The following is a 57,671-nucleotide window of genomic DNA, read 5'->3' as shown; positions in this document are numbered from 1 at the left end:
CGGAGAAAGGCTATCACTATCAGTACCTGTTTGCGCGCAACGCCAAGCATGTCGATCGCCCGACAGTGGTGCAGACGCTGCCTTCGGCGCTGGAATGGCTGTGGAAGGGCTATCCGATTCCGTGAGGTCTAGCCACGTAAGTAAGGGCGAGAAGCCCGGCGATCTTCCAACCGAGCAGGCAAGCAAATTCACTCTGGTGATCAATCACAACCGCAAAGACGCTTGGCATAGCCGTGCCTCCGACCTCGCTGACGAAGTGATCGAATAGCGCGCTGATGTCCGAGTTTGAGCCAATTCGGACATTCGGTCGCAGCATCGGAAGCCAATTGTTCGCCATCTCTCACCCGGCGATCCCGCAAAGGTGCTAGGCTTTAGACATCGATGAGGTATTCCTCTTGCGACGGCGCGATTTCATCACGTTTTTTGGGGGAGCGGCGGCAACATGGCCGCTTGTCGCGCATGCGCAGAAATCGCTGCCTCGGATTGGGTGGCTGGTATTTGGCGATGCTGAAAGATTGGGACCAGTCGATCAGTCGCTGAAGGACGCACTCGCGCAAGCCGGGATCCTCGATGGGCGCAACGTCGAAATCGTCTTCCGCTATGCCAACGGATTGCCGGATCGACTTGTGGAATTGGCCACTGAACTTGTCGCGCAAAGGCCCACTCTTCTGCTCGCCATTGGCGGTGATGTTATCAAGCCACTGTTTGAGGCAAGTAAGGGTAGCGTACCCATCGTCGGTGGCGTTAGCGATAACCCGATCCGGTCGGGAATTGCCGTGTCTCTTGCTCGACCAAGTAAGAACTTCACCGGGATCACGTTTCTTACTGATGAAATGGCAGCGAAGCGGATAGAATTGCTCAAGCAAGTGGCCCCGAACGTCAGGAAGGTTGGCGTGATATTTAATCCCCAGCATTTCGATGACGAAGTGACTTTTGCTCGGCGCGGCGCCGAATCACTCGACCTTGAGCTAACCGCCTACCCGTTAAATGTGATCGCCGATCTCGACACCGCGCTAAAGGGGGTGGAAGCAAGCCGCGCTGATGCCTTGCTCGTCATTTCTTCACGTTTGACTGGCGTTGTTGCCGCTAAAATCGCGCAATACGGCCAGGAGCATCGTCTTCCCGTGATTGCGTCGTGGCGGGAATTCGCAGATAGCGGTGCCTTGCTGTCCTATGGTCCGAGCCGAAGTTTTGAGGCAAAACGTCTGGTGGGCTATGTGAAAAAAATCTTAAACGGGGAGAAGCCGGCAGATTTGCCGATCGAGCAACCTGTGAAATTCGAGCTTGTTATCAATCTCAAAACTGCCAAGGTCATCGGGCTCACGGTACCGCCTTCATTGCTCGGCCGCGCCGACGATGTGATTGAATGAGGCCGTTGACGACTTCAACGCAAGAGTCCGTTTGTGGCCCATCGCTTCCGTCAGGGGCGTAGCAGCGAGTTGTCCGGAGGCGGGGGCAAACCGGCAGCGCCCGACCGCTGGTCAAATCGGCGCTCTTGGGCCAAGCCGTCATCTTGATCGCGCGAGCACTTTGAGCCCCTATCGAAGTGCTAGTCTGACCCGCTATGATGTCGGTTTGAGCAGGGGAAATGGGCATGAGGCGGCGGGAATTTTTGATCCCAGCGAACATGGATTATTTCATTCAATCTCACCCCAAGAGAGTACGTACGCTAGCCAAATGGCTCGGCGTGATTGCTGCCGTTGTTTGGCTGAATCAACATATTGCCAGCGCTCAGGGGTTGTTTGCTGCTGCTACAAGCGCAAAGGATCTGACGTTTCCCGATTCGCCGTCCGCTAGCCCAGCAGACGGTTCACGCATGGTCTTGCTCAAACCGAAGGGAGCGGGACCGTTTCCTGCTATGGTCCTGCACCACCAATGCGCCGGTCTGCGCACCAAAGGCGGCCCGAACAGGTCGATGGGCGCCTGGGCGCAAGCTGCGGTTCAGCAAGGCTTCGTAGTGCTTTTGATAGATTCCCTGGGACCTCGCGACGTCGATATGGTGTGTTTGGAAGTGAAGAAGGGCGTTAACTTTCCGCGCGGCGTACGCGATGCTCTTCAGGCTGCTGATCACCTACGAGCCCTTCCATTCGTCGACAAGCAACGAGTCGCCCACGTAGGGTTTTCCTGGGGTGCAATGGTCGCGCTGCTGGGCAGCAGCAGCAATTGGCGAGCAGCTGCGCCAGGAAGTGAGGCATTTACAGCAGCTGTGGCGATGTATCCCGGTTGCTTCTCAATCCGACCCAAAGCAGGCCCTCCATATGAAATCGTTCAGACCAAGATTGACCGTCCTACTCTGGTCTTGATGGGCGATAAGGATACCGAAACGCCGCCTGAAGAATGTATTCCCAAACTTCAAGCGGCAAAGAACGCAGGTGCACCCGTTGAGTGGTACACCTTACCGAATGCCACGCATTGTTGGGACTGTCAGCACCTGAACGGATTCTCAAAGATCGATTTTCGTGGCTCTAAAGTGATCTACAGATACGATCTAAGCGCAACCCACGAGGCGCGGCGACGAATCTTCGCGTTTCTGGAGAAAACCTGGGACACCGGCCGCTGACAGTGCCCGGCTTGCTGCAAGCCTTACACTATTCCAATCGGAATACGCTTCTTCGCTCTCACGATGTCAACTGTTGGCCCATTGCCGACGTCTTCCCTGGCCGAGTTCTTCCATAACATCGAATTTGGCTGCGCTTGCGGGGACCGTTATCTGAAGAAGAGGATCGGGCAATAGAAACCTCAGCTCCATGGCCATGGAGGAGCGGTACATACAACGGGGGTCCTTACACCAGCCGCCTATTGTCTGGAGCGATCATGCGTCACCCGCTCCTGCACAGTCTTCTGATTCTCATTTCGCCAATCAGGTCTTTCTTGCCGTGGTACGCCCGGCAACACGCATCGGAAATTCCGGTGTTCGCCGTGCAAAAGTTGGCGTCGAGGGCGGACAACCGCTGCATCGTATCCTCCGGTGTAGGGTCCGCCTCAAACCTCCAGCCATTCCTTTCGAATCGACGCGTTGTTCGTCAGGTCCGAAGGTGTGCCCTCGAATACGATGCGACCGTGTCCCATGACGTAGAGGCGGTGTGATATCCGCATGGCGATCGAGAGCTTCTGCTCCACGAGCAAAATAGCAACCCCGCGGCGCGCGATTTCCGCGATCACGTCGCCGACCTGATGGACGATCAGGGGCGCCAGTCCTTCGGTCGGCTCATCGATCATGATCAGTTCGGGGTCGCCCATCAGCGTGCGGCACATTGTCAGCATCTGCTTCTCGCCACCGGACATCACGCCGGCCGCGGTATCCGCACGCGCCGCGAGATTGGGAAACATTTGTAGCATGTCATCCATCCGCCATTTGCCGGGCTTGCGCGGATCCTTGATGCCGAGCATCAGGTTCTGGCGTACGGTGAGGCTTGGAAAGATATCGCGGTTCTCTGGAACGTAGCCGAGGCCAAGACGGGCAATTTGGAAGCTTTGCATCCCGGCGATGTCAGTTCCTTTGAAGCGGATGGTGCCCTGCGGCGGCACTTCCCCCATGATGGCCTTGACGGTGGTGGAACGGCCGACACCGTTTCGGCCGAGCAGCCTCACGACCTCACCCGCTTCGATCTTGAGATCGACGCCCTGGAGGATGTGGCTTTTACCGTAGTAGGCGTGGAGATTTTCGACGTCGAGCATCAGGCGGCCTCCTCTCCGAGATAGGCTTCCCTGACCTTTGGATCGGATCGGATCTGCTCCGGCGTTCCCGTCGCGATCACCCGGCCGTAGACGAGCACCGAAATGCGATCGGCCAGCCCGAATACGACGCTCATGTCGTGTTCCACGATCATCAACGTTCGTCCTTCGGTGAGACGTCGGATTAGCCTGACGGCGCGCTCGGTCTCAGCGTGGCTCATTCCCGCGGTCGGCTCGTCGAGCAGGATGACATCTGCGCCGCCAGCAACCGTGATGCCGATTTCGAGGGCGCGTTGCTCCGCATAGGTCAGGAGCCCCGCAGGTACATCTCGCCGCGCCGCGAGGCCGATGTCAGACAGAATTTCCGCGGTCCGGTCGCGAACTTCCGGAAGATTGTCGATGTTCTTCCAGAATGAGTAGCGGTGGCCGGCGGTCCAGAGCACGGCGCATCGCAGGTTCTCCCACACGCTCATATTGGTGAAGACGTTGGTGACCTGGAAGCTTCGGCACAATCCGCGCCGATTGATCTGATAGGGCGGCAATCCGGAAATCAGCTCTCCGCGAAGCTTCACCGCCCCTGACGTCGGCGTGATATACCCGGTGATCAGATTAAAGGTGGTCGATTTGCCGGCGCCGTTGGGGCCGATTAATGCATGCCGCTCGCCTTGCGCCACGCTTAGATTTAGGTCGCGTATGATCGTGATGTTGCCGAAACTCTTTTGGACATCCTTGATCTCGATGGCGGGTGCGGTCATGTGGAGTGTCCCTTGTCACGCGCCGCCGCCATCGCTTCATCCCAGGCATGCGCGAGCCGGATCCATGTCTTGCGCGCGAAGTAAAATCCGGCAACGACCAGCACGAGGGCGACGAGCCAGGTGATTGTGCTGGATGCATTGAAGCTTATGCCAACCGCCCTGATATTCGGGTCTTCGCCCGGGTTCACGGTGTGATGAACGACGGTTTCGATGGCGAGAACGAGGCCTGCGATTATCGCAAGCGTCGGAACGAGCGAGATCAAGTAGTACGGTACCACCTTTGCCAGCGTGCCGCCCTTGAGCAGCGGGCGGTGCATCATCAGGAGTCCCGTGATGCCGCCGGGCGCAAAGGTCACGACCGCAATGAAAAACAGGCCGAAGTAGAGTTGCCAGACCGACGTCAGATCGCTCAGGCCGAGTGACAATGCAGTCACGAATATGGCCCCGACAATCGGTCCGATGAAATAGCCGACCCCGCCGATATAGGTTGAGAACAGCACCGTGCCAGACTGGACCGCGCCGAGATAGGCCGAGTTGGCGATTTCGAAGTTGATTGCGGCAAGCGCGCCAGCGATGCCGGCAAAGAAGCCGGCGAAGCAAAAGGCCAGATAGCGGATGACATGGGGGTCGTAGCCGACAAACTGAACGCGCTCCGGATTGTCGCGCACCGCGTTGCACATGCGGCCGGCGTGCGGGTCAGCGCATACATCGCGGTGATGGCGATCACGGTCCACGCTGCCACGAGATAGTAGATCTAAATCTGGGGACCGAAATTCCAGTCGAAGAATCGAATCAACTTGGTGCGATTTGCCGAGATGCCGGCTTCGCCGCCAAAGAACGTGCGCAGGATAAGGGCTGAGGACGCGATCAGTTCGGCAACGCCCAGCGAGATCATCGCGAATGCCGTTCCGCTGCGCTGGGTCGAAACCCAGCCGAGCAGCGCGGCGAAGAACAGGCCGGTCATGCCTCCGATCAAGGAAACGAACGGCAGGGGGATCGGCAGCTTGTTGGCGCCGATCAAATTGATGGCATGTATGGCCAGAAATCCGCCGAGGCCGTAGTAGACCGCGTGCCCGAAGGACAGCAGTCCGGTCTGGCCGAGCAGGATGTTGTAGGACAGCGAAAAGATGATCGAGATGCCAATCAGGCTGAACGTCGTCAGCGCGCCGCCCGAACCGAACAGCCTCGGCAGTACCAGCAGCAGCAGCACTGTGGCAGCCCAGAGGCCATAGAACTTTATCCTCTCGCTGGGCTGAGGGTAGGGTGGTGCGACGCGTGAGGCTAGCTCGGTCATGTTTCGCGCGTTCCCAACAGGCCCATCGGGCGAAAGGTCAGAATCAGCACCAGCAGCACATACGGCATGATCGGCGCGATCTGGGCGACCGTGACGTCCCAGATGTCCGAAAGCCAGCTTTGGGCGTAGTCTGGACTTAGCGGACCGAACGCGCCGGCGAGCGAGCCGTTCATCGAGACCGCAAAGGTCTGGACGAGACCGATCAGCAGCGACGCCACGAATGCGCCCGGCAGCGAGCCGAGCCCGCCGACGACCACGACAACGAACAGGATCGGTCCAAGGAGGGTTGCCATGTTCGACTGCGTCACCAGGGCAGGACCGGCGATCACGCCGGCGACCGCGGCGAGCGCCGTGCCGACGCCGAACACCAGCATGAAGACGCGCTCAACGTTGTGGCCGAGATGCGCGACCATGTGCGGATGGGTGAGGGCCGCCTGAACGATCAGGCCGACGCGCGACTTCTTGAGAACAACCAGCAGGCCGACGAAGATCGCGATCGACACCAATAGCATGAACATTTTGTAGGCGGGGTAGTTGGTTGAGAAGATGCTGAATGCTGGAAAATCCAGGGATGGCGGAATGCGAAAGTCGACCGGGCTCTTGCCCCAGATCATCTGCACCACTTCCTCGATCGCGAAGGCGAGGCCGAAGGTGAACAAGAGCTCGGCGACGTGACCATTGCGGTGCACCCGGCGCAGGCCAAATCGCTCGACTGCGGCTCCGAGCGCGCCGGCCAGCAGTGGGGCGATGAAGAGGGCTGGCCAGAAGCCGACCCAGGGCTGATCTGGAAACCGAAGAACGCGCCGAGCATGTAGAAACTCGCATGCGCGAAATTGAGCACGCCAAGCATGCTGAAGATGACCGTGAGGCCGCTGGCCATCAGAAACAGCAGCATTCCGAACAGGATGCCGTTGAGCGTGGAAGTAATGATAAGTTCAAACACGACACACCACCCCCCGGGGGATGAACCGACTTCGCCCCGGCGATCACCAGAGCGAAGTCACTCTGCGCGGTAACGCCGGTCAGTTCGGGCGTTCCATCTTGCAGTTGGTAGGAAGCACGGTCTGGTCTGTGTCGATCTTCGCCGCCAGCTTCCAACCCCAGCCCGTCTTCTCTTCGTCGAACGGCTCCTTCTCGGTGCGGTCACCGAAGGAGGCGATGTACATCGGCTGGAAGAACTGATGATCGTCCTTCCGCATCATGCCCTTGCCGCCGTCGTAGACTTCGAATTGCATTCCTTCGAGCGCGGCTGCGACCTTGACCGGATCGAGTGATTTGGCCTTGTCCGCCGCGGCTGCAAACTTCCGCATCTCGTTGACGGCACGCGGGTAGAACAGGCTGAAATTGTATTTCGCGCGCAGGGCCCTTTCAAAGGCGTCTGCGGAGGGATAGCCGAGATTCGGAATCCCCTCCGCGATCTGGAAGACCTGGTGATTGAGGTTCGCCTGCTTAATCGCGGTGGGACCACCAGTTCCGCCGGCATAATAGGTGTACCAGTTCACCTTCAGCCCCGCATCGGCAGCAGCCTTGAGAAGCAGCGCGAAATCTTGTCCCCCGTTGCCGGTGATGACGGTGTCAGCATCGGACGCCTTGATCTTCGCAATATAGGGTGCGAAGTCGGTGATTTTCAGCAGGGGATGCAGTTCGTCACCGACGATCTGGATGTCAGGTCGTTTCGCCTTCAGCATGGTCTTGGCCGCCGAGCGAACCGACTCGCCGAACGAATAGTCCTGATTGATCAGGTAGATTTTTTTGATCGATGCAACACTCTTCATGTAGTTCGTCAGCGCTTCCATCTTGATGTCGGATTCGCATCCCAGCGGAAATGCCAGAAGCTGCATTTTGCGTTGGTGAGGACCGGATCGACCGCGGCGTAGTTGAAGTACAGGACCTCCTTGCCGGGGTTGCGATCATTGTACTTGGTTATGAAGTCAGTGAGCGCGCCTGCAACCGACGATCCATTGCCTTGGGTGATGTAGCGCACGCCGGCGTCGATCGCCTTCTGCGCCTGGATCAGACTTTCCTGGGGATTGGTCTTGTTGTCGAAGGGAACGATCTCGACTTTCTTGCCGAGAATGCCGCCCTTGGCGTTCAGCTCCTCGGCGAGGAATTGAAAGGTCTTGAGGCCAACTTCCCCGATGCTGGCTCCGCCGCCCGAGAGCGGGTCGATGTAGCCTATCTTGACGGTCTCTTGCGCAAAAGCGACTCCGCCGAGCATTGGCAGCAAGGCTGCAAGCATCATCCAACGGCGCATAGCACTCCTCCCTCCTGATCGATCTTTTTTCGAAGGCCTATAAAAATCGCCAACCGCAAAAAATAGACCGGAAGACGAGCGCCTTCTCTTTCAGGAGTGTTGTCCAATCATCCTGAAGCCCCAAGCGAATAAATGAAATCGCCGTTTGAACGCCGAGAGAGGTGGAGTGGCAGGCGGCTGCAGCTGGTATCCCAGCCGGGCCGCAGGGCCCGACTGCGTGCCAATTGACGGCGGTGCCGGGGAATTGGTCGTTCGCGATGCTGGCAATTCGCTGGGCGAGCCTGTCAAAGAATATTATTGGAAAAGATCCGCGGTTCGTGCTCGCTGCTAGCGGACACGTTGCCGGGTGCTCAATCCGCCTGCCCGCAACAAGCGCAGCCACTGGCTGAACGATGATCTGAACTGCGAGGCGAACGATTGGCTGGAGAAGGCCGGAGAAGCCGGGCAGCTGGTGGCCGGATTGGGATAACTGGATGAAGCGTCATTCCACCGGGCTCATTCCCGCACCGACCCTGGCGGGTAATTCAAATTAGCCGGTATCGAGCCGGCGCCGGGCCGGTATGTACAGCAAAAATCGAACTAGGGGTCGCAGAAGAGGGGCGCGGCCCGATGGCAACGGGCGACGTCCGCGGCTATCGCTGCGGCAAAGACATGTCCGAATTGCGCGCCTTAGCCGCGCTGACGAGAGATAGTCCCAGGTGCGCCAGTGTTGGACCCCGAAGCCCCTGACCGCTAGGAAATCAGCAAAGGCTCGGCATCGTTGCCGAGCCTTCCTTGTTGATCTCTGAATGTCGGACTTAGAAGTCCATACCACCCATACCACCCATGCCACCCATGCCGCCTCCGCCTGGAGGCATGCCACCCGCACCGATGTTCTTCTTCGGCACTTCGGCCACCATGGCTTCGGTGGTGATCAGGAGCGCTGCGACGGAAGCCGCGTTCTGGATCGCCACACGAACCACCTTGGTCGGATCGATGATCCCCTTGGTGACGAGGTTGCCGTACTCGCCCGTCTGGGAGTCGAAGCCGTAGACGTACTGATCCTTTTCGAGGATCTTGCCAACGATCACCGAGCCGTCCTCGCCCGCGTTGATTGCGATCTGGCGGGCCGGGTAAGACAACGCCTTGCGCACGATCTCGACCCCGGTCTTCTGGTCGTCATTTTTGGTGCGAATGCCCTTGAGGTGCTCGGAGGCACGCAGCAGCGCAACGCCGCCGCCCGGCAGGATGCCTTCTTCAACCGCCGCACGGGTGGCATGCATCGCATCGTCCACGCGATCCTTGCGCTCCTTCACCTCGACCTCGGTCGCGCCGCCGACGCGGATCACCGCGACGCCGCCCGCGAGCTTGGCGAGACGCTCCTGGAGCTTCTCACGGTCGTAGTCCGAGGTGGTCTCCTCGATCTGCGCCTTGATCTGCGCAACGCGCGCTTCGATGTCGGCCTTCTTGCCGGCGCCGCTGACGATCGTGGTGTTCTCCTTGTCGATCATCACCTTCTTGGCGCGACCGAGCATGTTGAGCGTGACGTTCTCGAGCTTGATACCGAGATCTTCCGAGATCGCCTGGCCGCCGGTCAGGATCGCGATGTCCTGCAGCATGGCCTTGCGGCGATCGCCGAAGCCCGGAGCCTTGACCCCCCCCCCCCCCCCCCCCCCCCCCCCCCCCCCCCCCCCCCCCCCCCCCCCCCCCCCCCCCCCCCCCCCCCCCCCCCCCCCCCCCCCCCCGCGACCTTCAGGCCGCCGCGCAGGCGGTTCACGACGAGGGTCGCGAGCGCTTCGCCTTCGACGTCTTCGGCGATAATCACAAGCGGCTTGCCGCTCTGCACCACGGCTTCCAACAAGGGAAGCAATTCATTCAACTGAGATAGCTTTTTCTCATTGATCAGGACGTAGGCATCTTCCATTTCAACGCGCATCTTGTCGGCGTTGGTGACGAAGTAGGGCGAGATGTAGCCGCGGTCGAACTGCATGCCCTCGACAACTTCGAGTTCGGTCTCCAGCGACTTGGCTTCCTCGACGGTGATGACACCCTCGTTGCCGACCTTCTTCATGGCGTCGGAGATAAACTTGCCAATCTCAGCGTCGCCATTGGCCGAAATCGTGCCGACCTGGGCGATCTCCTCGTTCGAGGTGACCTTCTTAGAGTTTTTGACAAGGTCGGCGACCACGGCTTCCACAGCCATGTCGATACCGCGCTTCAGATCCATCGGGTTCATGCCCGCGGCAACCGACTTGGCGCCTTCACGGACGATCGCGGCCGCGAGCACGGTCGCGGTAGTGGTGCCGTCGCCGGCCGCGTCAGCGGACTTGGAGGCGACTTCGCGCACCATCTGGGCGCCCATGTTCTCGAACTTGTCGTCGAGCTCGATCTCCTTGGCCACGGTGACGCCGTCCTTGGTGATGCGGGGAGCGCCGAACGACTTGTCGAGGACGACGTTGCGACCCTTCGGACCGAGCGTGACCTTCACTGCATTGTGGAGGATGTCGACACCGCGGAGCATACGGTCGCGGGCATCGACGCCGAATTTGACTTCTTTGGCTGACATGGTGGATTTCCCTGAGTTTATGACTTGGTCTCACCCCTTCGTGAGATGCGCCCGGCTGGCGCCCTTCAGGGGTGAGCGGTGCGGGCAGTGGATTAGGCGGCTTTCTTCTTCGAAGCGGGAGCTTCGAGCACGCCCATGATGTCGCTTTCCTTCATAATCAAGACATCCTGGCCGTCGATCTTGACCTCGGTGCCCGACCACTTGCCGAACAGGACGCGGTCGCCGACCTGAACGTCGATTGGGATCAGCTTGCCGCTCTCGTCGCGGCCGCCGGGGCCGACGGCGATGACTTCGCCCTGCGAGGGTTTTTCCTTGGCCGTATCGGGAATGATGATGCCGCCAGCGGTCTTCTCTTCTGCGTCGATGCGCTTGACCACGACGCGGTCGTGAAGTGGACGGAATTTCATGCGCTCCTCCTATTTTCTAGTCGCTTTTGTCCTGGATGAAATAGCAGTCGAAGCTGGCGAGTGCCAACCGCTCCGGAAATAAGCCGGCCTGGCCAGCATGCAAGACAAAGCCGCGAAGGATTCGAAAATCCGTCGCCCTCAGCGGTCCGTGGAGGCCCATTCAGAGCCCCTGGAGTGAAATCTTGGCTTGTCGGAGGAGGCCGCCGCGGAAATGCAGGGCCGGCTTGTACCGCTTGCCCAGATTTGTTGTTTGGCTTTGCCATCCAATGGCTAGCCGGGTCGGGTTGCGCGCGTCTTGAAGAGCCTGTTCAGGTACTATGGTGCCGCGTCCGACGGCGGGTCTAGACCCGCGACGGTACGCGGAGAAGCCGGGAAATGCTATCCGACTCGCCTACCCGAGAGCACCTGAGATGCAGCGGTAGAGCAAGTTCTTTTCTACGACGTCGCAGCCGCGCAGCTTGCTATCGATGGCGACGTTGAACAGTGCCAGGTCGCGCATTCGGCCTTCGACCTGCAGCTTGGTTCGAATTGACCAGACGTGCTTCGGACGCAGCGGCGGCTTTGCGCCGACTATCTTCCCCTTGTTCCAAGGAACGTCCTTCGAGACGGCGGAGACGCTGCTCGGGGAAACGGTCATGTTGACCTCCTCAGCTCGTGAGGCTGGTCATTTTTAGCCCGGAGCCCTTCCAATTCCACGTCCGCTTGCAGACGATTGGAGACGTACTTGCCTCCAATTAGAGCCATGACAGGACCGATTTTGACCGTGGCTGTGTAAAAGTGCGAACAGTCGAAAGCCGGCTAGAACCACGTTCTTTTGTTCGCCTCGCTTGAAATTGCTTGCGAGCATGAGCGCTACATCGGCCTTCGACGAACAACTTGTGCTATCGCACTCGACCGTCGGGGCGTTTTCACACAGCCAAGACCCAAAGCAGAAGTCTGAGCCTGCACTCCAAGCCCTCAACCTCCCGGGTCGAAATTCATCTTGCGGTTGCACGCGCCTGACGCCGGGATGCGAGCATCGTTAGGGTCCCTGATCTCCTCAAGCATTGACATGGTCAGTAATCACAGCAGAGCGAGATGTGTAGCAGTAATGCTGTCGCAAATTGGCTTGCCATATTGCAATTCTAGGAGCGGGAACAAATGTTTCTCGCTTCGTGGAGCTGGCACAGACAGAAGTCTGCGGCGGATGGCGGATGCAACACTTTTGACCTAGGCCACTTTCAATGAACTCGCCTGAACGGCTACGATGCCGTCATCAGAGAGCTTAGGAGCGCATATGAGACGGCGGGAGTTCATCACGCTTCTTGTCGGCGCGGCACCTCTGTGGCCGCTTACGGCGAGCGCGCAACGTTCAGCGGTACCTGTTATCGGTGTGTTGTCCGTGGGTTCCCCTGACATTGCGAGTCCCTATGACGCAGCATTCGAAAGAGGTTTAGCCGAGAGGGGTTTCGTAGTTGGCAGAAACGTTACGATAGAACGTAGGTGGGCACGAGGAAACCACGGTAGGCTTCCGGAGCTCGCTCAGGAGCTCTTGCATTTCAATCCAGCGCTGATCATCGGAGGGGGCAATGTGGTTGCGCTCGCCGCAAGGAAGGTAACTTCAACCATTCCGATCGTATTCGTAATCGCCTCAGACCCCGTGAAGCTCGGACTGGCAAAGAGCTTCGCTCATCCCTGGGGCAACGCCACGGGCATATCTATGATGACAGCGAGGCTTGTCCTGAAGCGCCTCGAACTGATCCAGGAGCTGCTCCAGCAAAAGGCTACCGTCGGATTTTTGGTAAACCCTGACAATCAAGACTTGCTTCAGGAAATTGACGAAGTTGCCCGTTCGACCGGACGGACCTTGAAAGTAGCCAAGGCGCGCAACCAGGATGAACTAGAGCCAGCTTTCAGGCAGCTTGTTAGTGCTCAAGTCGGGGCGGTCCTCGTCAGCAACGATGCGATATTTTTCAACCTGCGTGCGCAACTTGTCTCATTGGCCGATCGTCATTCGCTTCCGGCGTCCTATGAATTCCGCGAATTTCCGGCGGCCGGTGGCCTGATGAGCTACGGGCCGAGCCTTGTCGCAAGCTTTGAAAAAGCCGGCACTTACGCCGCACGAATCTTAGGAGGTGCTCGGCCGGAGGATTTGCCCATTCAGCAGCCTACGGAGTTCAGTTTAGTTCTCAACTCAGCAACCGCGCGCTCCTTAGGCATCGAAATCCCACCATCACTGCTCGCCCGTGCGGACGAGCTGATCGAATAAGGCTCTACGCCCGATGTCGGCCCGTAGCGACCTTGCCGCGGGACCGCGACCGTCTGCTTTCCATTGCAGAACTCAGGAACTTGTCGATACCGACACTTCAGCTTTAAAATGGGTGTGCGCTCGATTGAGGGAACAGCATGAGGCGGCGAGAATTGATTGCATTTCTCGGAGCTACGGTTGTTTGGCCGTTAGCTGCGCGAGCGCAACAACGGTCGGGCAAGGTCTGGCGCGTTGCCGTTCTATACCCCGGCTCTTGGGAGAGCGCTTCAGACCAGGAACCATACGACTCCTTCCGCGACGAGTTAGAAAACTTAGGCTACGTCGAAGGCAAGAACATTGTGATTGATCGTCGAGGAGCCTACGGAAATCCTGAGCGCGTTCCTTCGCTTGCGGAAGAGCGATTGGCATTGCAGCCGGACGCGTTCGTGGCGATCTCACCGGCCTGTCAAAGCGGCGACACCATACGAATTGAAACCAGCTTTTGCAAACCTTTTGGAGAAAAGCTGTGACGCCCTCATTGTGCTAATCGACGTAGTCAGGCCCGAAATTCCACCGCTGGCGGCCGAATCGAAACTCCCAGCGCTCTATCAGCAGGCTGCTTTCGCCAGTTCAGGCGCTCTCTTGTGCTATGGCGCAAGCCAGAAGCAGATTGGCAGAAGAACCGCATATTTCGTCGATCGGCTCCTCAGAGGGGCTCGGCCGGCCGATCTTCCCGTTGAACAGCCCATCCTGTTTGAACTAACGGTAAATCTCAAAACTGCCGCCGAACTAGGAGTAAAAATTCCGGACACCCTCCTAGTGCAGGCAGACCGGGTAATCGAATAAGGCTATCGGTAAGTCGCCTCTTGGCGCGTGGCTGACTTCCCCTCTCAGCCTCGCCCGGCCCCCTTTTGAGGGCTGAGCGGAAGGCCATTGCGGAGCAGCGGGGGCAGCCTTTGACCCATATCGCAAGTCGGCTCGTGCGCAATCGTGCACACGGGGCGTGTTCAGTCTCGGGCGTCCATCGCCGCCGGATATCAGAAGTTCATCCTGCGGAGCGGATGCCACGTGGATCGATACCTCTGTTCGAGGCGACGTAGTCGATCTCGCCGCGCGAAGTGCCGATGTCCAGTAGCTCCCTGTCACTTAAGTCATGCAAGGTCACCCGTAACCTCTGGCGTTCGAGCCGATCATGACACGCATTCCAACATCTCTTGAAAAAGCTGGAGACGCGCCGCGTCGCTGCTCCGGTCTGTCTCGACCCTATTGCACCATAGGTCGTGCTCATCGCAGCACCTCCTACTGGTCGTATTGCTGTTAAAATAAAAATTCCCGCGCTCAATAATAGCGCCGGGGTAATCCTACGTCCGAACTTGAAACACGCGTGTGAAGCCGTTCACACCCGCGCCCCTTGGCTTAGCATCGGCGGTCGCATTGGAATGGGAAAGCCGCAATGATGGAGGGTGCAGTATCCCCTAGCCATCGTCCTCCGTGGGAGGCTCCGCTGAACCGAGGGCTTTACAGACAATGACGCCTTCTGGCCCACCGGCGAAGTTGCGCTTGGCGCTCGGTAGTCCGCTCGTTGAGCCAGAGCGGACCAGATTTGCTCAACCTGAGTTCTTCGCGTTTTGACCCTAGCGGACCTCCTCAACGGGCTATATGGGATCATCCTCCCATGGAAATGACCAGGGCGGCTCTCGAGATTCGCGTGCCCAAGCCGATGCACCTCGCCCGCCAAGCAGGCGTGACAGGGACGGCGGCACATCGAAAGGATCCGGACAAGAACCTTGAAGTAGCGCAAAAATTTTCTGCAGGTCCTCTTGACTAGAAATCCGCGTATTCCTAGGTCGTTTTCCGCCCGGGGGCCGGTTCCGGACCCGGATTTTGGACATCGCTGAACCTACCCAAGGAGGATGTGCATGCATTTCCGCCCGTTGCACGACCGTGTGCTCGTGCGCCGCATCGACGACGAGGAGAAGACCGCCGGTGGCATCATCATTCCCGACACCGCCAAGGAGAAGCCGCAGCAGGGCGAGATCATCGCCGCGGGACCGGGCGGGCGAAACGAGCAGGGCCAGCTCGTGCCGCTCGACGTCAAGGTCGGCGACCGGGTGCTGTTCGGCAAGTGGTCGGGCACCGAAGTCAAGATCGACGGCGAGGAGCTGTTGATCATGAAGGAAAGCGATCTTCTCGGCGTGGCCGAGCAGGCCGGCACGCTGAAGAAGGCGGCGTAACGCTGACAGTCATCGAACGGAAAGGAGTTTAGCAACATGGCTGCCAAGGACGTGAAGTTCGCGACCGAGGCCCGCGAGCGCATGCTGCGGGGCGTCGACACACTGGCGAATGCGGTGAAGGTCACGCTCGGTCCAAAGGGACGCAACGTCATCATCGAGAAATCGTTCGGCGCTCCCCGCATCACCAAGGACGGCGTCACCGTCGCCAAGGAGATCGAGCTGGAGGACAAGTTCGAGAACATGGGCGCGCAGATGGTGCGCGAGGTCGCCTCCAAGACCAATGATCTCGCCGGCGACGGCACCACCACGGCGACCGTGCTGGCGCAGGCCATCGTCAAGGAAGGCGGCAAGTCCGTCGCCGCCGGCATGAATCCGATGGACCTCAAGCGCGGTATCGACCTTGCCGTGGACGCGATCGTGGCCGACCTCAAGTCGCACGCCAAGAAGATCACCTCCAACGACGAGATCGCTCAGGTCGGCACCATCTCCGCCAATGGCGACACCGAGATCGGCCGCTTCCTCGCGGATGCGATGCAGAAGGTCGGCAACGAGGGCGTGATCACGGTCGAGGAAGCCAAGAGCCTGCACACCGAGCTCGAAGTGGTCGAGGGCATGCAGTTCGACCGCGGCTATATCTCGCCCTATTTCGTCACCGACGCCGAGAAGATGCGGGTCGAGCTCGAGGATCCCTATGTGCTGATCCACGAGAAGAAGCTGTCGGGCCTGCAGACCATGCTGCCGCTGCTCGAGCAGGTCGTGCAATCCGGCAAGCCGCTCCTGATCATCGCGGAGGAGGTCGAGGGCGAGGCGCTGGCGACGCTGGTCGTCAACCGGCTCCGTGGCGGCCTGAAGGTGGCCGCGGTGAAGGCGCCGGGCTTCGGCGACCGCCGCAAGGCGATGCTGGAGGATATCGCGATCCTCACCGGCGGCACCGTGATCTCCGAAGATCTCGGCATCAAGCTCGAGAACGTCACCGTGAAGATGCTGGGCCGCGCCAAGAAGGTGGTGATCGAGAAGGAGAACACCACGATCGTCGACGGCGCCGGCGCCAAGAAGGATATCGAAGCGCGCGGCCAGCAGATCCGGACGCAGATCGAGGAAATCACTTCGGACTACGACCGCGAAAAGCTGCAGGAGCGGCTCGCCAAGCTTGCCGGCGGCGTCGCGGTGATCCGGGTCGGCGGCGCGACCGAGGTCGAGGTCAAGGAGCGCAAGGATCGCGTCGACGACGCTCTGCATGCGACACGGGCCGCGGTAGAGGAAGGCATCCTGCCGGGCGGCGGCGTGGCACTGCTGCGCGCGCTCAAGGCTCTCGACGGCGTCAAGACCGCCAATCCCGACCAGAAGGCCGGCGTCGATATCGTGCGCCGTGCCATCCAGGTCCCGGCCCGGCAGATCGTGCAGAATGCCGGTGAGGACGGCTCGGTCGTCGTCGGCAAGCTGCTCGAGAACCAGACCTACACCTGGGGCTTCAATGCCGCGACCGGCGAGTACCAGGACATGGTACAGGCCGGCGTGATCGATCCTGCCAAGGTGGTGCGCACCGCCTTGCAGGACGCGGCCTCGGTGGCCTCGCTGCTCATCACGACCGAGGCGCTGGTGGCCGACAAGCCGAAGAAGACGGAAGCGGCAAGCGCTCCCGCGATGGACTTCTGAAGACGAGCGAGCCCGGCCGAGCGCCGGGCTCGTTTGCCATGATCGATTGATTCTGTTTCGAAACGAAAGGAGGATGAAATGATCAAGGATCGTGCTTTCTCCGCTCGCGGGGAAACCACTCAGAAAACGTTGCGGCAGCTCGCCGCCTTGGCCGTTGGCGCCGGCCTCTCGCTGGTGCCCTTTGCGGCCTTTGGCGCCGAAAACGCCGGCCCTGCCGCCAAGCCGGCGGACACATTCGAGCGGCTTCCCTTGCCGCCGATCCCGTACCTGGACACGATGCCGTGGTCGAGCTGGGATCGGGGTAGCCCGACCATGAAGGTGGACACATTGCTGTCGCCGGTCCTTGGACCATCCGGAATCCGGCTCGACCTCACGCCGCCTGATCAGGGCAGGCCGGAGCCCGCTATGAGCTGATACGGGGAGCGGCCGGCGAGGCCGCTCCTCATCGTTCCAGCCGCTCATCGCTCAGGCGAAAGGAGGATCATCAAATGAGAGGCATTGTCCTCGCCGTCGCTTTATTGGGCATGGCCAATGTGCTCCAGGCCAAAGAGGCCGACACGTCTCGCGCTGAGATGCGGAGCTCGGCCGAGCCCGCACGGCAGCTTGCGACCAGTTCCGTCGGAGCGTCTCGGAGCAATCCTGAGAAGTCCGGCCAGACCGAGCGCAGGAGCCGGGAGTTTTCGCCCGAACGTCTCGTCCCGGATATCTGCAGAGGATGCTGATCGACCTTGGCCGATCAGCATCCTTTTCCCGCTCGCCTAATGTAACGTCGCAAGGCGCGCCTCATCGAGACGCGCGGACATCTTCGCCTTGATCCGCTGCAACGCGCGCTGCTCGATCTGTCGGACGCGCTCGCGCGAGATGCGGAACTTGCCGGCGAGCGCATCCAGCGTCTGGTGCGGCTCGTCGAGATATCGCGCCTCGACGATGCTGCGCTCCCGCGGTGACAGCGCAGCGAGTGCATCGGCGAGGGCAGCCTTGGTGCGTTCACGGTCGGCCGCATCCAGCAGCAGACTCTCCGGATCGGGAGAGGGATCCACCAGCCGGTCCTGCCATTGGTCGCCTTCCGTATCGACGCTGAGCGGCGCGTTGAGTGAGATGTCGCCGCGCAGCCGGCCGTTCATCTCGGCGACCTCGGCTTCCCTCACGTCGAGATGCCTCGCGATAGATGTCAGGTGATCCGTCCGGAGATCGCCGTCCTCCGCGACGCCAAGCCTGTTCTTCAGCTTGCGCAGGTTGAAGAACAGCTTCTTCTGCGCAGCTGTGGTGCCCAGCTTGACGAGCGACCATGATCGCAGGATGTATTCCTGAACCGATGCCTTGATCCACCAGGAGGCATAGGTCGCGAGCCGAAAGCCTTTCTCGGGATCGAACCGCTTGACGGCCAGCATCAGCCCGACATTGGCCTCCGAGATGAGGTCGGCGATGGCGAGGCCATAGCGGCGATATTGCAGTGCGATCTTGGCTGCGAGCCGTAAATGGCTCGTCACCAGCCGATAGGCCGCGTCGCGATCGCCGCAATCGCGCAATCGTCTCGCACATTCGGCTTCCTCCGATGCCTCGAGCAGCGGAAAACGATGGATCTCCTTGAGATAACGGGATAGCCCGCTTTCCCCGTGAAGGGCAGGAAGTGAGGCAACCAACATCGCGCCCTCCCTCACGAGCATCGTTCGCCCCGATCCGGGGCGCCTTGCATGCGATGATCTGAGTGAAGCGCCGAGAGCGGCGCGGTCCAAGCGCAGTCAGGTTTCATGTCCAAATCCTCGATAGAGCAAGATGGTTGGACCACCGCGAACCTGACGCGCAGAAGCAGACCTTTATTCCCGAGATCGTCGCCGGCGCGAAGTTGTGGGCGCTGGCCTGGACCGAGAAGGGCTCGCGCTTCGATCTCGCGAACGTCACCACCACGGCGAAGCGGGATGGCGACGACTTCGTCCTCACCGGCGAGAAGACCTCGGTGCTGGCCGCACCGTGGTCAGATCATTTGATCGTCTCCGCCCGGACATCCGGTCATCGCCACGATCGCGGCGGCGTCAGCCTGTTCGTGGTCGATCGCCGCGCCGCAGATCTCGATCTGCAGAGCTTTCGGACGATCGACGGCCGCCGCGCCGCCGAGATCGGCCTGCGCGGGGTCCGCGGTCAGCTCCTGGGCCGGGAAGGCGAGGGCGTTGTAGCGCTTGAAGCTTGTCGCGACCGTGCGATCGGTGCGCTCTGTGCCGAAGTGGTAGGCGCGATCGGCGAGCTGAACTCGGCGACGCTGGAATACTCCAAGACGCGAAAACAGTTCGGCGCCACGATCGGCAGCTTCCAGGTGTTGCAGCACAGGATGGTCGACATGTTCATCGCTCATCAGGAAGCGCTGTCCCTGATGCAACACCTCGCGCTGAGCCTCGACGGCGGTGAAGCCAGCGTCTCGCGGCTGGCGTCCGGCGCTAAGTCGAAGATCGGCTATGCCGGCAAGTTCGTCGCCGATCAGGCGGTGCAGCTGCACGGCGGCATGGGCATGACCGACGACTTGAACGTCGGGCATTATTTCAAGCGGATATCCTCCATCAACATCCAGTTCGGCGATCCCGCCTTCCACCTGTTGCGCTACGCGCAGCTCGATGCGGCCGCCTAGCAGAGAGGCAGACATGACGACTGGAGCAGTAATCGTATCCACCGCGCGTACCGGTGTCGGCAAGGCCTATCGCGGCGCGCTCAACAATACCGATGGTCCGACGCTGGCCGGTCACGTGATGGCCGAGGCGGTGAAGCGCGCAGGCATCGCGCCGGGCGAAGTCGAAGATGTGGTGATGGGCTGCGCCATGCAGCAGGGCACCATGGTGATGAACGTCGCGCGCAAGGGTGCGATCCGCGCCGGTCTACCGGTCACGGTTGCCGGCACGACGATCGACCGGCAATGCGCCTCCGGCCTCCAGGCGATCGCGGTCGCGGCGCGCTCGATCATGCTCGACGGCGTCGAGATCGCAATCGGCGGCGGCATCGAGTCGATCAGTCTGGTGCAGAACGATCACATGAACAGGTTCCATGCCATCGACCAGGATCTCATGGCGATGAAGCCGGAGATGTACATGTCCATGCTGGAGACGGCCGAAGTGGTCGCCGAGCGCTACAAGATCGGCCGCGACCAGCAGGACGAATACTCGCTCGAATGCCAGCGACGGGTCGGCGCGGCCTTGCAGGGCGGCCGGTTCAACGACGAGATTGTTCCGATCGCGACCCGGATGGCTGTCGTCAACAAGGACACCAAGGAAGTGACGTATCAGCAGGTGACCCTGTCAACGGATGAGGGCCCGCGTCCGGACACGACCGCGGAAGGCCTTGCCAAGATCAAGCCGGTGTTCGAGGGCAAGACCATCAGTGCAGGCAATGCCAGCCAGCTTTCCGATGGTGCCTCGGCTTGCGTGATCATGAGCGACAGAATCGCCGCGCAGAAGGGCCTGAAGCCGCTCGGGATCTTCCGCGGTTTCGTCGCCGCCGGGGTCGAGCCGGATGAGATGGGCGTTGGCCCGGTCGCAGCAATTCCGAGGCTGCTCAAGCGTCACAACCTCAAGATCGACGACATCGATCTCTGGGAGCTCAACGAGGCTTATGCGGTTCAGGTCATCTACTGCCGCGACAAGCTCGGCATCGATCCGAACAAGCTGAACGTCAACGGCGGCTCGATCGCGATCGGTCATCCCTATGGCATGACCGGTTCGCGGCTGACCGGCCACCTCCTGATCGAGGGCCGGCGGCGCAAGGCTAAGTACGGCGTGGTGACCATGTGCATCGGCGGCGGCATGGGCGCGGCCGGCCTGTTCGAAATCGTCCATTGATTGAAGCGGAGTTTTCAAGTGAAGACAGCAATCACTGAACTGTTTGGTATCCAGCATCCGATCATCCAGGGCGGCATGCATTATGTCGGCTTCGCCGAAATGGCGGCGGCCGTGTCGAATGCCGGCGGACTCGGCATCATTACCGGTCTGACCCAGAAGACGCCGGAACTCCTCGCCAAGGAGATCGCGCGGTGCCGCGACATGACCGACAAGCCATTTGGCGTAAACCTGACCTTCCTGCCGACGCTGTCGTCGCCGCCCTATCCGGAATACATCGCCGCCATTCGCGAAGGCGGCATCAAGGCGGTCGAGACTGCGGGCCGCAGCCCGGAAGCCTACATGCCGGCGCTGAAGGCGGCCGGCATCAAGGTGATCCACAAATGCACTTCGGTACGGCATTCGCTCAAGGCCGAGAAGATCGGCTGCGACGCCGTCAGCGTGGATGGCTTCGAGTGCGGCGGTCATCCCGGCGAGGACGACATCCCGAACATGATCCTGCTGCCGCGGGCGGCGGACGAACTGAAGATCCCGTTCGTGGCCTCCGGCGGCATGGCGGATGGACGCAGTCTTGTCGGCGCGCTCGCGATGGGTGCGGCCGGCATGAACATGGGCACGCGCTTCGTGGCCACCAAGGAAGCGCCGGTCCATGACAACGTGAAGCAGGCGCTGGTCAAGGCGACCGAGCTCGACACCGTGCTGGTGATGCGCGCCCTGCGCAACACCGAGCGCGTGCTGAAGAACAAGGGCGTCAGCGAATTGCTCGAGATCGAGCGCGAGAAGGGCGAAAGTCTGAAGATAGACGACATCATCGACCAGGTGGCCGGCGTCTATCCAAAGGTGATGGTCGAGGGTCAGATGGATGCGGGAGCGTGGAGCTGCGGCATGGTGGTCGGGCTGATCCACGACATCCCGACGGTCAAGGAATTGATCGACCGCATCATGGCGGAGGCGGAATCGATCATACGCCAGCGGTTGACCGGCTTCCTCGACGGCAAGGTCGAGGCGCAGCGGGCCCTCGCGGTCGCCTGACGAAGGGTGAGAGGGAGCACAAACCGGGGCGGTTGGCGGCGGCGTGACCCGGCGCCGCAGCGGTGCGGAGAAAAGTACACCAGGGAGGAAGAGCATGCCCGTCGTCGGTAGCCATCAATATCCCACCATGGAATCCGTGATCTACGGCAAGCCCGCGCCGGAGGCGCTGCGGGAGGAGGCCGAGCGGCTGGGCGCCAGGCGCGTCTATCTGATCGCGAGCCGCACCCTCAACACCACGACCGACGAAATCGAGAAGATCCGGTCGGCGCTCGGTGAGCGCCATGCGGCGACTTTTGACGGCGTGCCGCAGCACACGACCCGGGAGGTGGTGACGCAGATCGCCCGGCAGGCCAGGGATGCCCAGGCCGACCTGGTCGTTGCGATCGGCGGCGGCTCGGTAGTCGACGCGGCAAAGATCGTGCTGATGTGCATGGAGCACGAGATCTTCGAACCAAGGGGGCTCGACGGCTTCGAGACCACGCCAGACCGCCGCTTCGGACCGTTCCGAACCCCGAAGGTGCGGATGATCGCCATCCCGAGCACGCTCTCCGGCGGTGAATACAATTCAGGCGCGCTGGTCACCGACTCCGGCCGCAAGCTGAAGCAGATTTTCAATCATCCGATGATGATGCCGCGCAGCATCATCCTTGATCCGGCGATCACAAGATACAATTCTGCACGGCGGTGATGATGCCGAGCGTGCTGCGCTACAATCTGCCGGCCACGCAAGAGGCTCAGCGATCGGTCGCCGCCGCGCTCGGCGCGCCCGGCCGTGATGCCGGTGAAGCCTTCGCGGCCTTCATCGCGGAGCTCGGCCTGCCGCGGCGGCTCGCCGAGGTCGGCGTGGCCGAGGACCGTTTCGAGCTGATCGGCAAGAACGCCATGCTTTCGATCTTCACGCGGGCCAATCCGCAGCCGATCCGCGAGCCAGGTGACATCGTCAAGATACTCAGGCTGGCCGCCTGAAGAAGCGCCAGTTTTCCGTCATGGCCGACCGCATGGAAGGCCGCGTGCGAAAAGCAACCTTGGAGGAATACGCAATGTTTAGAGGCATCCGACTTGCTTGTGCATTCCTGATTGCGACATCCGCGCCCTGCTGGGCAGCCGATCCGGTCGGTGTCACCGCGACAAGCATCAAGATCGGCGGCATCTTTCCGCTCAGCGGGCCTGCTTCTTCGATCGGCCAGGTCGGGCATGGCGTGCTGGCGTATATGCGATCGGTCAACGAGCGCGGCGGCATCAATGGACGCAAGATCGACTATCTGATGCTGGATGACGCCTACAGCCCGCCGAAATCGGTGGAGCATGCACGGAAACTCGTCGAAGGCGACGAAGTCGCGTTCATGTTCAGCCAGCTCGGTACCGCAGGCAATACTGCCGTGGCAAAATATTTTGCTGCCAAGCGCGTGCCGACGATCGCAATCGTCACAGGCGCAAGCAAGTTCACCAATGTCAAGGACTATCCGCTGACCACCACCAGCCTCGTCAGCTATGACACCGAAGGAAAGATCTACGCCAAATATCTGACGCGCGCGTTGCCCTCGGCGAAATACGCCATTCTCTACCAGAATGACGATCTCGGCCGCGACTACGTCAACGCGTTCAAGGCCGTTCTCGGCCCCGAGTTCGACAAGCGCGTAGTCACCGCCAGCTACGAGGTCACCGAGCCGACGATCGACTCGCAAGTCGTAGCGCTGAAGAGCTCGGGTGCGCAGGCGCTGTTCATCGCAGGCACGCCCAAGTTCGCCGCGCAGGCGATCCGCCGCGCCGCCGAGACGGCGTGGAAGCCAACGATCCTGATCAACTTCCCGTCGTCGTCGATCGCCGGAACGATCAAACCGGCAGGGCTGGAGAATTCCGTCGGCGTCATCGTCGGCACCTTCAACAAGGATCCCAACGACGAGAGCTGGAAAGACGACGATGCCATCAAGGCCTATCGTGCCTTCTTCGATCGTTATCTGGCAGGCTCCGATATCACCAATACGAGCTATCTGACCGGCTATCAGCAGGGCATGCTGCTAGAACAGATCCTCAAGCAATGCGGCGACGACCTTTCGCGCGAGAACGTCATTAGGCAAGCGAAGTCGCTGAAGAACTTCACATTGTCGACCGCATTGCCCGGCATCCGGATCAACACCAGCGAGGCCAACAATATGGTTTGGACGCAACTGCAGCTTCAGCGCTGGACCGGAACCCACTGGGAGCCGTTCGGTGGGATACTTGACGCAAGCTCGGAGTAACCTTCCGCCCCGTGACTTCTCGGCCTCGAGGCGAGGACCGACGAGGGCGGAGACGATCAGGAGGAGGCATCATGGCTGACTTGCGGATATTCTCCTACTTGCCGAACCCCCGGGTCTGGAAGGCGACCATCGCAGCGCGGTTCTGCGGTGTGGAGGTAGAGGTCAGGGGAGCTCCGCCCAAGGAGCTCCGGGACTGGTTGTGGGACTATGACGCCCATCCTTTAGCGGAGCATGAACGCGCCTCGCTATCTTCGCTGGCTCGAACCGGTCGCGTTGGGCTGACCGGCTCGCAACTCTTCAAGACCGATGCGTTCATGGCAGCGCAGCCGTTCGGCAACGTGCCCGCCGCTTTCGGGCCTCATGGGACAATCGGGATCTTCGAGTCGAACAGCATCATGCGGGCGGTGGCGCGGCTCGGCGAGTCGAAGTCCGCGCTCTATGGTCGCGACGCCTATGAGGCGTCCAGGATCGACAGCTTTCTCGATGTCAGCCTGGTCTTCGCCAGGGACTCACAGATTTATCTCCTGGCGCTATCGAGCGACACGGTCGATGCCGCCGTCCATGCGCGAGCCCAGGAGGCGTTTGCGATCTATGCTTCGGGCATCGAGCGGGCGCTGTCGCAGCAGCGCGAGGCGCTGGTGGGCACTGGGCTATCGCTGGCCGACATCTGCTTCGCTGCGGAGCTGGCGCTTTTCATGAACGAGCATGCGCGGGCCAATCAGTTGCGCAAGCTTGGGCTGGAGAGGATCCTGCATCCGGCGGTCCAAGATGACTATCCGCTGACTTTTGCTCATTTCTCCCGTCTCGTCGAGCACGTGCATTTCCGGCCTGATCTAAAGCCATACGTCGAAAAGCTGTTGTCGAAGGCCGCTGCCTGAGCAGCCGGCCGAGCGAGGAGGACTGATCGCATGACCGCGCCTGTCTGCCTGATATCCGGTGTCGGCCCCGGCACAGGTTCCGCTCTCGCAAGGCGATTTGCCGAGAGCGGCTATCGCGTCGCTCTGCTGGCCAGGAACGAGGAACGTTTGGCGGCCCTGGAGAAGGAACTGCCGGGCGCAAAGGGATTTCGCTGCGATGTTTCCGATCCTGACCAAGTCGAAGCGGTCGGAGCCGCCGTGGAGCGCGACCTCGGCAATCCCGCTGTGGTGATTCATAACGCGGTTGGCGGTGCATTCGGCACATTTCGCGAAATCGATCCGTCTATCCTGAACCGCAACTTCCAGGTCAACACGATGGGGCTGCTATATCTGGCAAGGCGATTTGCCCCAGCGATGGTGACGGCTGGCCAGGGCGCCATCGTGGCCACCGGCAACACGTCGGCATTGCGGGGCAAAGCCGGCTTTGCAGGTTTCGCGCCGACCAAGGCGGCGCAGCGAATTCTGGCCGAAGCGATGGCACGTGATCTCGGACCGCAGGGTGTTCACGTCGCCTATGTTGTCGTCGATGCCGTGATTGATCTCGAATGGACGCGGAAGCGCTGGCCGGACCGACCAGACGATTTCTTCATCAAGCCGCGCGCCATCGCGGATGAGATCTGGCACGTCGTCCACCAGGACCGCAGCGCGTGGTCGTTCAACGTTGAATTGCGACCGTTTGGAGAAAGCTGGTAGTCGAGAAGTGTCGCCGCGGGGCGCATCCTTCCGGACTACGAAATGTCGCGAGGGTGGCCCAGACGGCACAAAAAGGCGGCCTTGAGACGAGGGCGATTGAAGCCCGTGGCTTGGACATCGAGATCGGGCTAGCTAGCCAGCCCAGGGCGGAAGCGGGCCTCGGCTCGGCCACCGACGGTCGGATCAGCGCCCGTGCGTCGCTGCCATGGAGGACGACAGGGCCTCTTCGACCGAAGTCGCGGTGGCGCTCTGCGGGCTCCACTTCGCCGGTCCGACATAGAGCAGCGTCTGTCTGAGCACCGATGCGACTGCGCGATAGCCAAGGATTCGATTAACGATCAAGATCGGGATCGCTGCCGCCTTTGGCTTGCGGCTGGCACACCTTTGCACTAAACATCGACCACCTGGCTAGCCGGAAGATGATGATTTTCCAGTCGATTTTTGGGCTGCGCCCTAGGGGTGGCAGAGAGTCCCTCTCTCTCCGCCATTTCTACGCCGCAGCTCTCCCCATTATCCGATAGCTCGAATCTACCTCAAGGCCACCGCTAATGCCTCGCGCAAGTTGTAGTTTGCGCGATGGCGGCGCCGAAAAGGGCTGCACAGCGGAACGGTACCGGGTGACGGCCATGGCGCACATCAATGTGCCGAGCACGCCACCGAAGTTGTAGGCCGTTAAACCTGACCCGGCGATCGCGACGTCGAGCCCATCGGAGGTCAACATCGTCCGTAACCACGTGAAGGCGCAATATACGGCAAGCTAGGCCGTGTACCCATAAGCTTGGCGGCGTCATGTGACTGGTGACTACGTCCGCTTCGCTCCAATAGCGACCATGTTCGTGCGGCAGCGCGATATGTCGCGATTGGCCATAAGATGACATGGGCTTATGACTACTTTTGGCGCTGAGCGGAAGCGCGTGACAACTTGTCAGGCGATCTTTCCGCGCGCTTTGTTAGCGGCAGACCACCGCCGCTCGATCTCTTTTACAGCCCTCTTCATGCTCGCCAGATACTTCTTGGCTGCCATTTCAGGAGTCATCGAGGATGAGAAGAAGATCAGATTGAGACTGCCGAGAACGGGCCCCCCGCCTGGAATGGCCAGTGCGATCGCACTGATGCCCGCCTCCGATCCACCAACCGACGATGCGTAGCCGTCCGTCTTTGTTTGCGCTAGAATATCGTTGATGAAGCGGTGGTCCTTCGCCAACGCCGCGTCTTCCTCGACCAGCGATGCGGTCAGGTCCAGCATTTCACGCCGTAGCGTCGGCGCGCAGGCGGCCAGGATGGCCTTCCCAAGCGCACTACGCACCAAGGATCTCCTCCTTCCGACCATTGAGCGATGAACGGAGAACGGACTGAAAGGATGTGTGCTCTCGCGGATGAGCACCGAGCCGAGCTCGAAGACTCCGAAGTCACTGGGCCATGAGACGTCATCCAGAAGACCGAACATCGCAGGCAGAGCCGCCTGGCTCGATAGGTCGCGCGAAGACACCCCTTCGCTCAAGGTGCGCACCTGCGGCGTCAATGCGAAGAGGGCGTTCGTCTCGTCTAAGGTCACGTAGCCATCTTCGCGTAGCGTATCGAGCAAGCGATAGCAGGTCGTCCGGTTGAGACCGGTCCTCTTCGCGAGCCGTACGACGTTCGACGGTCCGCTCGCATTTAGCTCATTGATCAGCGCCAATCCTCGGGAAAGTGCCCTGACATTGCGGTGCATGATCGCCTCCGGACGTGTTCGCAGTGCGAACATTTCACAGACTCAGATGGAATCATAGTTCAATCGGCGGCAATCCATCGTCCGCACGCCCAAACAGGCGGCGACGGGAGGAAACGATGGTTCATTCAAGGTTTTATTTATCCTCGGCCGTGTGTCTGGCCTTGGCGGCGCCAGCGGCGGCGCAGACCGCCGGAGGCACTCCGAACCTCAGCGATGGCAAGGTCAAGATCGGCGTTCTGACCGACATCGCCGGTCCGACATCCATGGCGAACGGCAAGGGTTCGGTCGTCGCCGCCCAGATGGCCGCCGAAGACTTCGGCGCTGGCCTGAACGTCGAAGTGATCTCGGCCGACCATTCCGGCAAGCCCGACATCGGTTCTCAGATCGCTGGCCGCTGGTTCGACGTGGAAGGCGTCGATGCGGTCGCGGACATGCAGGGCTCGCCGATCGGCTTCGCCGTCCAGAACATGGCCGCTCAGAAGAGCAAGATCATGCTGCTCTCGGGATCGACCTCGTCCGACTTCAACGGCAAGGCCTGTTCGCCGCTTACGGTCCAGTGGACGGTCGATACCTACAATCTCGCAAAGGGCGCAGCCAAGTCCGTGATCGAGGCAGGTGGTACCAAGTGGTACTTCCTGACTGTCGATCAGGCGTACGGCAATGCCCTGACGCGCGATACGTCGGAGCAAGTCAAGCTCAACGGCGGCCAGGTGGTGGGCAACTCCGTCTTTCCGCCGAACACATCCGACTTTGCGTCCTTTCTGCTGACCGCCTCCAGCGCGGGCGCCAACGTCATCGCGATCGCGGCTTCCAGCGGCGATACCGTGACGGCGCTGAAGCAGGCCGATGAATTTGGGCTGAGCGCGAAGGCCAAGATCGTGCCGCTACAATCGGTGCTGACGGACGTACATGCGGTGGGCCTGAAGATCGCGCATGACGCCTACGAAGTGTCCCCGTTCTACTGGGACCGGACGCCCGAAACGCGCGCCTGGGCCGAGAAATTCTTCGCGAAGGCGAAGCAAATGCCGACCGGCTTCCATGCCGGCGTCTACTCGTCCGTCGCGCACTACCTGAAGGCGGTCAAGGCGACGAGCACCGACGACGCTCCGACGGTGATGAAGCGGATGGAAAAGGAGCGGGTACACGACTTCTTCGCGGCCGACGGCTACATTCGCGCAGATCGCAAGATGATCCACGACATGTACCTGCTCCAGGTGAAGAAGCCCGGAGAGAACAAGGGTGATTGGGACCTCTACAACGTCGTGCAGACGTTGCCTGGTGAATCCGTCAATCGCCCGCTTTCCGAAAGCTCATGTCAGCTGGTGAAGAAGTAGGCTGCCGCCATCATTCGAGAGATCAACTCGACGTTCGAAGGAATTCGACCATGTCAGTCGCCATCGTCTGCGCTTCCCATACTCCCTTGATGTACAAGGGACCTGCCAGCAATGAGACCGAGCAGCGCGTCCGAACCGCGTTCGGACGTCTCGGAAGTTTCGTGAAGGAGTTCGCGCCGGACTACATCGTCCAGTTCGCGCCCGATCACTTCAACGGCTTCTTCTACGACCTGATGCCCGCGTTCTGCGTCGGAGCCGGAGCCGTCTCGCTGGGCGACTGGGGAGGCGGGACAGGCCCGCTGGACGTTCCGGAGAAGACGGCGCTCGAACTCATCGACCACGTGCGGGCCGAGGATTTCGACATCGCGGTGTCCTACCGCATGCCGGTCGATCACGGCTTCGTCCAGTTGTGGGAAGCGATGTTCGGGGACTTCAAGTCCATTCCGATCTTGCCGATCTTCGTGAACGCCGCCGCGCCCCCGGTGCCGACCTATCGCCGGGCCCGCCAACTCGGTGAATCCGTTGGCCGCTTCGCCATGCGGTCCGGCAAGCGGGTGCTGTTTGCCGCATCCGGCGGGCTCTCACACGATCCACCGCTCCCGTCGATCAAGGATGCGCCGCCCGAAATCCGTGAACGCCTGATCAACGGCCGGAATCCGACGGCCGAGGCCAAGGAAGCCCGCGAGAAGCGCGTGCTCGAGGCAGGTGTTCTCGCCGAGGCGGGCAAGGGGCCGTGCCAGCCGCTCAACCCCGAGTGGGATGCGGAGTTCATGGAGATCCTGCGGAGCGGTCAGATCTGGCGCGCCGACGCGCTCGAGACCGGCAAGGTCCGCGAAGTCGCGGGGCGCGGCGCCAACGAGGTGCTCGCATGGGTCGCCGCCTTCGGGGCCTTTTCCACGGGCGGCCAATTCAAGATGGAGCAGGAATTCTACGAAGCGATTCCGGGCTGGATCGCCGGCATGGCGATGATGGCGGCCAGACAGGCCGACGGATCTCATTGATCGACTAACCCCGCGCGAATGCGGAAGCTTCGCGGAGCAGGCAAATGGCATACGAAACGGACGTACTCATCATCGGCGCCGGCCCCACGGGCTCGACGACCGCCCTGGCGCTCGCCATTTGCGGCGTTCGCAGTCACATCATATCGCGCGGCAACTGGATGGCCGACAGCCCGCGCGCCCACATCACGAACCAGCGTGCCAACGAGGTCTTCCGCGATCTCGGAATCGCGGAGGACGTCGCCCGCTACGCGAGCCCCTGGGAGCTCATGGGCGACACGACCTTCACGACCAGCTTGGCCGGCTCCGAGTTGATCCGGATGCGGACGTGGGGGACCGGTGACGACCGCCGCGGCGATTATCTGCGCGCGAGCCCCTGCGGCATGGTCGACATCATCCAACCATTGCTAGAGCCAATTCTGTTTCAAAAGGCGGCCGAGAAGGGCGCGACCTTCGCATTCAACACCGAGTACGTCCGGCATGAGCAGGATGCGGACGGCGTGACGGCCATGTTGCGCGATCGCCTCGACGGGCGAGAGTACACTGTCCGCGCGCGCTATATGGTGGGTGCGGACGGGGCGCGCTCCTGGGTGGTGGACCATCTGGGCTTGCCGATCGAAGGACAGATGGCGCGCGCAGGTACCGTCTACACCGTCTTCAACTGTGACCTGACCAAATACAGCAAGCATCGGCCGAGCATCCTGAACTGGATCGTGACGCCGGATGCGAGCTTCGGCGAGATCGGCATGGGCCTGCTGCGGGCCGTGCATCCCTGGACGCAGTGGATCGCCGGCTGGGGTTTCGACATCAGCAAGGGCGAGCCGGACTTATCTCCGGAAACGATCATTCCGAAGATAAAGGTTCTGATCGGCGACCCATCCGTCGACATCGACATCGTGCGCACATCGATCTGGTACGTAAACCAGGCCTACGTGACCCAATATTCGAAAGGCAGGGTGCACTGCGGCGGCGATGCGGTCCACCGGCACCCGCCGTCAAGCGGATTGGGCAACAATACCTGCGTCCAGGACGCCCACAACCTCGGTTGGAAGCTCGCCTACTCGGTTAAGGGCTGGGCCGGTCCGAAGCTGCTGGAAAGCTACTCGCAGGAGCGGGCGCCGGTCGGAAAGCAGATCGTGCTGCGGGCGAACCAATCCCGGCTCGATTACGCCCCGCTGAACGCATGCTTCAGGGTGCAGGGCGCTGAGAACCCGGTCGGCGCGGGCATCGCGCGCTTCCGCGATCCGGGTCCGGAAGGCGTGGCCGCCCGGAAGGCGGCCCAGGCGGCGCTGAACCTGAAGCAGACGGAATTCAACGCCCAAGGCACCGAGATGAACCAGCGGTACGAATCCTCGGCCGTGATTCCCGACGTCGATGTCAAGCCGGAGGAGTGGCGGCGGGATCGCGGCCTCTACCATCAACCGACGTCGCGCCCGGGTGCCAAGATCCCGCATGCCTGGCTCGTCGATCGTGATGGCTTGCGCGTGTCGACGCTGGACGTGACCGGAAAGGGCCTCTTCACCGTCGTGACCGGCCTCGCCGGCGCGGCATGGAAGGAAGCAGCGCTGCGCCTCGATCTGCCATTCCTCCGCGTCGTGGTGACAGGTTCGCCTGAGGCACAGGACCTCTATTGCGAGTGGCAGCGCATTCGCGAGATCGAGGAAGCCGGAGTTCTGCTTGTCCGCCCGGATGGCGTGGTCGCCTGGCGCGACATGGAGGGGACGTCCGACGCAAGCGCGGCCTTCGATCGGCTCAGTGCAGCCATCCGGGCGGTCCTTGATCTCCCGGACCTCTCGGCCATCCCGCGCGAGAAACGATCCTCTCCGTCGAGGCCCAGCGGCACCCCGCTTTTCGCCTGACATCAACGAACGAGACCAGCTATGAGCGACAAAAGACCAGAGAACTTTTCCAGCGTCTGGGCCGATCTGAGGGGCTTTTCCTTCAAACAGCACTTCATCGACGCCGGCGGAATTCGGACCCGCTGCATCGAGTCGGGCGACCCGTCCAAGCCGCTCGTCTTGGCGCTGCACGGCGTCGGCGGCCATGCAGAGGCATATTCCAGAAACTTCGGTCCGCACGCCAATCATTTCTGGTTCGTCGCCATCGACATGCTGGGACACGGTTGGACCGACAAGCCGGCCATCGACTACCAGGTCAAGGACTACGCCGACCACGTCCTCGCTGTCCTCAAGAAGCTGGGCAGGGATAAGGCGATGATCAGTGGTGAGTCGCTCGGCGGCTGGGTCGCTACCTATCTGGCCGTGCATCGTCCTGCTGCGGTGGAGAAGCTTGTCCTAAACACCGCCGGTGGCTGGACGGCGCATCCCCAGGTGATGGAGCGGCTGAAAAGGCTGTCCAACGAGGCTGCATCCGATCCTTCTTGGGAGCGGATCAAGGCGCGGCTCGAATTCCTGATGTGCGACAAGAGCATGGTTTCGGACGATCTGATCGAGACCCGCCGCGCAATCTACGCGCAACCGGGGTTCGCCGACACGATGAAGCGGATCATGTGCCTGCAGGAGATGGAAATCCGCCGGCCCAACATGATCACCGCCGACCAATACCGGTCGATCAACACCCCAACGATGGTCGTATGGACCTCGCACGATCCGACCGCGACTCCCGAGGAGGGGAAGCAAATCGCGGACATGATTCCGGGCTCGAAATTCGTGGTCATGAACCGCTGCGGCCACTGGCCCCAGTTCGAGGACGCTGAGCAGTTCAATCGGCTCCAGATCGAATTCCTGCGGACCGGCAAATAAGGATCGTTCAGATGAACCAGCAAACCAAGCGCAGCGAACTCGCCGCTCAGATCCGCGCCGCTTATTCGGGCGCTCCGATCGCGCCTATTCGGCCGCAGTTGGCGGACCTAGACGTCGACGCGGCCTACGCGATCCAGCAGGAGAACACAGCGCATTGGGAGAAGGAAGGTCGTCGCGTGGTCGGAAGCAAGATCGGGCTGACATCGCGCGCGGTGCAGAAGCAACTCGGCGTCGACAGGCCAGATTTCGGAGTTCTCTTCGCCGATATGATCGTGGGCGAGGACGAGCCTGTCGCTGCGGGGCGTGTGCTTCAGCCGAAGATCGAAGCTGAAGTGGCTTTCCTTCTTGATCGGGACGTCGAGGTCGAGGCGCCCACCGTGGCCGACGTGCTGCGCGCGGTGGCCTACGCGATGCCCGCCCTCGAGATCGTCGGCAGCCGCATCACCAATTGGGACATCGGCATCGTCGATACCGTCGCCGACAACGCGTCGTCGGGTCTTTTCGTCCTCGGAGGGCCCGTGCGCCGACTGGATGGCTTGGATCTCCGTGCCCTCCAGATGCAGATGACGAGGAAGGACGAGATCGTCTCGAAGGGGGCCGGCGCGGCCTGTCTCGGCAATCCGCTCAACGCGATAGCCTGGCTCGCCGGCGAACTTGCTCGCCGCAAGCGGCCGCTGCGCGCCGGCGACGTCGTGCTCTCCGGAGCGCTCGGTCCGATGGTGCCCGTGAACCCGGGCGACGCTTTCGAGGCCAACATCGCTGGGCTTGGCACTGTCTCGGCACGGTTCGCCTAAGCACGTCCGAAGGGACACCCAAATGACGCTCGTCAGATTCGGTAATCCCGGCGCCGAAAAGCCAGGGCTCGTCGACGATCGGGGCCGCCTGCGCGACCTGTCGAACGTCATCGCCGACCTCACCCCCGCCAACCTGTCGCGTTCAGCGTTGGAAAAGATCGCTGCGATTGCTCCATCCACGCTGCCGCTCGTCGCCGGCGAGCCGCGTTTCGGCGTACCGGTCGCAGATGTCGGAAAGTTCATAGCAATCGGTCTGAACTATGCCGATCATGCGGCGGAGGCGAACCTTCCGCTGCCCTCCGAGCCCATCGTATTTCAGAAGGCGATCACGTCACTCAGCGGTCCGAACGACGACGTCGTTCTGCCGAAAGGTTCGACGAAGTCGGACTGGGAGGTCGAGCTCGGCATCGTGATAGGCGCGCGAGCTTCGTACGTCGAGCGCCCCGACGCGCTCGCTCACGTCGCCGGCTACTGCGTCGTGAACGACGTCAGCGAGCGCGAGTATCAGATGGAGCGCGGCGGCACGTGGGACAAGGGAAAGGGCTGCGACAGCTTCGGGCCTGTCGGACCCTGGCTGGTGACGACGGACGAGGTTGCCGACCCGCAGGCGCTCGACGTCTGGCTCGACGTCAATGGGAAACGCATGCAGGCGGGTAACACCCGGACCATGATCTTCGACTGCGCCGAGATCGTCAGCTACGTCAGCCGCTTCATGACGCTGATGCCCGGCGATATCATCGCGACCGGCACGCCGCCCGGGGTGGGCATGGGCAAGAAGCCCGCTGCGATCTATCTCAAGCCGGGCGACGTCATGACGCTCGGAATCGAGAGTCTCGGAACGCAACGCCAGCAAACTCGCGAATGGTCGCCCGCCGCGAGGCCGCGATCGTGACCGTCTATAGCGGAAGATTCGAAGGACGAACGGCCGTCGTCACTGGCGCGGCGTCCGGCATCGGTCGCGACGCGGCTCGTCGCCTGGCGGCCGAGGGCGCCCGGGTCTCTATGTGGGACTTGAACGCCTCCGCCCTCGCCGCCGCAGCGGCGGAGGCCGGCGCGGCACACACGCAGTCGGTCGACGTCGGGGAGGAACACGCGGCTGATGCCGCCATGCGGCGGAGCATCGACGAGCTGGGCGGCCGGCTCGACATTCTGGTAGCCAGCGCCGGCATCACGGGACCGAATGGCGCCCTGAAGGATTACCCGGGCAGCGATTGGCGCAAGGTCTTTGAGGTCAATGTCAACGGGGCCTTCTACTGCAACCGCGCCGCTGTCCGCCCGATGGAGAAGGGCGGCTACGGTCGCATCGTGAACGTCGCCTCGGTCGCAGGAAAAGAAGGCAACCCGAACGCTTCGGCCTACAGTGCGTCCAAAGCTGCGGTGATCGCGCTTACCAAATCGCTGGGCAAGGAAACGGCCACGACCGGCATCCGCGTCAACTGCATCACGCCCGCGGCCATCAGAACGCCGCTGTTCGACCAGATGACACCCCAGCACATCGATTTTATGCTGTCGAAGATACCGCTCGGGAGGTTCGGTACCGTTGAGGAAGCGACGTCGCTAGTCTGCTGGCTCGCAAGTGAAGAATGCTCGTTCAGTACGGGTGCGGTGTTTGATCTGTCTGGCGGCCGGGCGACATATTGACGGCATCGTCCTTCGGACGCGTCAGATTGCCTTCGCTACTGATTGCATGAGGCCTCGAAATTAGGAAAGAGCCGGATCGTCCTCTCTGAATTTGTGCGACTGCATCAGCATCTCGATGGGCGGGATCTCGAAGGGGCATTGACGATCCTCAGGTCATACGGCTTCGAATACATCTCCGCATGGCGGTGATGGCAGGTCAGGATTCGCTCCGTGCCCTGGAGGAATTGAAGTCTCATCTAGATCAATGCGCTGGGATGACGATCCGAAGCATCTCCTCTAGGCTTATGAGCAGATCCAGATTGCCCTGCTCGAAATCGTTTACGAAGCTTCCGCTCAGGGGTTTGATCTCGACTGACATTTCCGGCGACTTGGACGAGTAGGGCATCTATACAGTCATGCCGCTCACTGCAGTTTCGCGATGTTCTGCCAGATAGCGAACCGGAGGCTTGCCTAAGGTCTTTCGAAACATATTGACGAAACTGCTTGCGTTCTCGTATCCGAGCTCTATGGCGACTGTCTTGACGCTGTCACCGCGCGCCATTCTTTGCAATGCCAGGATAACATGAAGCTGGTGTCTCCAGCGTCCGAAGCTCATTCCGATTTCCTGTATGAGCAAGCGGCTTAAGGTGCGCTCGCTCATGCCAAGCGCACTTGCCCAATTCGCGAACGAGGTCTTCGCGCTCGGATCGGCTATCAGCATCTCCGCGAGACGCCGAAGACGCGCCTCTCTTGGCATCGGTAAGTTCAGGTCACTGATCGGCGCATCGCACAGCTCGTCCAACAAGGTCATCACCAGTCGATCTTCGCGACCTCCGAGCGGATAACACTCCGGAAGTTCAGCCACTCTGAGGATCAGCTCCCGGATCAAGGGTGATATCGTGATCGTGGCGCACGTCTTGGGCAGGCTTTTGGTGGCGCTCGGTTCAATATACAGGCAGTGGCATTCTACGAGACCAGCGCCACGAGCCGAGTGCGCCAGCTGACCGGGGATCCATAACGCGCATCCGGGCGGTACTAGCCAAACCTTATTGGCCGTCTCGCAGCAAAGAATGCCCCGCTTGGAGTACAGCAATTGAGCTTTGCGATGCTGGTGCCGATCATAGGTCCAATCATTCGACAGAATTCCGCTTCGCAGTGCAACGGCGCGGGGTACGCGGTCGATGTCGGTGTCAACAAAGCGATGGAGCATCTCGCCGCCTTTCAAAGTCTTGTGCCGGCGACTTGCCTGCCGAGATGTTCGAAGTCGACCATCGCAAATCGACAGGGGAGCGGCCATCCTAAACGCGACTTTTTTGAGCTAATCTAAACCGGCTGTCATCGAGCGCCTAGGTGCTGGCTCAAAAGTCGGATTCATTGACGAGATTTGCAGGCGCATGCGCAATTCGCAGCAGCCGCCAGGAGGCGCGAGCTGCATAGATTCCGGGCAGAGCCACAGAGACAATTGCGGTCGCTGCTATATGAAGCCCATCGCGCATGCCGTCGAAAACGCCGCCCACGACGCTGGTGACCATCAGAAAGCCACCTAGCAGCAAGGAACCAAGAATCGCGGCGCGCCGCCGCGTGACGAGAGGAAGTAGGGCAGGAATGATCCATATCGAACATGCGACGCCAAAGTACCAAAGAGCCATCGCATCGAACGCCGTTGGCGCCGTGCCGGAGCCGTCGATCTGACGGTTAACCCATGTAAGGATTTGGATGACCGCGTAGATCGTGTTTCCGAGGCCACAGACCGACCACAGCAATGCCACCCTTTGACGGGCGAATCGAGCGGCGAGTTCGTTCGTCAGATCAGTCATCGCCGTAATCCTCGAAGTCGACATCTTAATTTGCATCCTGGGTTCGTGCGGAGGGTCGGCTGCCATCACAGCTCCGCCCATCGTCTTAGAAGATTGTGATAGACGCCGGTAAGCATGAGGATGCCTTGTGCATCGCTGGGCACGGATTTGCGCAAGTCAACAATGCCACGGTCGAGATCATAGAGCGTCGTGCGAAGCCCCTCGTCCTTGATCATCGATTGGGTCCAGAAGAACGATGACAAGCGCGCACCTCGGGTGATCTCGCTCACACGATGCAGGCTCCCCGCTGGATACAGGACCATGCTGCCGGCCGCCAACTTTACGGCGTGAACGCCGTAACTGTCTTCGATGATCAGTTCGCCACCGTCGTAGTCATCGGGCGCTGTGAGGAAGAGGGTCGAAGACAAATCGGCCCGCATGCGAATGCCGAGTCCATGCGCGGATCGCACTGCGCCGTCGACATGGGCATCGAAGAACATCCCGGTGTCGTATCGATTGAAAAGGGGCGGTAGGACGCGCAGGGGTAGAGCGGCACTGTTGAACAGTGCATTCCGGCCGAGAGCCCGCAGGATAATGTCGCCGGCTTGGTGAGCCTGAGGCGAGTCCTCGGGGACCTGAGCATTGTGCTTGGCGCGCGATGCCAGCTCACCTGCCGTTGCCCGTCCGTCGATCCAATCCGCCCTCTCGATGATGTCGCGTACGGAGGTTACCTCTTCGGCGGTTAGCAGTTGGGGGATTTCGATGAGCATCTTCTTCAGAACCTGATTGCTGCGGTGAGGGTGAAGCTACGGCCCGCGACGGGAGTCGCGTAGCCGCTTCCGAAAGCCGAGCTGTAGGTCAGCTTGTTCGTGAGATTCGTAACCTTGAGCGCAAGATGGTGCCGCTCGTTGGGATCGTAGGAGAGCAACCCGTCGATCGTGGTCGCTGCCGGGATCACCATCGAATTGAGGTTGTTGAGGTAATAGTCCGAACGATAATTGAGCCCGCCCCCGACAAGGAAGTGACCCGGCACGTTGGGCAGCAGGGGAGCGATGTCGTAAGTGGTCCAGATCGCCAGGCCATGCTGAGACACGTACGGGACCCGGTTTCCTGCGGCCGAGACGGGCGTGAACGGGCTGATCGACGAGGCGATGATCTTGCTGTCCATGTAGGAATAGGAAGCCTGAACGTCCCAATTCGCCGTGAGCTTGCCGGTCAATCCGAGCTCAACTCCCTGGACTTGCACCTTGTCGTCAGTCGTCGTCTGGATTCCCGATGCCTGGTCGGTATAGGACGCGTTGTTCTTCTCGACGCGGAACAATGCTGCCGTCACGCCGAGCCGGTCCTCGAACAGGCCCCACTTAGCACCGACCTCGAAGGTCGTATCCGCTTCCGGCTCAAGGTTTGCAGCGCGTGGCGCCTGAGACAGGCCGAGCGACGAACTCAGCGAAGTGATGTTGTTGCCCGGCGGCGTGAATGAACGTGCATAGCTGAAGTAGTAACTTTGATGCGCGGTGGGCTCGAAGATCAGGGATGCTTTTGGGCTGGCGAACTCGCTCGTCGTCGCAAGCGGAGACGCGCCTACCTGGCCGTCCACCCGATAGTGATCCCATCGAACGCCCGCGAGGATCGAGAACATGGGCGTCAACCACATGCGATCGCTTATGAAAGGGCCGATATCCCAGCTCGTGGCCGACAATTGATTGCCCGGCGACACCGTCAGGGCAAAGCCGGGTGAGTTTGCAAAGATGGGATTGAGAAGAGTCCCTGCCGGCTCGGGGCCTGAAGGAAGGTAAAAATCCGTCGTCGCGTGTTGGGAATAGACATCAAAGCCGGCGACGAGCTTGTGCCGGAACGGTCCGGTGTCGAAACGCATCGTGGCGGTCGTTACGTTTTCCCCGCCGTGACTGACCTGCTTGGTCCCGCCGACGGACCAGATTGTGTAGGGCGTCGCCAGATTTCCGGCGAGAACGTCCGTTGCGCAGCTGCTTGGAAACGGGAAGCCGGGCGAGGCGCACAGCGCAGGCGTAAACTTCAGGTCACGTGTGTAGTACCCCACACGCGTGTCGTTCGTGAGCGTGAGCCAATCACCGAATTCGCCCTTGTAGAGAGCGGTCGCAACGTCGGCGGTTGCGCTGTCGCGGTCGCTTTCCCGTCCGAAATAATTCGAGCGCGGAACTCCGTACTCCGTCACCGGCCTTCCGATCACGCCGGGTGCACTCACGATGGGGACCCCGAAATCAGGGCGCTGTACGCTCTGCTGATGCATGTAGTTGACGATCAGGGACTGCTCGGTGCCGAGGCCAAGTCCTAGCGAGCCGAGGAAGCCGCCCCGGTCGGAATAGACATGGTCGCGATCGACAATATCCTGGCCGTTCCCCATGGCGATGAATCTCAGCGCCGTCGTGTCGTTGATCTGCTTGTTGATGTCCAAGATGCCGCGTCCGTAGGGGCCTGTCCCAGCCGAGGCCTCGAACGTTGATTGGTCGCCGAGATGGGCCTTCTTGCTTTCGATCTCGATGACGCCGCCCGTCGTGCCATTACCGAAGCTCTGTGACGAGGGTCCCTTCAGCACCAATACGTTTTCGGTTGCAAAGCTATCGCGCACATAGGAACCAAAGTCGCGTAAGCCGTCGACATACACATCGCCAGAAGCGTCAAAACCCCGGATGCGGAACTGATCTCCGTTGATGCCACCGCCGCCCTCTCCGGTGGCGACGGTGATTCCGGGCACATATTGGAGCACCTGATTGATCGTTGCTGCTTGCTGCTGCTCGATCACAAGGCGCGGTATGACGGTGACGGTTTGCGGCGTGCTTTGTAGAGAATCGGAAAGACGGCTGAGACCAGTGGTCCGCTGCAGCGAATTCCCAGGCGAAAGAGTCGAGGACGCAGCCTGCGGACGCGGTTCGGCCGGTTTGCTTGGGCGGCTGACCGAGACAGGTCTCGAGGCCGGCTTCGAGCCGGCGTTCGACGCTCGTCGCCGCTTGGTAACGGGAGCCTCCACCTCGACCGGTGGAAGCGCTGTAGCCTTGTCCGCAGGCGCCGACATCGGTTGATTGTTCTGGCCTTCCGCGTTGGCGGCGGTAACGAATAGAAAGCCGTTTGCAAGGCTCGCTGCTGCCCCAAGTCCGGAAAGTGCTGGTCGCAAGGTTTCGATGATGGTCACAGAGCCCCCTTCGAGCAGGATGATGTTGCGTTGGATAATCTTGCGATGCGGCGTGACATCGCTGCGATACGGTGGCCGAGGTAGCCAACAAGGCGTCGGCCGATCGACGCCTCGGGACAATTCTGCGAATCCAGACGTCCATCGGCCGCCGGCAGCTCAAACAGCCTCCTAGCGTCTTCAACGTCAGAGGCTGTGGCCGCAACGTCGTGGAGTGCGGAGGCATACGCCTGCACATCGGCGGCACTGCCGGAAGCTGCTACGCGCCTAAGTGCCTCGAGGCCATGCCGGCGGAGCGCAAGTTCGCCGTGCGCCAGCAACAGCGGCGCAATGCGCCGGCGAAAGCCATCATCGCTACCGGACACCGCCCGTTCCAGCCAAACATCGGCACCGGCCGGGTCACCGCCAGCGTGCAGGATCGTGGCCAGATTGTACTGGGCCCAGTGATCGCCAAGCGCCGCTGCGCGGCTGTACCAGTACAGGGCGCCTCTCGGATTGGCCGGCACGACCCAGCCTTCTTCAAGAAATCGCGCAAGCGAATTCATTGCCTTCAGGTTGGCCTTGGAGGTGCCGCCTTCCGCTGCTGCCCGAAACAGCTCGAAGCTCCGCGGCCGATCCGCCGGATCTCCGCCGCGCATCAGCATCTGCGCCAGATTGACCTGGCCCCAGACGTGGCCGGCTGCTGCGGCCAGCTCGAAAAATTCCGTCGCGAGCTTCGGATTTGGCTCGACACCCCAGCCTTGTTCGTAGCAGCGGCCAACCATGTTTTGTCCGTCCGGGTCCCCGAATTGGGCGGCACGTTCGAACCAGACGAAGGCAGCCACCGGATCACGCGCGGCCTGCGTCCCATCGAGCAGCAACTGGCCCCAGACGATCTGCGCGGGAATGATATCGGCCGCGGCTGCCGCCTTGATCCACTGCGTCGCATCGTGGGGATTGCTGACGAGCAAGTCACGCAGCTGCGCCTTGGTCAAACGTTGCGCGCGAATTTGTAGGAGTGGTCGGGGCAGGGCCATTGAGGCGTAGGGATTTGCAAGCCTCCTGGACAGGCGCTCAGGAACAGCTCTGGGCTGTGGGTGGATTGGCATCGTGCTTCGCTTCGCGCAGGCCGGGGTTTAACGGAATGGCTACAGCAGCCCGGTGCGGCGCTGCATCGTGCAATCCGGCCAGACCATTGCTCAATTCGGCCAGCGGCCAAGAATTCGTCCAAAATGCCGCCAAGACTTGGTAACCAGGGCCTGGCAACGCAGCACCTGGTTGCCGGTCGCCGTGATTGTCTGTTTTGGGCAACGCTTTGGCGCCTTGGATGAATGAGTTGAGGCATCATCCAAACTATCGTCACTGGTCATGCGCACGCGAATTGAACCACGCTGCGCAAACTGAACCGATAGGGGTGATGATGCTGTTGAATACCGCGACTTTTCCGATTGTAAGGCTATCTTACGATCAGGGCTCGGCCGGAACGGCTGACGAGGCCTTCGCCGCCTTCGAAGCCCTGCTCGATCGTGGCAAGCCCTTCGTCATCATAGGGCAAGGGGCAAACGCCGACATCGACGAACACGAGCACGATCCAGGTGAGCAGAGAAGGCTTGCGCTCTGGTCAAAGAAGCACAAACCGCGATTGCGCGAATTTGTGAAAGCCCTGATCTATGTTGAGCCCTCAAGGACGAAGCGGCTTGGCATGAGAGCCTTCCAGATCGTGTCAGAGAAGTTTTGGGGATACCCGATGCTGATCGCCGCTTCGGAGGCAGAGGCGCTGGAGACGGCGCAAGCGCTGCTGAAGCCCCTATCTCCAAGTAGGCGACCGGGTGAGGCAGGCTGAAGATCTTTCCAGACGACCTGTTGTCCTCGAACGAGGAGGCGCTCTGAACTCTCGCTTCGACAGCGATTGCTCTCGAAAGCGACGTTGCTCAGCGCCGCGACGTGGCCTTGACCAGAATGCCCTTTCCGGACCACCCGTCACGAGCCCGGCGGCGGTCGCTGCGTATCGGATCAGTCACGATGAAGAGATTGGATCGCGTGTTTCAGGACTTCGTGGATGCGATCGAGCTGGCGCGCAACGACGTTGAGTTTGAGCGTACGGCGGCGCGCACAGCGGTGTGTCTTGGCTTTCGCTGGTTTGCCTATCTAAAGATAGTCGAGGGGGCACCGAAGCTGATCTCCTGCTATCCCAGATCGTGGTCAAGCCGCTATTTCGATCTGCACTATCAGCAGCTTGATCCGGTGATTCGCAGGGCCCGGCTGGACCATGACCTTTTCGGCTGGAGGAGCGGCGCGGCAGGGCCGGGTGGCACGAAGGATCAGCGCAGGTTCTTTGATGAGGCCGTCTCCTTTGGCATTCGCTGCGGCGTGACGATACCGATCCGTGGCGGGTTTGGCCGCATGGCGGCGTTTACGCTGGCCAGCGATGATCGTGGTTTGCATCCCGAGCGCTTGATTGCGACCTCGGCGCAGATATTGCGTCTGGTCGGATTGCACTTCCACACGCATCTGGCGGCGCGCCAGTTGGTCGCCGAAGTACCGCTGGTCGATGCGGTCCTCGGACATCGCGAACGGCAATGCCTCGCCTGGGCGGCACGTGGCAAGACGGTCTCAGAAAGCGCGCTGCTGCTGGGAATTTCGCCCCGAACCGTGTCCTTTCACCTGGAGAATGCAAAGCGCAAGCTGGATGCGACGTCAATCGCGCAGTGTGTCGCCGAGGCCATCCGTCGTCGCCTGCTGACCTAGGCCATTTCATCCAGATTTCCTGCCGCCTGAGCTTGCAGGGTCGCCAGTTTATCGCGGAACATACGGGCGCGGCCGTGTAAAATAGCCAGCCGAGACGTACGCATTAACCAGTATCGCCGTCGGCAGTGACACCTCCGAGAACTTCCTCAGGGGCCTGGCGTGTTCGATGGAAGCCGCCGAGCCCGTTCCGGCCGTTGCCACGAATGAGTCGGCGCCTGTGGCGTTCGGTATGCTGGCCCGCAAGAACAGCTGGCATTCGTTGGCCGGGCCCCAGGATCTCGTTAGATCAAACTTCTTCTAAGTTCGGTTCTGCCGGAGGCGCCTGTTAAAAAACACAGGCGCTGCAAACCGCGGTTTCTGCTGTGGTGGTTTGTCACCGATTCAACCGGAGGTCACCGTGCTTGCAACCGCCTTGAACCATCTCGCTTTCGGACAGCATGTCGATCTGCTTGCCGACATGTATCGGCTACGCAGGCAGATCTTCAAAGACCGGCTCGATTGGTCGGTCGCGGTTTCCGGGGATATGGAAGTCGATCTCTTCGACGCTCTCAGTCCAACCTATCTTCTGGTGCTGACTGATGATGGCGCTGTGGTGGGCAGCGTCAGGCTGCTGCCGACGGTCGGGCCAAACATGCTCGCGGACACATTTGCTTTCTTGCTGGGCGATAGTCTAGTGCCGCGAAGTGACAAGGTCCTCGAAAGCTCGAGGTTCTGTGTAGATACACAGCGGGCCTCCCAGCTTGCCGGCAACGGCATCAATCGCGCAACTATCATGCTGTTTGCGGCCATGATCGAATATCTTAAAGCGCAAAATGCAGACAGCATCGTGACGGTGACGGACGTTCGCATGGAACGGATCCTGCGCCGCGCGGGGTGGCCCCTCGAGCGGCTAGGCGCACCATGCCGTGTCGGACAAACCACAGCTCTCGCAGGATATCTTCATGCCTCTGACGCGGCCCTTCACGCGCTCTACCAAGCCGCCGGCGTCCCTGGCCGGGTTTTGATTCCGGTCACGTCTATTCCTGCCGCAGCTTGACGTTGTGCGGTCAACGCTTTCCGGGTACGGCCGGAAGGTGATCCATGCTGGCAGACCCGAGGCAGAGCGTCGCCGTCATCTTGAATCCTGACTGGGTGAGGACCGGCGCTCCGGAGGTAGATGCCCATATCGAGAATTTCCCGCTTCTGGAGGCGGGGTGTCGGATATTGGGCGTCACCCCGTTAGCCGTGGGCGACTGCAAGCTGCAAACATCGGCCGCGCACACGGGGCAAGTCTTTCAAATGATTCCGCTTGATGGACAGCTTCTTTGGAAGGATGAGCGGTTTGTCCAACGGATGGTGCAAGACGACTTTCGCTTCCTGTATCTCGCGGGCGCCTGGCTCGAGGAGGATGTGCTTATGACAGCCCTGGAGGGCGCCGCGCGGGGCTACGATATACGCCTCCTATCAGATCTGTCGGCCGCGAGGCGCGAAGCCGAACGGAGGCCGATGTTCGACCGTCTGGTGCTCCATGGCATGCTCGTGACGACTGTTCGCCAGACATTGCTGGAGTGGGCCGTGTGCCTTGGCGATCACGGTCTGATCGGGGAAATCCGGCAATTGCTGAAGTAGAACACGGCGGCCAGCCTCGAAGTCTTCTCGTTGGTTGCCGAGGTCTCGTTCATCCTCTCCGAGCCGATCCGCCAAGCTCGCCTCGAATGGGCCGCGTCTCTGACCATCAGGCCGTCAGGCGGGGTTTTGGGATTTCCTTTCTAACATGGCGCCTCCCGCAAGCTGCCGCTTGCGGGCCGGGCTCTCGTAAACCGAGCCCGCTTTGCGGTCTCGGCCTTGCGGCTTCGATCCCTGGCGCAAACACACGCTGTCCACGACCTGGGAGCCTGCGCTTTGCCCTGTAATCGACCGCACGCGTCAGTCCCGATGACGTCGCCGAGATCGTTTGGGGCGATGCTTTGAGGAGCCGGCCGCGGGCGGCCGGCGCTTTTGATGAGCCCCCGGAAGGCGGGGTGGGCGGCGCTCCCGCATAGCCCCGAACCGGCGGTCCGCAACCGCGCCTCGTTAGGGGCGCTCGAGGTCGCCTGTGTCCTTGGCGCGGTCCTCCGCTATTGCTCCGGCCGTTCCGGTGCGGTCCGCCTCTCGCGTTCGGGGCTTTCCGGTCGCTCTTCGCCGCCCACCCCGCCTTTCGGGGGCAGGGCGCGGAAGAGGAGCGAGCGGGGATCGTCATGTCCGACAGTTCAACCCACCATCGCGCGGCCAAGCCGAAGGCAAGTCTCTACGAAGAAATCACCGCTCACATCGTTGCGGATCTGGAAGCGGGCATTTGCCCGTGGGCCCGGCCTTGGGGCGCTGGTGGTGGCAGTCAGGCTTTCACCCTGCCGAGAAATGCAGCCACGGGCAAAACCTATTCGGGGATCAACGTCCTGATCCTGTGGGGACGGCTGTTTGACTGCAGCTTTGCCTCGTCGCGCTGGCTCACCTTTCGCCAAGCCTCGAGTCTCGGCGGGTCAGTGCGCAAGGGAGAGCACGGCGCCACCGTCTGCTATGCCGATCGTTTCGTTCCCAAACGCGAGCAGGGAGAGACGGGGCGCACGCCTCAAGGCGGACAGGAAGCGGAAGGGGCGGCCATTCCATTCCTGCGGCGCTACACCGTCTTCAACGTCGATCAGTGCGACAACTTGCCGGACCATTGTCTTGCGGAAGCACCAGCCTTGCCCGAGCGAGAGATCGTGCCGCAGGCCGAAGCGCTCACCGCCGCAACGCGCGCCAATATCCGCATCGGCGGCGCCAAGGCCTTTTACTCGCCTTCAGAGGACGCGGTCCACGTCCCGCCACAGCCCGCCTTTTTCGAGCAGATCAACTACTACCGAACGCTGTTTCACGAGCTTGGGCATTGGACCGGCCACCCGTCGCGCTTGAACCGGGACCAATTGGGCGCATTCGGCTCAAAGCTCTACGCCAAGGAGGAACTGATCGCCGAACTGACCGCTGCCTTCGTCTGCGCCGCGCTGGCGATCAAGCCCACCGTGCGCCATGCCGATTACCTCGGCTCGTGGCTCAAGGTCCTTCGGAAAGACAGCCGAGCAATCTTCCGCGCCGCCAGCAAGGCCTCAAAGGCTGCCGACTTTCTGCTTGGATTCGCAGCAGCCGGCGAGACCTCCGCGACCGCGACACAGCCCGAGATTGGTCCGTAACCAATCCGTTGCTTTGCGACGCGGCGAGTTTGGATCGCGCCCGGAATTGGGCCCGTCTGCGAGGTTGCGCCACCTCTGACGGGGGTCCGCTCATCGCGGCAGAGCAGACCAGATTTGCTCAACCTGAGTTCTTCGTGTTTTGACCCTGGCTGTGTAAAAACGCGAAAGATCGAAACACGGCTAGAATTACATTCTTCAGTTCGTTCTCTAAGTTTAATGCGCTTGCGAGGTTGACCGCTAAGACGGTCTTGAACGAATAGCTTCTTCTATCGCCCTCAAGCATCCTGCCGTTTTCACACAGCCAAGACCCAGAGCAGACAAAGAGCACCACGCTTGGCTTTGCTGCCATAGTGCGTCGTAAGAAGTAGTAGAATGAGACGCCACCCGCAGGCTGATGCGATGGTGCCTATTCAGCCAATGAAGACAGCGTGCTCGTCGAGTGATATATGATTGATAGGCGGCCCGCGGTTGGGAGAGGCACATGCCAGCCACAATCGGACGGCGGCAATTGATGGCCGCACTTGGCAGCGCGGCGACATGGCCGTTCTTAGCAGGGGCGCGGCAACCAGCAACTATTAAGCACATTGCGGTGGTCCACGCGGTTGCTCCGACGGACGTGATGAATGAGAAAGCAAATGACCCTTTCTATCCTGCTTTCTTCATTGAGTTGGAACGGCTCGGCTACTCTGAAGGGAAAAATCTCGTAGTGGAGCGTCGATCTGGCGAGGGTAAGCCAGAACGTTACGCGGAAGTGGCGCGAGAATTGGTCAGCCTGAAACCGGACCTGATCGTAGTGACGGGCGCTCGCCCCTTGGAGTACTTGCGCGACGCGACGATTACTATTCCAATAATTGCAATCACGGGGGACCCAAATCTGTTTGGGATTCTTTCCAACCTGTCGCGGCCGGAAGGCAACGTCACCGGCTTCAGCGCTGATGCGAGCATCGACATCCATGGAAAGTATCTGGAAATATTGCGCGAGATTAAACCTACTCTGTCCAAAGTGGGCCTGCTTACGCCGCGACTTTCGTGGGAAGCTTACGGGCTTCCTTTGGGGCAAGTAGCCAAGCGGATGGCTCTGGCAATTCTCGGGCCTCCCGTGGACAGCCCTAGCGGCCCGGCCGAGTACCGACGCGTCATTGCGGCAATGGTTCAGGAAAATGCAGACGGTCTTCTTGTTACTGCGGCTGCCGAAAATCGAGCCCAGAGCCGATTGATTATTGAGTTGGCGCAAGCGAACCGATTGGCCGCCATTTATCCGTTTGCCGCATACGCCAAGCTCGGCGGTCTGGCAGCCTATGCGGTTGATCTCGCTGAGATAGGTACTCGTGCGGCTGGTTATGCTCACAAGATACTACAAGGCGCGAAAACGAGCGAACTTCCTTACTATATGCCAACCAAACTGCAACTGATCGTCAACCTTAAGACGGCGAAGGCGCTGGATCTCTCGTTGCCGCCATCACTTATCGCGCGTGCGAGCGAGGTGATCGAATAAGGATGATGCACAAGTCCGCTTTTGGCCGCCCAAAGTTGACCTGAAATGCGGACATTGGTCCGCAGCACGTGGAGGAGCGAATGCAGGCGATATATTGTATTCTCAAGCTGTGCGATTTGAACTTGTTGTCAATCTCAAGACCGCCAAGCTGGTTGCTGCTGCGACTTCGGTGATCGAGTCCGCTCATGATGCTGTGGACGGCTCCTCCGCCGGCACGAGAGTGCCAAGGAGTGGGTGCCGTTTTGAGGCTCCCACGATTCGGAGGAGCAGCCTATGCAGTCAATTTCGACGATTGGCCTTGATATTGCGAAGTCGGTCTTCCAAGTGCACGGCGTTGATGCTGCCGGCCAGGTGGTCGTACGCCGTCAGTTGAGGCGCCGCCACGTCTTGGCGTTTTTCCAAAAGTTGCCGCCATGCCTGGTGGGGATCGAAGCTTGCGCATCATCGCACCATTGGTCCCGTGAATTGCAGGCGTTGGGACATACGGTGAGATTGATGCCTCCGGCCTATGTGAAGCCCTACGTCAAGCGGCAGAAGAACGACGCTACGGACGCGGAGGCGATCTGTGAAGCGGTGACGAGGCCCAACATGCGGTTCGTGCCGACCAAGACGGTTGAACAACAGAGCTGTCTGATGCTTCACCGAGCGCGCCACCTCTTCATTCGCCAGCAGACCGCGGTCATCAACTCGATCCGCGCCTATCTTGCCGAGTTCGGGATTGTCGCCCCCGTCGGGCGGCGAGGCGTCGAGCAACTGCTGGAAGTCGTCGCCGATAAAGCCGAAGACCGAGTCCCGGAGGTCGCCCGGATGTGCCTTGATGCTCTTGGCGGTCAATTGCGCGCGCTGAAGGCCCAGATCCTGGAGTTCGACCGCCGCATCATCGCCTGGCATCGATCAAATACGACGAGCAAGCGGCTGGACGCGATCCCTGGCGTCGGTCCGGCGCTGGCAACAGCTCTGGTCGCCAGCATTGCCGATCCCAAAGCCTTCCGATCGGGGCGGGACTTCTCGGCCTGGGTTGGGCTTGTGCCAAAGCAGAGCTCGAGCGGGGGCAAAGACAAGCTTGGCAGCATCAGCAAGCAGGGGGATCGCTATTTGCGTAGCCTGTTCAAGGCTGGCGCGCTCGCCGTAATCCGCTACGCCAAGATCCATGGCACCGATCATCGGCCATGGCTCACGCGATTGTTGGCCCGCCGGCCCACCAAGGTCGCGGCCATCGCGCTTGCCAACAAGCTCGCGAGGATGGCCTGGGCGATGATGGCGAGGAACGAACGCTATCAGGAGCCGGCCGCGCTGGCGGCCTAAACGAGATCGCGCCGACATCGCCGGCGTGACGTAACGGTTGGGAGGGCGAACAGCACGTAATGCAGCGCCGGTCGATCCGGCGATCAGGACAACCCATACGGGCCACGGCATCTTCGAATGCGTGCTTTTGATCGGGACCTGGTCCGCGGAGGGCATTATGGCCAGCGGTCATGTGAACCGCACAAACAGGCCGAACACATGGCTGCTCCGACCAACGCCGCAAAGTGAAGATTCTCCTTGCTAACCCGGAGCCGTCCACACATGGCCCGTGGCTGACTTCCCCTCTTGGCTCGCATGGTCCGCTTCCGAGGGCTGAGCGGAAAGCCATCGCGGAGCCGCCGAGGGCAGCCTTTTGCCTGGCTGTGTGAAAACGCTGCGCTTGATCTGATTCGCGCGATATGATCCCCGCACGATTTGCGGGGGGCTGGAATGAAGCGCTTCGTTGAGGCGGCGGATCGTGGGCAGTCAACGTTATTGTTTGACAGGCCGTGGTCCACTAGCGCCGCAGAATCTTGCCGTCTTCTTCGCTTGTGTAGCGATATCGCAGCCGCTCCCCAGCTGGACAGCGGTAGGCGTCCTCCACTGACAAATAGGCAAAGTCCTGCTTACCCAAGCGCCCTCCGACTTGGCGCCCGACGTCTGGGGTTTGGGTAGAGTTACCGTGATGCCTGCACGCGAGGATCTCCGGGCGGTTGAAGTAGCCGCGATCGGTTACAGCCTCGAGCGTCTCACTCTTCAGAACAGCCTTCGCCTGCTTGGCCATATTGGCAAGTTGTGCCCAATCCGAGCGGCGACGGCGAGTGTCGCCATCGATGAGCCGGGCCGACCCGCACAATGAGCGCCGAACGCCTGTCCCAGAGGGTAGCGCAAATGCGAATTTGCTAGGGAGACGACCTTCGCATGCTTGTAGTTCAGTGAGATCAACGAATGCGTCGGCCTGCCGGCGCAAATCATCAGCGATCATCGGCGACTGATATGCAATGGATGATATGTCCGTAATGCGCACCCCTCGGCGCTGAAGCGACGCAACAAGCGGATGGAAATCGCTGTCGCCCGAAAGCAGGATTACCTCGTCAAAATGCTTGGCAAGTCGCGCAGCATCGCGCCCCAGCCGCACCGGTTGATGTCTGCCTCCGGAGCGGAAGCTGACATATCTGTGACGCCGGGCAATATTTGTGTATGGTCCGACCGTGCGTTGCAAGAGTCTCGTCGATCTGGTGGTAAGTGGTCTTGCATCAAATCCGCTAATGGGAACGCGCGCCGAAATCCGTGATGGCTCGGAGCACATGCTCCAAGCAGAGGCCGGATACATTAGGTTTCAGAGGAGTCGCGGGAGCCCTTTCCTGGTTGCTGCCCGTGGTCGCGAAGTTGCTCGAGCCTACTTTCGAGCAGCTCCTTCTTAGCCGCTATCATTGCGGCCAGCACTGAATCGACGTCTTGGTGCAGCGCCCACAACTCGTCAATGGACATATCCTGAAGCTGCTCTCGATCAATCATTGCAGTGATCTTCCATGGCGATACCGAGCTTGGCGGACCCAATTTGCTCCGCGGGAGCCTCATCTTCTCTGGCTATGGGGTTACTGCCCTCCCGGAATATGGCCATCACCGGATCAGTCTCACGTCGGCCGGCCGGTGGCCCATCTGAGCGCGTCGTCGAATGACATCGAAGCGAGTGCGCCGTGCACGTCACCCGGAGATCCGGACTGCGCGAGCACAACTCAGCATCGTGAGAAGTCGATTTTGGCCAGCGCTTCACCCGGGTTATCGGCTTTGCCGCAGTCGTCGGACGGCTCGAAGTTGCAGTCTTTCCGCGGCTGGCGGTCGTCCTTGTGTGGATCACAGTGGTCGTTGGCGTCCTTCGAGGCAGGATCGCGCTTCGCGCAATCGCCCGTGGCATCCCCGGGGGGAGTGGCGCGGTCGTGGGCGGTCTCGGTCGATTTCGCACCTTCGGCGGCAGAACCAGTGACTCCGACATCTCGCTCAGGCGCCGCTGCTGGTCGGCCACTTGTCATTCCGACGCGAAATGGCTCCGTCGCAGTGCCAAGATGGATGATCAAATCTGCTCCATGAGTAATCTCGGGTCGGTGCGCTACGCTCACGCGCGTCATGTTTAGGTGCCGGAGATTCGAGTTGATTTCTTTTTCCTTCTCGGTGTCGAGATGTGCAGTGCCCTCGTCCAGAAACAGGATCTTTGGTCGGCGATAGAGGGCGCGGGCAAGTAGTACTCGCTGTTTCTGCCCGCTGGATAGCGAGCTTCCCATGTCGCCGATGAGGCTGTTGTAGCTCATCGGCATTGCCATGATGTCGTCGTGGATGCCGGCAATCCGCGCGCAATCGATCATGCCTTGCAGATCGAATGTCGTATCAAAAAAGCAGATATTGTCGGCAATCGACCCCGACAACAATTGATCCTCCTGCATCACCGCGCCAATTTGCTCGCGATATGCACGCGGCCCGATCTGACCCAGCGGAAGGCCGTCGATCAGAACCTCTCCGCTCGTTGGCTCGAGCAACCCAAGCATAATCTTGATAAGAGTTGACTTGCCGCAGCCCGAGGGTCCCATGATCGTCACGAATTGGCCGGGAGCAACGCAAAGATTGACGTTGTTAAGAATCAGAGACTCTCCTTCTGCATACCGGAAGCAGACGTTGCGCAGTTCGATCGCGCCGCGAATCTGTCGGATATACGACAGGTCTCGGTCGTGCCCCCGCTCGAGCGGGGTGAGCGCAATGTCGGCAAGACGCTCCAGGTGCAGTCCGAGAATACGGACGTCCACCAGCTTCTCGATCAGCAGCGCTGTCCGCTCAGCGAACTGCAGCTTGTAGCTGACGAACGCGAATATCATGCCAACCGTGATGAGGTTGTCTAGTGCGAGACGAGCGGCGAGGTAGATCGTGATTACGTTCTCCAAGCCAAATATCGTGTCGTTCATTGCCTTGAAGCTGATCTTCGCCCGACCTAGCCGCACGTTGGCATTAATATACGCGGCATAGCGGTTCAGCCACTGGCCCTCCCGTTCGTTCTCTCGATTGAGCAACTTTAGGCTTTGCACCGCTCGCACGGTTTCGATGAAGGTGGAGTTCTCGTCTGCCTTACTATGAATGGCGGCTTCGCTTCGTTGCCGGAACATCCCGAAAAGAGCAAGCCGCAGGGCGGCATACAACGCGAACGCCAGCAGGACGACAAGTCCAAGCTGGATGTTGTAGGTGAACATCAGCACCAGCATCAACACCGACATGAGACCGTCGATCAAGCCCGTGATCAATCCTTCCGCGAGCACATTGCGGATTGGCTCGATCGAATTGAAGCGCGACAGGATGTCGCCGATGTGCCGTTTCTCGAAGAACGGGAGTGGTAAGCGCACCAGATGATGAAACAGTCGTGCGCCGATTTGGAAGCTCAACGTGTTCTGCAGAACAAGAATAATGAACGAGCGGGTCGCAGTCGAAGCGACCCGTATCAGGAGAAGGAGCGCGAATCCTAGCCCGAGTACGACCAGGAGATCGACGTCCCCTCTGGCGATGACCTCGTCAACGGTGAGCTGCATATAGAACGGGGCGGCGAGAAGAAGAATTTCGATGACCACCGACAGAACTAATATTTGGGCGAGGGCACAGGTGTTCCCGTTCATTCCGCTCCAGAATACCGAGAACGGCAATCTTACTCGCTCGTCTGTGCGGCGGAACTCTTCAGTGGGCGAGAGTTCAAGCGCGACCCCGGTGAGATGTCGCGATGCTTCAGGGAGGGGAAACCACTTCTCGCCGGCGGCCGGATCGTGCACGACGATCCCCTTCTTCCTGTATGCTTTCAGAACAACGAAATGAGCCATGTCCCAGTGCAGAATAGCCGGCACACGCAATTGGCAGAGATGGCCGATCTCGATTCGCAGCGGCCGACATGCCAGCCCCAGGTAAGCTGCTATCTGGATGAGGTCGCGAAGAGTGACGCCCTTTAGGGACACTGGATGCCGCCGCCGCAGGCTGTTCAAATCAGTTCGATGACCATGATACGACGCTACCATGGCTAGGCATGCGAGCCCGCATTCAGTTGCCTCCGTCTGTCTGATGACGGGGAGGGATCTGCGTCCGCTGAAATTCAATAGTCCCTGCATGCGCTACATCCTTGCGCTTAAGACCGGATCGAGCAGCCACCTCATCAGGGATCGTTGCTCAAGGATCACGTCGGCCCTAAGCAGCATGTCCGGCCGAAGCGGCATCTTACGGCCGTAGGCGTCAATGTCGGGCCGCTCGAGAGCCGCAGTCACACGGTAGGCTGGTTCCTTGAGGGAGACCGGTCCGGTCGCTTCGTTGCCGGTCAGAATCGTGTGAGAGACCTTTGTCACGCTGCCGCGGTAGGTGCCGAACTTCTGGTAAGGAAATGCATCGTAAAGAATCCTGACCGGCTGGCCGGGGCGCACAAAACCAAATGCGCGCGTCGGAAAGAATAGCTCCGCCTGCAAATGCGCATCCAGCGGGATGATTTCGAGCTGCATATGCCGTGGATCCGCGATCTGGCCCACGGTCGCCTGCAGCGTGGACACGCGCCCACTCGTTGGCGCCCTGATAACGTAAGCCTGCCGCCCATTGACCTCGGCCACGCGCTGTTCGATCGAGGAGAGCTCATTGCGCAGTCCCCGGATCCTCTCTGCGGCGACGGTTGGGAGTTGCTCGAGTGTATGCCGAGCGTCCGTCAATTGGGTGCGTCGCGCGGTAATCTGCTGATCGAGCGACACTACGCTCTGCTTCTGCTCAAGTGCGGCCTGCTCGCGACGCTTCAGCTCAATCGGCGGCAATGTACCGCTCGCGGTTAGCTTAGCGCCCGTTGCTACGAAACTCTCCGAAAGCTTCAGCCGCTCGTTTTGGATGTTTCGTTGGTCCTCGAGTTGAGCAATCTCTCCTTCTATCCCTCGGATCGTGGAAGCAAGACGATCCTGCTCCGAGGTGGTTCGACGATCTTCCGCGTCGATCTGGCGCTCGACCACATTTCGCTGCTGCGTGAGCACTGCAAGTACGGTGGCATTGACGTCGTCGCCATTGGCGGTGATTTGGGACGTGACTACGGTCAGGAGCGGGTCACCCTCCGCAACCTCTTGTCCCTCCGTCACTTGTATGGCTTTGATAAAGCCCTGTTGTGGTACAAAAATCTTAGCTGTGCCGGAGGCCGGCGTCAGATATCCGGAGACGGTCTCCTTGCGCGCGTATTGCGCGATGGAGAGAAAGCACAAAATGAGTACAATGAGCGCCGCAAGGCTCCAGCTAAGAAGCGTGCTCGACAGGGGCTGGAGCAATACAACCTCGCCCCAGGTGTGACGCTGATGCAGAAAGTCGACAGCTTCCTTGCGAAATAGAGCTGGGCGAGTCGCCATGAAGGTACCTTGCGGACTGCACTGACTATCTTTCCCATAGCAAGACTATGGAGAACCGCTTCCCCTCATGGAGAAGCGGTTCGCCGGCGCATGCTGCCTTTACCCAACAAAGATTTGTGACTGCTTGGACAGCACGCCAACCTGAACTTGGTTTCCGCTGAGCACATTGATGTCGCCAGTTCGAATCAATGATCCGCCATCATGGCAGCCACAACCGCCGGTGCCGGCGGCCACGAGGTCGAGCTCTTCATCAGACAGTTCGATAGGGTGCGCAAGTTTGGTCATCTCTAGCATGTTGGTCTCCTTTCGATTTAAGTGGCGGAACATTTGATGTAACGTTTGCCACGTCAACACTAGCTGCAAGATGCCAATCTGGATGCACGGTCGCGCAAATTTTTTGAGCGGTACGTGTTTGACGCTCGTCGCATTGTGACTTTTGCAGTGTCGTATGCGGGTCGGCAGTGGCGGCCTTTGTCACGGTGAGTGGACATTCTAATTTGCTGGATGTTCTGCGCGGGCTGAGAGACGACATGCCTCTTCTGAAGGAAAGCGCGTCGGCATGCCAAGGGCGCGAGCTTGGTCCAGGAAGCGCCTCAGCTTATTTCGATGACTGCACTCATCGCGATAGCTGCGCAGGTCGCAGCGCCCGTTGGGCGCGACAACACTCAGAGCCGTCGCAGCTGATCGCGTTGCCGGCAGGTTTGATGGAGGGAGGAATGTGAGGGATTGGGACTGGCTTTCTTGAAGGTACTTCGAATGACCCTCAATGGCGTTACTCGGGTGGTCGGATCCGATGCGTGCTTTGAACTGATAACCGAGACATAGCGACCATGTTGACGACTCCCATTTCTCGGAGTCAGCTCGAGAGTTATGTTGCTGCTCTCAGCGGCTCACCTGCCAGCGAGCACGACTCGCTATAGTCCGCCTGCACCCTGACGACCACGCCCCCGTTTGGCGATTGGGGAAAATTTTGAAGACTTTCGGGAACGAAGTCGATGCTGCTGACTTGAGTTCGCCGACAGCCGATTTCGCTTTTTTTTAAAGAGGGTCATTTAAATACGTTTAAATGCAGGGTATTAAATCCGGCGGTGGTGGCCCTGCGAGTGAAGAGCAGTCAGGTTTTTGCTATTCAGGGGTGACTTCGGCCATGCCCCATCAAAGCGCCGCTTTAACGAAGGCCAAGCCTTGCTCCGACGCAGCGCGGCCCGACAATTATTTGAATCGCGAGACGGCGTTTAATTACGAAACCGCTCTGCTGGAGTGCGCCTCCGGATCGCAGTCGGCCGTCGGCAAGATCTACGCCCGGGAAAAGGAACAATTGCGCGCGATGGCGCACCGGATCGTACGCGACAGATCGCGTTCCGAGGACGTCATCCACGACGCATTCGCGCAGATTCTCCGATATGCGAAGGACTTCGATCCTGCGCGCGGCTCCGCCCGGGGCTGGATCTACGCCATCGTCCGCAACACGGCGCTCAAGATGCGGCAGAACGTGAGTCGCGAGCTCGCGCTCGAGGACGATGCTCTGAATGCCATCTGCGCGCGGGAACAGATCGTTCCGAATCCCGCGTCCTGTATCCCAGACAGCATGACGCTGCGAACGATGCTCGATCAACTCGAGCCACAGCGCCGCGCCAGCCTACTTCTGGCGATCGTCGATGGGCGCACTCACGAGGAGATTTCCGAATACCTCCGGGTTCCTGTCGGAACCGTCAAGGCGTGGATCCGGAGAGAGCTCGTGGCCATGCGCCGGCAGCTCGAATGAGGCATGAACTTATTTTTTTCGCCGCTGCATCCAAAGGCGCGTGTCGGCGACAGTAGGGGTGACGGCGTGGTTATCCGGGCACGCACGCGCGCGTGATGCACGTGGCTGTGACCGTTGCAAGGCGAAGGCGAGGAGCGAGCCATGTCCATCCTGAGCAGCGTTACGAGCATTCTCGGGCTCATAAAGCTTGCGGGAACTGGCGTCCCACCCGAGGAATGCACGTCAACCACGCCCGAAGACTGTGGCGACGGCAAGCAGTCAAAGTGGAATGACGATCACAGCGGTAACGACGCGTATTCGAACGGGGACGGCAAGGACAATTATTCCACGCTTGGCGGCATCGGCGCCTACCTGAAAGACGGCAAGGGCGACTACCCAGAGCACGACGCCTGGAAGGATGCCAAGGCCGGCGAATACCAGCCCAAGGACCATTGCGACCTCGGGCCGGCTGACGATGGCAGCAGGGGCGATACTGATCGCAGTCCGGGTGACGCGCTGGCCAAGTTCGACTTCTCCCAGGGTGAGTTAGCGGGTGATTTCAGCTCGCACGGTCCCGACCATTCAGGTGACATACACGGCGCGCTCGCTTCGATGTCTTGCGACGATGCGCTTGAATACGCCATCGGTTTGATGGGCCCAACGGATCACTTCGACGTAGGGCATTTCGACACGGCGACGCATACGACGCCGCACGGCACGGACGCCTGACATGCCGAAGAGACCCGCCTGGCGGTGAATGCTGCCGGGCGAGAGTGGTTTTTGAAGGAGAAAGGCGCCGGTCATGCAGCAGGTAGAAAAGCGCGAACTGTTCGAACAAGAGCGGAAGAGTTTTGAAGCCGGAGTGCAGCGTGCTGACAAGCGATCGGGCTCTTTCAATTTCTTGACCTGGTCGTTCTTCATTGCGCCGCTGATTGCCTGCGAAGAGTTTCTTGCTGCCACATTCAAATCCGCGCTGGCCGAGCACGAAGACGCGACAGCGGCTCAGGCGGGTGCGGGGCCGCAACGGACGAACGACGAGCTGCCTGCGAGCGATCCCGCAAAGCCAGGCGCGGAGGATGAGAGGCCTAAAGGGCCGGCCGCTTCGTCGGAGACGCATGTGGCTCAGCTCGATCCGGCCAGCCTCCCGGCGGAGCCGCAGGAACACGCGCCCAGGCCGGGTACCGCCGGGGGCGAAGCAGTCGCCGTTGCGAGCTATGGGAGTGAGGGTGGAGGTGGTGAAGATGCAGTTTCTTTCAAGCACCAAGCTCACACCTCGGCCGACGCTAGTCACGTCAATTGCGTGAACTGGCCGTCGGCAGATTTCAATTTCGTCATGACCGAATCTTCTGGTGGGGCAACGCTCGAATCCATTTGGCCTAGCGTGCTCTATGACTCGTATAGTCCGTCGGTCGTCAGCTCCTCTCCTGTGCTTGGAGATCTGGGCAATGAAGTGGTGGTAGGGATTACGCCGGTCGAGGCGGCAGCGCCGCCGGCGCTCGCGACCGCGAGCGACAGCACGCCTGACGGCGTGGTTGGCGCGATTGCGCTGGACAAGGCGGCGGTGCCGCCGACACTGGCGACCGCGAGCGTCAGCGTCAGCACGCTGCCCAACGGTGTGGTTGGCGCAATTGCGCCGGTCGAGGCGGCGCAGCCGACGCTCACGACCTGGGCCGACGCGGGCACGCTGCCCGACCACGTGGTTGGAACGATTGGGACGGTCGAAGCAGCGGTGTCGCCCGCACTCGCGGCGATGACCGACACCGTGAGCACGCTGCGCAACAACGTGGCCGGCGCCATCGCGCCGCTCGAGGCGACGGCGCAGCCGACGCCCACGACGTTGGCGGACACCGCGGGCACGCTGCCGGACGGCATGGTTGGTGCGCTTGCGCCAGTCGAAGCGGCGTTGCCGCCGGCACTCGCA

At 60.7% G+C, this 57,671-nt stretch carries 50 protein-coding genes and 5 pseudogenes (1 of these 55 cut by a window edge); 34 read left to right on the top strand and 21 right to left on the bottom strand.

Going from position 1 to position 57,671, the window contains the following annotated elements:
• From XI05_RS01450 to XI05_RS01440, 3 genes are all read left to right on the top strand, one after another.
• Positions 1 to 125, top strand: the 3' portion of a protein-coding gene (locus tag XI05_RS01450; RefSeq protein WP_271498202.1) for an alpha/beta hydrolase. It extends 1,207 nt beyond the left edge of the window; the window shows 125 of its 1,332 coding nt (coding positions 1,208–1,332); its start codon lies off the left edge, out of view; it ends in the stop codon at positions 123 to 125.
• A gap of 270 nt (positions 126 to 395) precedes the next feature.
• Entirely contained in the window at positions 396 to 1,370 is a 975-nt protein-coding gene (locus XI05_RS01445) for an ABC transporter substrate-binding protein (RefSeq protein ID WP_271498200.1), read from the top strand.
• Positions 1,371 to 1,594: 224 nt separating this feature from the next.
• Positions 1,595 to 2,560, top strand: a complete 966-nt coding sequence (locus tag XI05_RS01440; RefSeq protein WP_271498198.1) for a dienelactone hydrolase family protein — start codon at positions 1,595 to 1,597, stop codon at positions 2,558 to 2,560.
• 422 nt (positions 2,561 to 2,982) lie between these two features.
• Here XI05_RS01440 and XI05_RS01435 read toward each other — a convergent pair whose 3' ends face one another.
• From XI05_RS01435 to XI05_RS01400, 8 genes and pseudogenes are all read right to left on the bottom strand, one after another.
• Positions 2,983 to 3,678 carry an ABC transporter ATP-binding protein gene (locus tag XI05_RS01435; RefSeq protein WP_271498196.1) on the bottom strand — a complete coding sequence of 232 codons (696 nt, stop codon included), beginning with the start codon at positions 3,676 to 3,678 and terminating at the stop codon, positions 2,983 to 2,985.
• Positions 3,678 to 4,430 (bottom strand): ABC transporter ATP-binding protein, encoded by a 753-nt coding sequence (locus XI05_RS01430; RefSeq protein ID WP_271498194.1) that lies wholly within the window; start codon positions 4,428 to 4,430, stop codon positions 3,678 to 3,680. The genes XI05_RS01435 and XI05_RS01430 overlap by 1 nt, the downstream gene beginning before the upstream one ends.
• A pseudogene (locus XI05_RS01425) lies at positions 4,427 to 5,724 on the bottom strand (branched-chain amino acid ABC transporter permease). The gene XI05_RS01430 and the pseudogene XI05_RS01425 overlap by 4 nt, the downstream one beginning before the upstream one ends.
• Positions 5,721 to 6,667 (bottom strand): annotated as a pseudogene (locus XI05_RS01420) (branched-chain amino acid ABC transporter permease). Before XI05_RS01420 ends, XI05_RS01425 begins: the two co-directional pseudogenes overlap by 4 nt.
• Positions 6,668 to 6,746: 79 nt before the next feature.
• Positions 6,747 to 7,942, bottom strand: a pseudogene (locus tag XI05_RS01415) (branched-chain amino acid ABC transporter substrate-binding protein).
• A gap of 833 nt (positions 7,943 to 8,775) precedes the next feature.
• Positions 8,776 to 10,523, bottom strand: a pseudogene (locus XI05_RS01410) (chaperonin GroEL).
• A gap of 92 nt (positions 10,524 to 10,615) precedes the next feature.
• Positions 10,616 to 10,930, bottom strand: a complete 315-nt coding sequence (groES, locus tag XI05_RS01405) for a co-chaperone GroES (RefSeq protein WP_271498192.1) — start codon at positions 10,928 to 10,930, stop codon at positions 10,616 to 10,618.
• A gap of 436 nt (positions 10,931 to 11,366) precedes the next feature.
• Positions 11,367 to 11,567, bottom strand: a pseudogene (locus tag XI05_RS01400) (tyrosine-type recombinase/integrase); the annotation flags it as partial.
• A gap of 609 nt (positions 11,568 to 12,176) precedes the next feature.
• Here XI05_RS01400 and XI05_RS01395 point away from each other — a divergent pair.
• From XI05_RS01395 to XI05_RS01385, 3 genes are all read left to right on the top strand, one after another.
• On the top strand, positions 12,177 to 13,178 hold the full coding sequence (locus tag XI05_RS01395; RefSeq protein WP_333939808.1) for an ABC transporter substrate-binding protein: 1,002 nt from the start codon (positions 12,177 to 12,179) through the stop codon (positions 13,176 to 13,178).
• A 152-nt stretch (positions 13,179 to 13,330) separates the two neighbouring features.
• Positions 13,331 to 13,687, top strand: coding sequence for a hypothetical protein (locus tag XI05_RS01390; protein ID WP_271498231.1), 357 nt, complete (start codon positions 13,331 to 13,333; stop codon positions 13,685 to 13,687).
• Positions 13,688 to 13,697: 10 nt separating this feature from the next.
• Entirely contained in the window at positions 13,698 to 14,003 is a 306-nt protein-coding gene (locus XI05_RS01385; RefSeq protein ID WP_271498226.1) for an ABC transporter substrate binding protein, read from the top strand.
• A gap of 199 nt (positions 14,004 to 14,202) precedes the next feature.
• Here the strand turns inward: XI05_RS01385 and XI05_RS01380 are convergent, their stop codons facing one another.
• Positions 14,203 to 14,445, bottom strand: coding sequence for a DUF1127 domain-containing protein (locus XI05_RS01380; RefSeq protein ID WP_271498188.1), 243 nt, complete (start codon positions 14,443 to 14,445; stop codon positions 14,203 to 14,205).
• Between the two features lie 631 nt (positions 14,446 to 15,076).
• Here XI05_RS01380 and groES (XI05_RS01375) point away from each other — a divergent pair.
• From groES (XI05_RS01375) to XI05_RS01365, 3 genes are all read left to right on the top strand, one after another.
• Complete coding sequence (gene groES / locus XI05_RS01375) at positions 15,077 to 15,391, top strand: co-chaperone GroES (protein WP_271498186.1); 315 nt, start codon at positions 15,077 to 15,079, stop codon at positions 15,389 to 15,391.
• Between the two features lie 36 nt (positions 15,392 to 15,427).
• Positions 15,428 to 17,047, top strand: a complete 1,620-nt coding sequence (gene groL, locus XI05_RS01370) for a chaperonin GroEL (RefSeq protein WP_271498184.1) — start codon at positions 15,428 to 15,430, stop codon at positions 17,045 to 17,047.
• A 78-nt stretch (positions 17,048 to 17,125) separates the two neighbouring features.
• Complete coding sequence (locus XI05_RS01365) at positions 17,126 to 17,461, top strand: hypothetical protein (RefSeq protein WP_271498182.1); 336 nt, start codon at positions 17,126 to 17,128, stop codon at positions 17,459 to 17,461.
• Between the two features lie 344 nt (positions 17,462 to 17,805).
• Here the strand turns inward: XI05_RS01365 and rpoH are convergent, their stop codons facing one another.
• On the bottom strand, positions 17,806 to 18,693 hold the full coding sequence (gene rpoH, locus XI05_RS01360) for an RNA polymerase sigma factor RpoH (RefSeq protein WP_271498180.1): 888 nt from the start codon (positions 18,691 to 18,693) through the stop codon (positions 17,806 to 17,808).
• 134 nt (positions 18,694 to 18,827) lie between these two features.
• On the opposite strand from rpoH, the gene XI05_RS01355 reads away from it, so the two are divergent.
• From XI05_RS01355 to XI05_RS01320, 8 genes are all read left to right on the top strand, one after another.
• Positions 18,828 to 19,667: an acyl-CoA dehydrogenase family protein gene (locus XI05_RS01355; protein ID WP_271498178.1), complete on the top strand. Its 840-nt coding sequence runs from the start codon at positions 18,828 to 18,830 to the stop codon at positions 19,665 to 19,667.
• A gap of 13 nt (positions 19,668 to 19,680) precedes the next feature.
• On the top strand, positions 19,681 to 20,868 hold the full coding sequence (locus XI05_RS01350; protein ID WP_271498176.1) for an acetyl-CoA C-acyltransferase: 1,188 nt from the start codon (positions 19,681 to 19,683) through the stop codon (positions 20,866 to 20,868).
• Positions 20,869 to 20,886: 18 nt separating this feature from the next.
• Complete coding sequence (locus XI05_RS01345; RefSeq protein WP_271498174.1) at positions 20,887 to 21,897, top strand: NAD(P)H-dependent flavin oxidoreductase; 1,011 nt, start codon at positions 20,887 to 20,889, stop codon at positions 21,895 to 21,897.
• 94 nt (positions 21,898 to 21,991) lie between these two features.
• Entirely contained in the window at positions 21,992 to 22,585 is a 594-nt protein-coding gene (locus XI05_RS01340) for an iron-containing alcohol dehydrogenase (protein WP_271498172.1), read from the top strand.
• A gap of 2 nt (positions 22,586 to 22,587) precedes the next feature.
• The gene (locus XI05_RS01335) at positions 22,588 to 22,863 is read left to right on the top strand and encodes an iron-containing alcohol dehydrogenase (protein WP_271498170.1); all 276 of its coding nucleotides are present in this window, start codon (positions 22,588 to 22,590) and stop codon (positions 22,861 to 22,863) included.
• A gap of 74 nt (positions 22,864 to 22,937) precedes the next feature.
• Complete coding sequence (locus XI05_RS01330; RefSeq protein ID WP_271498168.1) at positions 22,938 to 24,137, top strand: ABC transporter substrate-binding protein; 1,200 nt, start codon at positions 22,938 to 22,940, stop codon at positions 24,135 to 24,137.
• A gap of 71 nt (positions 24,138 to 24,208) precedes the next feature.
• Positions 24,209 to 25,015 carry a glutathione S-transferase gene (locus tag XI05_RS01325; RefSeq protein WP_271498167.1) on the top strand — a complete coding sequence of 269 codons (807 nt, stop codon included), beginning with the start codon at positions 24,209 to 24,211 and terminating at the stop codon, positions 25,013 to 25,015.
• Positions 25,016 to 25,045: 30 nt separating this feature from the next.
• Positions 25,046 to 25,747: an SDR family NAD(P)-dependent oxidoreductase gene (locus XI05_RS01320; RefSeq protein ID WP_271498165.1), complete on the top strand. Its 702-nt coding sequence runs from the start codon at positions 25,046 to 25,048 to the stop codon at positions 25,745 to 25,747.
• Between the two features lie 183 nt (positions 25,748 to 25,930).
• Here XI05_RS01320 and XI05_RS01315 read toward each other — a convergent pair whose 3' ends face one another.
• Together XI05_RS01315 and XI05_RS01310 are read right to left on the bottom strand one after the other, a co-directional pair.
• Entirely contained in the window at positions 25,931 to 26,089 is a 159-nt protein-coding gene (locus tag XI05_RS01315) for a hypothetical protein (RefSeq protein ID WP_271498163.1), read from the bottom strand.
• Positions 26,090 to 26,672: 583 nt separating this feature from the next.
• The gene (locus XI05_RS01310) at positions 26,673 to 27,458 is read right to left on the bottom strand and encodes a helix-turn-helix domain-containing protein (protein WP_271498161.1); all 786 of its coding nucleotides are present in this window, start codon (positions 27,456 to 27,458) and stop codon (positions 26,673 to 26,675) included.
• Between the two features lie 161 nt (positions 27,459 to 27,619).
• Between XI05_RS01310 and XI05_RS01305 the strand changes: the two genes are divergently transcribed.
• Genes XI05_RS01305 through XI05_RS01275 form a run of 7 tightly spaced genes read left to right on the top strand, consistent with a single transcriptional unit; the run spans position 27,620 to position 34,987 of the window.
• Positions 27,620 to 28,792 carry an ABC transporter substrate-binding protein gene (locus tag XI05_RS01305; protein ID WP_271498159.1) on the top strand — a complete coding sequence of 391 codons (1,173 nt, stop codon included), beginning with the start codon at positions 27,620 to 27,622 and terminating at the stop codon, positions 28,790 to 28,792.
• A 50-nt stretch (positions 28,793 to 28,842) separates the two neighbouring features.
• Positions 28,843 to 29,793 (top strand): 3-carboxyethylcatechol 2,3-dioxygenase, encoded by a 951-nt coding sequence (locus XI05_RS01300; protein WP_271498157.1) that lies wholly within the window; start codon positions 28,843 to 28,845, stop codon positions 29,791 to 29,793.
• A 44-nt stretch (positions 29,794 to 29,837) separates the two neighbouring features.
• Positions 29,838 to 31,649, top strand: a complete 1,812-nt coding sequence (locus tag XI05_RS01295) for an FAD-dependent monooxygenase (RefSeq protein ID WP_271498155.1) — start codon at positions 29,838 to 29,840, stop codon at positions 31,647 to 31,649.
• A gap of 21 nt (positions 31,650 to 31,670) precedes the next feature.
• Complete coding sequence (locus XI05_RS01290; RefSeq protein ID WP_271498153.1) at positions 31,671 to 32,552, top strand: alpha/beta fold hydrolase; 882 nt, start codon at positions 31,671 to 31,673, stop codon at positions 32,550 to 32,552.
• 11 nt (positions 32,553 to 32,563) lie between these two features.
• A complete protein-coding gene (locus XI05_RS01285) occupies positions 32,564 to 33,346 on the top strand; it encodes a 2-keto-4-pentenoate hydratase (protein ID WP_271498151.1) in 783 nt (260 codons plus the stop codon).
• Positions 33,347 to 33,368: 22 nt separating this feature from the next.
• Entirely contained in the window at positions 33,369 to 34,238 is an 870-nt protein-coding gene (locus XI05_RS01280; protein ID WP_271498149.1) for a fumarylacetoacetate hydrolase family protein, read from the top strand.
• Positions 34,208 to 34,987 (top strand): SDR family NAD(P)-dependent oxidoreductase, encoded by a 780-nt coding sequence (locus XI05_RS01275; protein WP_271498148.1) that lies wholly within the window; start codon positions 34,208 to 34,210, stop codon positions 34,985 to 34,987. Before XI05_RS01280 ends, XI05_RS01275 begins: the two co-directional genes overlap by 31 nt.
• A gap of 385 nt (positions 34,988 to 35,372) precedes the next feature.
• On the opposite strand, the gene XI05_RS01270 is transcribed toward XI05_RS01275, so the two are convergent.
• The 5 genes from XI05_RS01270 to XI05_RS01250 form a co-directional block, all read right to left on the bottom strand.
• Entirely contained in the window at positions 35,373 to 36,263 is an 891-nt protein-coding gene (locus XI05_RS01270; protein WP_271498146.1) for an AraC family transcriptional regulator, read from the bottom strand.
• Between the two features lie 61 nt (positions 36,264 to 36,324).
• Positions 36,325 to 36,783, bottom strand: a complete 459-nt coding sequence (locus tag XI05_RS01265) for a hypothetical protein (protein WP_271498144.1) — start codon at positions 36,781 to 36,783, stop codon at positions 36,325 to 36,327.
• A 65-nt stretch (positions 36,784 to 36,848) separates the two neighbouring features.
• Complete coding sequence (locus tag XI05_RS01260; protein ID WP_271498142.1) at positions 36,849 to 37,532, bottom strand: Fe2+-dependent dioxygenase; 684 nt, start codon at positions 37,530 to 37,532, stop codon at positions 36,849 to 36,851.
• 5 nt (positions 37,533 to 37,537) lie between these two features.
• On the bottom strand, positions 37,538 to 39,931 hold the full coding sequence (locus XI05_RS01255; protein ID WP_271498140.1) for a TonB-dependent receptor: 2,394 nt from the start codon (positions 39,929 to 39,931) through the stop codon (positions 37,538 to 37,540).
• Positions 39,928 to 40,902, bottom strand: coding sequence for a tetratricopeptide repeat protein (locus XI05_RS01250; protein WP_271498138.1), 975 nt, complete (start codon positions 40,900 to 40,902; stop codon positions 39,928 to 39,930). Before XI05_RS01250 ends, XI05_RS01255 begins: the two co-directional genes overlap by 4 nt.
• Before the next feature lie 422 nt (positions 40,903 to 41,324).
• On the opposite strand from XI05_RS01250, the gene XI05_RS01245 reads away from it, so the two are divergent.
• From XI05_RS01245 to XI05_RS01215, 7 genes are all read left to right on the top strand, one after another.
• Complete coding sequence (locus XI05_RS01245) at positions 41,325 to 41,750, top strand: hypothetical protein (RefSeq protein WP_271498136.1); 426 nt, start codon at positions 41,325 to 41,327, stop codon at positions 41,748 to 41,750.
• A gap of 179 nt (positions 41,751 to 41,929) precedes the next feature.
• A complete protein-coding gene (locus XI05_RS01240; protein ID WP_271498134.1) occupies positions 41,930 to 42,655 on the top strand; it encodes an autoinducer binding domain-containing protein in 726 nt (241 codons plus the stop codon).
• 397 nt (positions 42,656 to 43,052) lie between these two features.
• Positions 43,053 to 43,691: an acyl-homoserine-lactone synthase gene (locus XI05_RS01235; RefSeq protein WP_271498132.1), complete on the top strand. Its 639-nt coding sequence runs from the start codon at positions 43,053 to 43,055 to the stop codon at positions 43,689 to 43,691.
• Between the two features lie 44 nt (positions 43,692 to 43,735).
• Positions 43,736 to 44,263, top strand: a complete 528-nt coding sequence (locus tag XI05_RS01230; protein WP_271498130.1) for an isochorismatase family protein — start codon at positions 43,736 to 43,738, stop codon at positions 44,261 to 44,263.
• Positions 44,264 to 44,871: 608 nt separating this feature from the next.
• Positions 44,872 to 45,840 (top strand): ArdC family protein, encoded by a 969-nt coding sequence (locus XI05_RS01225; protein WP_271498128.1) that lies wholly within the window; start codon positions 44,872 to 44,874, stop codon positions 45,838 to 45,840.
• Between the two features lie 481 nt (positions 45,841 to 46,321).
• Positions 46,322 to 47,335, top strand: a complete 1,014-nt coding sequence (locus XI05_RS01220) for an ABC transporter substrate-binding protein (protein WP_271498126.1) — start codon at positions 46,322 to 46,324, stop codon at positions 47,333 to 47,335.
• Between the two features lie 273 nt (positions 47,336 to 47,608).
• On the top strand, positions 47,609 to 48,640 hold the full coding sequence (locus tag XI05_RS01215) for an IS110 family transposase (protein WP_271498124.1): 1,032 nt from the start codon (positions 47,609 to 47,611) through the stop codon (positions 48,638 to 48,640).
• 496 nt (positions 48,641 to 49,136) lie between these two features.
• On the opposite strand, the gene XI05_RS39605 is transcribed toward XI05_RS01215, so the two are convergent.
• The 4 genes from XI05_RS39605 to XI05_RS01190 form a co-directional block, all read right to left on the bottom strand.
• The gene (locus XI05_RS39605) at positions 49,137 to 49,841 is read right to left on the bottom strand and encodes an NYN domain-containing protein (RefSeq protein ID WP_442869218.1); all 705 of its coding nucleotides are present in this window, start codon (positions 49,839 to 49,841) and stop codon (positions 49,137 to 49,139) included.
• Positions 49,842 to 50,358: 517 nt separating this feature from the next.
• A complete protein-coding gene (locus XI05_RS01200; RefSeq protein WP_271498122.1) occupies positions 50,359 to 52,752 on the bottom strand; it encodes a peptidase domain-containing ABC transporter in 2,394 nt (797 codons plus the stop codon).
• A 3-nt stretch (positions 52,753 to 52,755) separates the two neighbouring features.
• Positions 52,756 to 54,006, bottom strand: a complete 1,251-nt coding sequence (locus XI05_RS01195; protein ID WP_271498121.1) for an HlyD family efflux transporter periplasmic adaptor subunit — start codon at positions 54,004 to 54,006, stop codon at positions 52,756 to 52,758.
• Positions 54,007 to 54,105: 99 nt separating this feature from the next.
• Positions 54,106 to 54,300: a hypothetical protein gene (locus XI05_RS01190; RefSeq protein WP_271498119.1), complete on the bottom strand. Its 195-nt coding sequence runs from the start codon at positions 54,298 to 54,300 to the stop codon at positions 54,106 to 54,108.
• 853 nt (positions 54,301 to 55,153) lie between these two features.
• Here XI05_RS01190 and XI05_RS01185 point away from each other — a divergent pair.
• The 3 genes from XI05_RS01185 to XI05_RS01175 form a co-directional block, all read left to right on the top strand.
• Positions 55,154 to 55,771 (top strand): sigma-70 family RNA polymerase sigma factor, encoded by a 618-nt coding sequence (locus tag XI05_RS01185; protein ID WP_271498117.1) that lies wholly within the window; start codon positions 55,154 to 55,156, stop codon positions 55,769 to 55,771.
• 141 nt (positions 55,772 to 55,912) lie between these two features.
• Positions 55,913 to 56,479: a hypothetical protein gene (locus XI05_RS01180; RefSeq protein ID WP_271498115.1), complete on the top strand. Its 567-nt coding sequence runs from the start codon at positions 55,913 to 55,915 to the stop codon at positions 56,477 to 56,479.
• Positions 56,480 to 56,552: 73 nt separating this feature from the next.
• Positions 56,553 to 57,671 (top strand): hypothetical protein (locus XI05_RS01175; protein ID WP_271498113.1); only part of this gene is annotated, 1,119 nt, incomplete at its 3' end.

The organism is Bradyrhizobium sp. CCBAU 11357, assembly GCF_028128865.1.
GTDB lineage: Bacteria > Pseudomonadota > Alphaproteobacteria > Rhizobiales > Xanthobacteraceae > Bradyrhizobium.
This window is presented reverse-complemented; position numbering and strand designations above follow the sequence as displayed.

Coding starts and splice junctions, on each gene's coding strand:
- XI05_RS01395 (WP_333939808.1), top strand. CDS start 12,177: ATGCCGTCATCAGAGAGCTTAGGAGCGCATATGAGACGGCGGGAGTTC.
- XI05_RS01350 (WP_271498176.1), top strand. CDS start 19,681: ATGACGACTGGAGCAGTAATCGTATCCACCGCGCGTACCGGTGTCGGC.
- XI05_RS01265 (WP_271498144.1), bottom strand. CDS start 36,783: ATGACTGATCTGACGAACGAACTCGCCGCTCGATTCGCCCGTCAAAGG.
- XI05_RS01220 (WP_271498126.1), top strand. CDS start 46,322: ATGCCAGCCACAATCGGACGGCGGCAATTGATGGCCGCACTTGGCAGC.
- XI05_RS01190 (WP_271498119.1), bottom strand. CDS start 54,300: ATGCTAGAGATGACCAAACTTGCGCACCCTATCGAACTGTCTGATGAA.
- groES (WP_271498192.1), bottom strand. CDS start 10,930: ATGAAATTCCGTCCACTTCACGACCGCGTCGTGGTCAAGCGCATCGAC.
- XI05_RS01280 (WP_271498149.1), top strand. CDS start 33,369: ATGACGCTCGTCAGATTCGGTAATCCCGGCGCCGAAAAGCCAGGGCTC.
- XI05_RS01185 (WP_271498117.1), top strand. CDS start 55,154: ATGCCCCATCAAAGCGCCGCTTTAACGAAGGCCAAGCCTTGCTCCGAC.
- XI05_RS01340 (WP_271498172.1), top strand. CDS start 21,992: ATGCCCGTCGTCGGTAGCCATCAATATCCCACCATGGAATCCGTGATC.
- XI05_RS01320 (WP_271498165.1), top strand. CDS start 25,046: ATGACCGCGCCTGTCTGCCTGATATCCGGTGTCGGCCCCGGCACAGGT.
- XI05_RS01330 (WP_271498168.1), top strand. CDS start 22,938: ATGTTTAGAGGCATCCGACTTGCTTGTGCATTCCTGATTGCGACATCC.
- XI05_RS01240 (WP_271498134.1), top strand. CDS start 41,930: ATGAAGAGATTGGATCGCGTGTTTCAGGACTTCGTGGATGCGATCGAG.
- XI05_RS01200 (WP_271498122.1), bottom strand. CDS start 52,752: ATGCAGGGACTATTGAATTTCAGCGGACGCAGATCCCTCCCCGTCATC.
- XI05_RS01380 (WP_271498188.1), bottom strand. CDS start 14,445: ATGAGCACGACCTATGGTGCAATAGGGTCGAGACAGACCGGAGCAGCG.
- XI05_RS01225 (WP_271498128.1), top strand. CDS start 44,872: ATGTCCGACAGTTCAACCCACCATCGCGCGGCCAAGCCGAAGGCAAGT.
- XI05_RS01430 (WP_271498194.1), bottom strand. CDS start 4,430: ATGACCGCACCCGCCATCGAGATCAAGGATGTCCAAAAGAGTTTCGGC.
- XI05_RS01325 (WP_271498167.1), top strand. CDS start 24,209: ATGGCTGACTTGCGGATATTCTCCTACTTGCCGAACCCCCGGGTCTGG.
- groES (WP_271498186.1), top strand. CDS start 15,077: ATGCATTTCCGCCCGTTGCACGACCGTGTGCTCGTGCGCCGCATCGAC.
- XI05_RS01215 (WP_271498124.1), top strand. CDS start 47,609: ATGCAGTCAATTTCGACGATTGGCCTTGATATTGCGAAGTCGGTCTTC.
- XI05_RS01365 (WP_271498182.1), top strand. CDS start 17,126: ATGATCAAGGATCGTGCTTTCTCCGCTCGCGGGGAAACCACTCAGAAA.
- XI05_RS01245 (WP_271498136.1), top strand. CDS start 41,325: ATGATGCTGTTGAATACCGCGACTTTTCCGATTGTAAGGCTATCTTAC.
- groL (WP_271498184.1), top strand. CDS start 15,428: ATGGCTGCCAAGGACGTGAAGTTCGCGACCGAGGCCCGCGAGCGCATG.
- XI05_RS01275 (WP_271498148.1), top strand. CDS start 34,208: ATGGTCGCCCGCCGCGAGGCCGCGATCGTGACCGTCTATAGCGGAAGA.
- XI05_RS01230 (WP_271498130.1), top strand. CDS start 43,736: ATGCTGGCAGACCCGAGGCAGAGCGTCGCCGTCATCTTGAATCCTGAC.
- XI05_RS01300 (WP_271498157.1), top strand. CDS start 28,843: ATGTCAGTCGCCATCGTCTGCGCTTCCCATACTCCCTTGATGTACAAG.
- XI05_RS01440 (WP_271498198.1), top strand. CDS start 1,595: ATGAGGCGGCGGGAATTTTTGATCCCAGCGAACATGGATTATTTCATT.
- XI05_RS01310 (WP_271498161.1), bottom strand. CDS start 27,458: ATGCACCGCAATGTCAGGGCACTTTCCCGAGGATTGGCGCTGATCAAT.
- XI05_RS01195 (WP_271498121.1), bottom strand. CDS start 54,006: ATGGCGACTCGCCCAGCTCTATTTCGCAAGGAAGCTGTCGACTTTCTG.
- XI05_RS01270 (WP_271498146.1), bottom strand. CDS start 36,263: ATGGCCGCTCCCCTGTCGATTTGCGATGGTCGACTTCGAACATCTCGG.
- XI05_RS01260 (WP_271498142.1), bottom strand. CDS start 37,532: ATGCTCATCGAAATCCCCCAACTGCTAACCGCCGAAGAGGTAACCTCC.
- XI05_RS01295 (WP_271498155.1), top strand. CDS start 29,838: ATGGCATACGAAACGGACGTACTCATCATCGGCGCCGGCCCCACGGGC.
- XI05_RS01285 (WP_271498151.1), top strand. CDS start 32,564: ATGAACCAGCAAACCAAGCGCAGCGAACTCGCCGCTCAGATCCGCGCC.
- XI05_RS01335 (WP_271498170.1), top strand. CDS start 22,588: ATGCCGAGCGTGCTGCGCTACAATCTGCCGGCCACGCAAGAGGCTCAG.
- XI05_RS01180 (WP_271498115.1), top strand. CDS start 55,913: ATGTCCATCCTGAGCAGCGTTACGAGCATTCTCGGGCTCATAAAGCTT.
- XI05_RS01435 (WP_271498196.1), bottom strand. CDS start 3,678: ATGCTCGACGTCGAAAATCTCCACGCCTACTACGGTAAAAGCCACATC.
- rpoH (WP_271498180.1), bottom strand. CDS start 18,693: ATGTTGGTTGCCTCACTTCCTGCCCTTCACGGGGAAAGCGGGCTATCC.
- XI05_RS01290 (WP_271498153.1), top strand. CDS start 31,671: ATGAGCGACAAAAGACCAGAGAACTTTTCCAGCGTCTGGGCCGATCTG.